Genomic DNA, 57671 nt, shown 5'->3' with positions numbered 1-57671 from the left:
TATTGTTGTAGTGATTTTCTATTATTTTTTTGGACGTCATATAACCCGTCGCCTCTGTTGTTGGCGCATTACTGGCCGCAACCGCAATGGCTTTCGATTTACAGGAAACCACAAAAAGAGCGAGTACTATTATTATTGCTATTTTTTTCATTATTTTTTTTCTTTTAATAATTGATTGGCTTTAGAAAAATACATTTCTTTTTTCTTGAAATCTCCTAAACCGTTGTATGCTTCTCCCAACTGAATGTTGAAATTTATTTCTAATGCTCTGTCCTCTACTAAATAATCCAAGCCCATTTCCAGCATATCCTTGGCTTTTTTAAATTGTTGCAATTGATTATTTGCCATCCCTGAATAGTAGTAAAACTTAGGCTGTGTTGGAAAAGTATCCACCATTGCGGAAGCTTTTTTGGCAACTAATTCAAATTGCTTTGTCTCTGTATACGTTTGAAGCAAAAGCAAATTGGTTTCGATATCATCTCCTGAACCGTTTTTCAATGCTTGCTCATAATACTTTGTCGCTTTTGCCCATTGCTTTTTTGCGTGGTAAAACTTCCCTATTTCCTTAGCGACATTAACCGCTGCGTCATTATCAAAATACGAAATCGCTTTTTCTAAATCAGCTGTGTATTGCGGATTTTTATCTGCAAAAATCAAAAACTCATTCAGTATTCTGTGCTTTATTTTAGCATCTATTTTGGTACTGGCCAAAACCACATTCATGGCGTTTATTGCTTTTGGTGCGTCATTAGTATCCAAATAATTTTTGAATAATGTTACTTGAGCCCATTCGGAATTTGGTAAAGCTTTTTCGAGTTTTTTGACAATTTCAAATGCTTTTTCTTCCTCATTATTTTTAGAATACAAAACAATCAAACTGATATAATTAGATTCTTCTTTGGGGTTCTTTTCAATTTGCTCTAACAAATTTGAAGCTTCCATATTCTGAAATTTACCTTCTGATAAAATCTGGCTTTTGTATAAATCCCTTCTGTCCGTTTTTCCAAATGTTTCGTTTAACTCGTTGATTAAATCCAAGGCTTTGTCAAACTGTTTGGTTCCCATATAAAGCGATGTCAAATCTTCTTTATACTTCTCATCAAATTCTATCAATTTATTGATAACCATTATTGCCTGGTTATAATCGCTCGTTTCATAACTCACATCATACATTCCCACCCAGAACCATTTGTTTTTTGGATCTATTTGTGTGGCTTTTTCAAATGAAGAATAGGCATTTTTATATTCCTTTAATGCTAAATAATTTTTCCCTAATTCATAATACACAGCGGCATCATTCGGTTTAATCTTGATGCATTTATCCAAAGCCACTACTGCTTTGTCATAATTTTCGATTCCTTTTTGAAGCAATGATTCATAAAAAAATTCCTGAAACTGATCTGCATCGAGCTTAATTTCTTCGGGTTCCGTTTGTGCCAATAGCAAAGCTGAATTGCATTGCAAAACCAGAAATAAAACTATTAAAGCGCTTTTTTTCATTCTATTTTTTTAATCCCGAATCTATCTTATATATACAAGAATTGAACCATTTTTTATTCTAAAACCGAATAGTCTCCAATACTGATGCTTGTAAAGTTACCATCAAAACTGGCATGATTCCCTATCATCGCATTATCCAAATTCGCGTTTTTTATGTTAGAGTGCGTTTGTACCAAACTGTTTTTAATACTGCTGTTTATTACATGACATCCTTTTCCTAAAGAAACATTAGGACCAACGGTTGCGTTTATCAACACTACATCTTCCCCAATATAACACGGCGGAATAATTGTGGAGTTCTCTAACTTGACATCAAAATCTACCAGATGTGTTCCGTCATTGTGCAAGAAACCTAACATCCTGGAATTTGTTTCTACCGTAACGTCTTTGTTTCCACAATCCATCCACTCGTCGACTGTTCCTGGTACAAATTTCATGCCTTTTGCCATCATTTGCTTGATTCCGTCGTTAATTTGATATTCTCCACCGTGAATAATATTATTATCTAATACTAATTGAAGTTCGTTTTTTAAAACGGCAACATCCTTAAAATAGTAAATTCCAATAACGGCAAGATCCGAAACAAAGGCCGCAGGTTTCTCTACCAGTTCTACAATTTCATTCGCTTCGTTTAGGTTTATCACACCAAAAGCCTCTGGATGATCTACTTGTTTTACCCAAATAACACTATCGGCATTTTGATCTAAATCGAAATCGGCACGTATTAACGTATCGGCATAAGCAATCACTGCTGGTCCGCTCAAAGAATCTTTGGCACACATAATCGCGTGACCTGTTCCTAAAGCTTCATTTTGATAATAAATAGTGCCTTTAGCGCCTAATTTTTGTGCGATAGCAATTAATTCTTCTTCTACTTTTTTACCAAAACTTTCGTGAATAATAAAGGCTACTTCTTCAATATCTTGATTCAACACGCCAGCAATATCTTCGACCAGACGGTGAACGATTGGTTTTCCAGCGATAGGAATTAATGGTTTAGGAATGGTTAATGTATGCGGGCGAAGACGTGAACCACGACCTGCCATTGGGACAATTATTTTCATTTTTATTGGTTATTTAACCGCAAAGTCGCGAAGTTTTTCGCAAAGTTCACGAAGATATTACTGTTTTATTTTAGCCACAGATTAAACGGATTAAACCGATTCCCACAGACTTTTAATTAATTTTATTACATGTTTCTTGACCGCTAAACTAGGACTGAACACTAAAAACTGAGTACTGAATACTTACTTCACTCCTGTACTTCCAAAACCACCTTCACCTCTGGAAGTCTCTGTTAGTTCCTGTACTTCAATCCACTCGGCACGTTCGTGTTTTGCTATGATAAGTTGTGCGATACGTTCCCCGTTTTCGATTACAAAATCTTCATTGGATAAATTTACTAAAATCACACCAATTTCACCACGATAATCTGCATCTACTGTTCCTGGAGAATTCAGGACTGTAATTCCTTTTTTGGCCGCCAGACCGCTTCTTGGACGCACTTGTGCTTCGTAACCTATGGGTAATTCTATGAAAAGACCTGTTTTTACAATGGTTCTTTCCAGTGGTTTAAGGGTTATTGATTCTGTTAAGTTTGCTCTTAAGTCCATTCCTGCCGATGCTATGGTTTCATAGTTTGGCAAGGCGTGTTGTGATTTGTTGATTATGTTTATTGTCATTGTTTTTTGTTTTGAAGGCATTGTAGGGACAAGTCGCGACTTATCCCTACTATATTCTAATTCTTTTTTCGGTTCAAAATTTTGATTAATAATTCTTTTTCGTTGTGGTATATGAAATACATGAACGCGAGTAATAATGTGATTCCGACATAATAATTTTCCCTGAAGCCATAAAATGAAACTGCCGAAAATCCTATTGAAATCAATAGATACATGACTATTTTGTTCGTATCATACGGAATGGGATAATATTTATTTCCAAAATAGTAGGAGATAAACATCATGCTTCCATAAGCCGCAATCGTGGCAATTGCTGAGCCGTAATAGCTCATTGTTGGGATTAGCAGGTAATTTAGCGCCAGTGTAATTATTGCGCCAATAATGGAAATATAAGCGCCAATATGGGTTTTGTCTATCAGTTTGTACCAAACGGAAAGATTGGTATAAATCCCAAGGAAAAAGTTAGCCAGAATGATCAATGGCACCACTTTCATGGCTTCCCAATACGACTCGTCCTGAATCATGATGTATTTTAAAACATCGGCAAAAACGATTACAGACAGTAAAATAAAAGAACCAAAAATGACAAAATACTTGGTAATCGTGGCATAAGTTTGAGGCGCATCCTGATTATCAGCGTGGCTAAAAAAGAAAGGCTCGATTCCCAATGTATAGGCCGTACGGTACAAAACCATGAACAAACCGAGTTTATAACACGCCGAATATACTCCTACTTCGGCATCTGCAATATTTGCAGGTAGTAATTTCCCCAATAAAATTTTATCGAACTGTTCGTTGATAGCAAATGCGATTCCGGCCACCATAATAGGCAAGCCATACCCCATCATTCGTTTCCAAAGTTTATAATCAAAATGCCATTTCAGCAAAAGGTAATTAGGGGAAAGTATTAAGAATGTAACTAAGCTCGCAACAATATTAGATACAAAAATATAGCCTATTTGAAAATCTTCTAAGTAAAAAGAACTTAAAAAACTATCTGGGTTGGATTGTGCAATTACTGGTAAATAACTTAAAAAGAAAAGGTTCAACACAAGATTGATTGCAACATTTCCAATTTTGATTATAGCATATTTTATGGGTTGTTGGTTGACTCTTAATTTTGAAAAAGGAACAATCACCAAGGCATCAAGGACTAAAATCCAGATGGTGTACGTAATGTACTGCGCATCAATTCCAGACCAAATGGCTAATTTATTTCGGAATAATAAGGCTAGAAATAAAAACGAAAGTGAAGTCCAAAAAAGGGAAACAGATGTTGTTTCCACAACCGATTTCTTATCTGTTTCTTTATTGTAAAACCTAAAGAAAGCAGTCTCAAATCCGTAAGCCAGAATTACATTAAAAAAGATTATCCAGGCAAAAATGATGGAAACCTTACCATATTCGGCTTTTGGAAGCAAATCTGTATATAATGGAACCAGTATAAAACTGAACATTCTTGGTATGACCGTAGCCAATCCATAAATGGCAGTCTGTTTAAAAAGATTTTTATATAATCCCAAAATGATGTGTCTATTACTATTTATAAAAACAAAAATAACGAATTCTTTGGTTTAATCATCTGAAGTGAATATTTGTTTTAGAACAGAAATACCACGACAAGAACTGATTCATTTTCCCCAAATTTATCTTAATGGCTTTTCTATGGGATTTATTATTTTGAAAAAATAGGTTTTATCATCTTTCTTGTATTCTAATACCGCTTCATTAGGTTTCAAATCAAATTTAGTCTTTTGAATTACCGGCGCTTTATTCCCATATTCTTTTGAAGGGTCTTTGTGCAGAATGAAATCATCCTTTTTATTTTCTTTGTAAAAATGGGCTGTAAAAGTATTTTTTACAATTCCTTTTATAGCTAATTCCTGATTTTGAAAATAGATTTTCTCCAGCTTAATGTTTGCCGCAAGCGATTTTTTGAATTCTATATAAAAATCAATTCCACTACTTTGCTTGCCGTCTACCCATTTCTGGTAAAAAGCAGATTGTATTTCTTGAGGAAATTCCGTTTGAAATTCTGGTTTCATGGCACAAAAAGTCAGGCTGATTGCAATAATAAATAAGGGAACGATTCTTTTATATCCTTTCATATTGTTCTATTTAACTTAATCCTTCTTCGTTTAAAATCTTAAGAAAGTGGAATCCTTTTGGGACATAACCTTGATTGTAATAGAAACGATGTGCCGTAAAATTCCCGGTAAAAGCGTCCAAAACAATCATTGTACAGCCGGTTTCTTTAGCCAAAACATCAACATAATCGGTCATCATTTTGCCCAAACCTTTGGAACGATGCTCTGGATGAACAATAAAATTATCAATCTCGATGTATTTTCCCGACCAAAGTTTTGTTCCTGACCAAAATCCGGAAACCGCCACACAAACCTCATTTTCAAAAACGGCTACCTGCTTGTAATTATGCGGAATCATTTCGACCAAATACGATTCATACTTTTCTACCGTAAATGTGGGATATAAAAACCGCATTACTTCAATGTTACTAAGCATTTCTTCTACTGTAGTCAGTTCTCTAATTTCTAATTTCATTCTTCCTAGTATTGTTTTAAACTATAAAATTAAACAAAAAAAGAGCCAACATCTGTTGGCTCTTAGAATATATTTTGAATCAATAATGTATTACCCATTCAATGCTTCCGCTCCACCAACAATCTCTAAGATTTCATTAGTAATGGCCGCTTGACGTGCTTTATTATAAGTCAGTTTCAATTGATTTCTCAACTCAGTTGCGTTATCAGTTGCTTTGTGCATGGCAGTCATACGCGCTCCGTGCTCTGAAGCAAATGAATCACGAATTCCTTTATACAATTGTGTTTTTAAAGATTTTGGAATCAAAGTCAACACGATTTCTTCTTTTGAAGGTTCAAAAATATAATCTCCAGTCGAAACTGTAAGATCAGATTTTATAGGTGCTAATGGCAAAAATTGTTCTGTTTGAACGATTTGTGTCGCAGCATTTTTAAATTGATTATAAATCAACTCAATTTTATCGTATTCACCTGAAACGAATTTCTCCGTCAATAGATCCGCAATTTTAGCTACATTATCAAAAGTCAAATCGTCAAAAACAGTACTTTGATTATCTACTACTGACAATGTTTTGCTCAAAACATCATTTCCTTTTTTACCAATAGCAAAAATATCAACTTGTTTTCCAGCATAAACTTCCGAACGGCTTTTAGCTTCTTTGATAACATTTGTATTAAATGCACCACACAAACCTCTATTTGAAGTTATGGCTACAACTAAAACTTTTTTAATCTCACGTTGTGTTGTAAACTCTCCACCTGCATCACCTTCAAGTGTAGCAGAAAGATTTTGCAATAATTCCGTTAATTTTTCGGCATAAGGGCGCATTGCTGTGATTGCATCTTGTGCTTTCTTTAGCTTTGCTGCAGAAACCATTTTCATTGCCGATGTAATTTGCATCGTAGATGAAACGGAAGTAATTCTATTACGGATTTCCTTTAAATTTGCCATTTTTTTGTAAGTATTAAGTAGTAATTGTTAAGTAATAAGTAATAAAGAAAACCTTACTACTTACTACTTAAAATTTAAAACTTTTTTAGTTATATTTTGCTGATAATTCTTTTGCTACAGTTTCGATTACATCAGTAATTTCGTCTGTTAATTTTCCTGCTTTCAAAGCATCAAGAGTTGCTCTGTGTTTGTTGTTCAAGAATTCCAAGAAATCTTTCTCAAATTCTCTTACTTTATTCACAGGAACATTTCTCAATAAGTTTTTAGAACCAGCATAGATAATCGCAACTTGATCTTCAACAGTATAAGGATCGTTCAAACCTTGTTTCAAGATTTCAACGTTTCTTTTTCCTTTTTCAATTACGTTTAAAGTAACAGCATCTAAATCAGAACCAAATTTAGCAAACGCTTCCAATTCACGGAATTGTGCTTGATCTAGTTTTAATGTACCAGCCACTTTTTTCATTGATTTAATTTGTGCATTTCCTCCAACACGAGATACCGAAATACCTACGTTAATTGCTGGACGAACCCCAGAGTTAAACAAATCTCCATCTAAGAAAATTTGACCATCTGTAATCGAAATTACGTTTGTTGGGATATATGCAGAAACGTCACCAGCTTGAGTTTCAATAATTGGCAAAGCAGTCAATGAACCACCACCTTTTACAATTGATTTGATAGAATCTGGCAAATCGTTCATGTTTTTAGCAATTCCATCATCTGCAATTACTTTACAAGCACGCTCTAATAATCTACTGTGTAAGTAGAAAACGTCTCCAGGATATGCTTCACGTCCCGGTGGTCTTCTTAATAAAAGAGAAACCTCACGATACGCAACAGCTTGTTTAGATAAATCATCATAAACAATTAAAGCCGGACGACCTGAATCTCTAAAATATTCTCCAATTGCAGCACCTGCGAAAGGAGCATACACTTGCATCGGAGCTGGATCAGAAGCATTAGCAGCAACAATAATAGTATACGCCATTGCACCTTTTTCTTCTAACATTTTAGCAATTCCTGCTACAGTTGACGCTTTTTGTCCAATTGCAACATATATACAGAATACTGGTTTACCAGCATCATAAAATTCTTTTTGATTTAAGATAGTATCGATACAAACAGTTGATTTACCTGTTTGACGGTCACCAATAACTAGCTCACGTTGTCCACGACCAACTGGAATCATAGCATCTACTGCTTTAATACCTGTTTGTAATGGTTCAGTAACTGGTTGACGGAAGATAACTCCAGGAGCTTTTCTTTCCAAAGGCATCTCATATAAATCTCCACCAATTGGTCCTTTTCCATCAATTGGAAAACCAAGGGTGTTTACTACACGACCTACCATTTGTTCTCCTACTTTAAGAGAAGCAATACGTTGTGTTCTTTTAGCAGTTGAACCTTCTTTGATTCCTGTAGATGGTCCTAAAAGTACCACACCCACATTGTCTTCTTCAAGATTCAAAACAATAGCTTCTAATCCATTGTCAAATTCAACTAACTCTCCATATTGAACATTAGAAAGCCCGTAAACACGAGCAATACCATCTCCAACTTGAAGTACTGTTCCTACTTCTTCTAGTGTAGCACCAGATTCAAAACCTTCTACTTGCTTTCTTAATATTGCTGAAATTTCAGCAGGTTTGATTTCCGCCATCTTAATTTATAATTTAGACACTTAAATGTGCAATAAAACTAATTACTTAACTCTCTTTTTAATACTTGTAATCTGTTGGCTACCGAAGCGTTGTATTGCTTGTCGCCTATTCTTAGAATAAATCCTCCAATGATTGAAGCATCTACTATATTTTCTATTGTGATTTTTTTATCCGAAAGGGTTGCAATTTTAGCCAAAACTTGTGCTTCTAATGCTGCATCCATAGCAATAGCTGTAGTAACCTGAGCTACTTCAACGCCATTCATAATATCAGATAATTTACTGTACTCTATTGCGATTGCTTCTAGAATTTCGAATCTTTTGTTTTCAAATAACAAATGAAACAACCCTTGAGTTACGCCATTGATACCTGCAAAAACTTCTAACAGTGCTTTCTCTTTTACCTCAACTTTAGTAGTTGGATTTTGAATAAAAGTACTCAATTCCAAATTACTGCTAATTATTGAAGCAATCAATTTCATGTCGTTATTTACAACTTCGGCAACACCTTTTGAGTTTGCTAAGTCTAGAATTGCTTTTGCATAACGAATTGCTGCTCTTGTACTTGCCATAATTGTTAGTTTAACTTTACGTCACCTAACATTTTCTCAACTAATTTAGTTTGAGCTTCTTTGTTAGATAATTCGTCTTTCAATATTTTTTCTGCGATACTCAATGATAAAGTTGAAACTTGTAATTTCAATTCTGCCATAGCTGCATTTTTTTCGCTTTCAATTGCTGCTTTCGCTTGCTCAATCATTTTCAATCCTTGAGCTTGCGCTTCATTTTTAGCATCAGCAACCATTTTCTCTTTCATTTCACGAGCATCTTTAAGCATGTTGTCACGCTCTAATCTTGCTTCTTGTAAAATACGTTGGTTGTCAGCTTGAAGATTTTGCATTTCTTTTCTAGCATTTTCAGCAGAAAGTAATGCATTTTTAATTCCTTCTTCTCTATCATTAACTGCATCAAGAATTGGTTTCCAAGCGAATTTTTTTAACAAGAGTATTAATCCAACAAATATTGCTATTTGCCAAATAAACAAACCAAACGAAAAATCATTTATTAACTTATCCATTATATCTAATTATAAATTTTAAAGTATGAATTGCTTTTAATCGCAATTTGTAATGTTTTAATTTTAAAAACAATAGTTACAACCAACCGTTGTAACTATTGTTTTTTAAGTTTTAATTACGATGCGAATAACGCAGCGAAACCAATACCTTCAATAAGTGCAGCTGCGATAAGCATAGCTGTTTGGATTTTTCCAGAAGCTTCTGGCTGGCGAGCGATAGCGTCCATTGCTGAACCACCAATTCTACCAATACCTAAACCTGCTCCGATAACAATCAATCCTGCTCCTACAATAGTTGGAATTTCCATAATATATATATTAAAAATTAAACATTCTTTTTTATGGTTTAATCGATGATTTGTTTATTCGTTGAAACGGTTAAACAAATTAACGACTAAACGGTTAACCTATTAATGATGAGCTTCGTCGTGATGATGCTCTTCGTTTCCTGCTCCAAAATAAAGTGCAGATAACATGGTGAAAATATACGCTTGTAAAAACGCAACTAATATTTCAAGGATAGAAAGTGCGAATGCCAATCCAAATGACAAAGTACTTCCAATCCAGCTTTTAAAGATAAACATTAAACCTATAATACTCATCAATACAACGTGTCCTGCTAAAATGTTAGCGTACAAACGTATCATTAATGAAAATGGTTTGATGATTGTTCCCAATAATTCAATTGGAGCCAAAATAAATTTCATTGGAGTTGGCACACCTGGCATCCAGAAAATATGTCCCCAGTAATTTTTATTAGCAGTAAAAGTTGTGATTAAATACGTCAACAAAGCTAGTGATGCTGTAATAGCAATATTTCCAGTTACGTTAAATCCTAGCGGAGTTAATCCTAATATATTTAAAAAGAAAATAAAGAAAAATATAGTCAATAAATAACTCATGTATTTTTTATATCCTTTTTCTCCAATGTTTGGAATGGCAATTTCGTCTCTTACATAAAGAACAAGCGGCTCAAAGAAACGACCAGCTCCTGAAGCAATACCTCCATTTTTAGAGTATGATTTTGCTAAACTTGTAAACAATACAAACATTAAGATTGCTATTCCTAAAATACCGATTACACTTTTTGTAATAGATAAATCTAGTGGAGTTGCATTTGTTGGGTGACCGTGCTCTTCTGTTAAAGTTCCAGAAGCATCCGTTTTGTATATTTTTTCGTGGTGTAATACGTAGAAGTTTCCATTGTGTTCAGCAACTTCTTCACCATGGTGAAATTTTGAAGAAGAAAATACTTGCAAACCATTGTCCCAAAGAATAATTGGCAATGAAAAACCATAATGCGCGCCTGTTTCTTCATTTGCTGAAAAGGTAAAATCATGCGCATCCAAAAGGTGATGATTAATAAATGCCTTAATTTTAGATTTTACATCTGTTGGTTCAGCATGAGCTCCTTCGGCTGCCTCATGGGCAACTTCTGTTTTTACTCTTACAGTATCCTGTTCAGGATTTGCAAAACTAATTAAAGGAAGACACGCTACTAAAGTCGCTAATATAAATCTAAGTGGTTTGTTTGAAATCACCATAACAGTTAATTATCTTAATTTATTACGTTTCTGAAATTTGGTGCAAATGTACATCTTTTATTAATATTCAAAAGAATATAAAAAATTATTTTTGATGGATCTGTTCCTTGAATAACATATTTATTGCTTTTCGTTTAATATACGTATTGTTAATATGGTTTCAATTGCTAAAAAGAGAATAAACATCATAAAAAAATTCTTTTTCTCTATTGCATTGTTTTGAGCTGTAACCTGCAATATAGGCTTTAAAATCAGATAACAAACAATCATTTTAATACTGGTACTCAAAAGAAATGACATACCCACATTATCAAAACTGCGCTCTTTGACTTTTAACAAAACTACAAATACCATAATAGACAAAACCAGAAATACCATATAAAGGGTTTCTATCGAATAATAAAAAGTCGCATCATTTATATCTAATAGATAAAAAGCAACTCGATGAACCACATAAGCCAATCCCGCAAGTGCCAATAAAGACAGAAGCGGTTTGTAATTTTTTAAATTCATTGTATTTATTTTTTGCCGCAACGGCACTAAGGCGCAAAGTTATTTTAATTTATTCGCCCATCCGGACGTTTACAACTCGTTTGTATTCCTTTTTCCTCTTGAAAAATTACTGCATTTTATTGATTTCGTTTACCTGTCGTATCACATTATACAAAGCCAGTGCAACGCCTACCATTACTAAAATTTTACTGTAATATACTTTTGGATGCGGATGACTCTCGTCTAACCAGTCTCCCAGATAGGAAAACAAAAAGATGATGGCCCCCATTTGAATCGGAATGTTAATCAGCGCAAGCCATTTATTCGCTCTTTTTTTGGGATTGTTGTCCATCGTTCTGGATTAGATTTTTTACATTAGTCTTCATTGTACAAGAAGCGCTAAAATCAGCTCCCGGCTCCACCGATAATTTTCCAGTGGTAACTTCTCCATGAATGCTGGCTTTTGATTTTACATTCAGCACTTCGGTTACTTGAATTTTTCCATCAAATTCCCCTTCAATATCTGCATTTTTACATACAATATCTCCGGTAACGCTTCCGGCCGGACCAATAACAATTTTCCCGCCAGACTGGAAATTACCTATCAAGTTTCCGTCTAATCTAAAATCAGCATGCGAAATAATATCACCTTTTATAGTAGTACCTTCAACAATTCTATTGGTTTTACCCAAAAGATCAGTGTATGATTTTTGCTTTTTATCAAACATATTTATGGGTTTTTTGGTGCTAAATAAGTGTCCATATTTTTCTTGATTTGAATCACTTTGTAGTTCTCACCCGAAACCACAATAGCAGGATCGACCAATTTATATTTTACATTATCCTTCAATACAAATACAATGTCTTTAGCATAAAGTTCTGATTTTATTCCGTGAATGGTGATGAAATTTTCTTTTTCAGTATAAATATCATAGGAATAATATAGTTTCTGAGGGCTTTCTGCAGCAACTAACATTTTGATTTTTTCCTCTATTGCTTTTGTATTTTTATCCTCTCGTGAACCTACTCGATATAAAATTTTCCAATTATTTGAGTTTGTTGTACTCAACTCCATTTTCTCTAAAAACGGAATCTGACTCGTCAGGATTTCTTGTGCATTTTTGCCTTCTTCGCTATTTGGATAATTATCCGCTACTACCTGCAATGCATTTTTGTAAGCTGTTACTCCTTTTAGTTTTCCAATGGCATTTGCTTTAAGCAGTTCAAATTTTGATACAATTTCATCTCCCGAAAACTGATTAATCAAAGCGTCTGAGTTCTCTAAAACCGAAACAAATTGTTCTTGTTGGTATAATTTATACCATTTAGTATAGGCACTTTCCGGTGTCTCATTTACTGAAGCCACACTGGAGCTTGTGTTGTTCATAATTTGTGCATAACGAGAATCCGGATATTGAGCCGATATTCTTTTTCTCATCGCTTCCGCTTTACTTGCATCCGTAATTTGATATAGTTTATACAAATTATACATCGATGGCAGCACCAGTTTTTCCTCTGGATTATTGTTTAATAATTGTTCCAGTTTAGCGATGGCCAAATTATTTTCTTTGAATTTTTCTTTATAAATAATTCCTAATTGGTAATACGCAAAATTACGTTCTTTACCTATGCTGTCTATCTCCGTTTGTGCTATGGGAAGTTGTTTCAAATAAAAATCTGTGGTGTATTGCTCCACGATTTTCTCTGCTGTTGAAACCTCTTCAACAGTTTCTTTATCATCATTCAACGGATCAGCCGAAGTTGAATTTACAGCGCTGGATGAGACTCTCCAATTACCATTCGGAGTTCTGTCGCCCCACGTTTTTTTGAATTCTATTTTTCCAAAAGCTACGGTTGTAGGATTATAAAAATAGAAAATATTACCTGCTTGTTGTGTGGAGACATTTGGAATAGCCGGCGGCATCAACGCCGATTTTTTGCCCGGTTTTCCCGGTTCCTGACTAGAAGCCGGATCAATAGAACTGGTTGTACTATTTCTTTCTATGTTTTCTTGTTTTTCTTTTCGTTTTTCTTCTAAAACTCTTTTGACTTCATCCTCTTCTTTTAATTTAACGATGTACTTTTCAAAATAAGCTATTTTACCGCTCTCATTTAATGAAACAACATTTAAAATACTGTCATTTCTTTTGGCAAGAGCCTCATACAAAATCACTTCATCCAGATTAGTTCTAATTTTTTTAATTTTATTATGCTCTCTGGTTTTGTCATTGAGTTTTACCAATGTACTGTCATAATATTTTGCAGCGGCAGGATATTCTGCATTTCTAAAATACATATTTCCTAAATTTCGGTAATTTGAAGCTACTAAATAGGAATCTTTTGAATCTGTTCTTAAGGATAAGTTGTAAAAATCTAATGCTTTCTTCTGGTCGTTTTTTTGATCATAAAACACCGCCATATGATGAAAAATTAAATCTTTATACGGTCTATTTTCTCTGTCTTTTGCCAGCTTATCAAATGTTTTTGTAAAGGAATTGAAATCCCCGTTTTGATAATCAAACAATTCTGCTTTTTTAGCATGCGCCTGAATGACAAATTTCCTGTCTGCTTTTCGGTTCATGTCAATCACTGATTGATACGAAGCTACAGCACTGTCCTTGTATCCTAATTGCTGATACAATTGTCCCAAAACAAAACGATATCGTGCTCTTTCCTGATTTACTTTGGTAAACTCTATGGCTAGTTTTAGTTTAGCAACTGCGCTGTCTTTTTCTTCTAAGTTCAAAAAAGACTCTGATAAAAGCGCATTTGCATCCGCAAAAACTTGTTTTTTTACTTCGTGATCTTCTAATAATTTACTTATGTTTTTTATTACCAAAGCGTCATTTCCTAAACGCATATTTGTTTTTTCACGCCAAATTTTAGCCTCATAAATCTTGCTGCTGTTGGGATATTTGTACAAAATATAATTGAATGCATCAAGTGCGGGAACGAATCGTTGGTCGTAATAACGGGATTTGCCAAGCATAAGATACGCTTCGTCAATTTGAGTGTTTTTCTCTCTTCCGCCAATGTTCATGGAATGTTTCTGGATGGCTTTGGTCGCTTTGGCTTCAGCCAATTCAAAATTTGTGTTTTTAGGTTTTGTTGTGGAAGTGAAGTCTTCTACAATTTGCATTTTTTCTATTGGCAGACGTTTCCAGAAATCGTCATCGCTGTTGGATTTTATTTCCTTGACTCCTTTGTCCAAACCTACTTGACCGTTGTATAAAATATTATATTTTGTACTTAAGGCGTGGGAATTTCTGGCCATAAAAGTATCTCTCTTAGTAGAACAAGCTACTAAAAAACCGAAGAATAAGAAGAAAAATAACTGTTTAAATCTATTGACTTTCAATGGAAAACGTTTTTATCAATTAACTTTTAAATATGCTTTTTAGTATACCGACTGGTAAAAATACGTTTCTTTTTGATATCGTGAAAATTATCAGGGTTTATTTGAGTCTGTTGTGCGCGTGAGGGATGTAACGGAAATCCTTTTTTATTCTTTTTTTTCAAGAATAAAAAGATTGAGAGTGAAAGCCCGACCCGGATTTTTTTTCCGGGTCACGCCCAAATTAAACTCTTATTGGCATTTGAAAGACTAAAAATAAACCGCGAATTAGCGGTTGAGTTATATTCTGTTTAAACCGCAAAAAACGCTTCTAGTTCCTTTAATGTTTCCTCAGAAGTTTGAATATCTTTGACCACTTCGCCTTTATGCAAAGCGACAATCCTGTCACTCACCTCAACGGTGTGCAACAAATCGTGGCTGGAAACCAGCACGGTAACATCCGGATTATCAGCTAAATCCTTGATGATTTTCTTTAATCGAAATTGTGTCGTTGGATCTAAATTAGCAAACGGTTCGTCCAGAATAATAACTTCCGGATTCCCGATTAATGTGGCGATGATGCCCACTTTTTTCTGATTTCCTTTGGATAAATCGCGTAAATATTTTTTGTTTTTAAGGATTTCGCCGTTGAAAAATTCTTCGTGTGTGGCCAATAAAGCATCGACATCGGCTTTATTTTGTCCGCGTAAATCGCCTATGAAATAAAAATATTCTTCGGGCGTTAAGTAGCCAATCAAGAAGCTTTCGTCCAGAAAGGAAGCCGTGAATGGTTTCCAGTTTTCGCTGGTGTTTACTTGTACCTCGGTGTTGACAATATTCCCTGTTGAAGGCTGGATTAAATCCAATAAAAGGCTGAAAAAAGTGGTTTTTCCGGCTCCGTTATTCCCCACTAATCCAAAGCTTTCGCCTTTTTTTATTTCTAAAGTATCTATTTTTAATACGGTTGTTCCGTTGTATGTTTTCGAAAGGTTGTTTACTTGTATCATTTTTGAAAAAGTTTATTCGGTTATTTGTTGATTTCGTTAATCGCTTGATTATCCTTTTTGTTTGTATGCAGCAATGGTCGCGTATTTCTCTGATTTGTAAATTTTCTCAATCAAGGAGAAAACTTTGTTTTTTAATGCAAATCCGATCACTCCCATCGACGCTACTAATGCTAATCCAACATTGGGATTGCCTAATTTAGCACCTAACCAATACATTAAAACGGGCAATCCTAATTGCGGCAGTGAAATTAGCATGGTTTTTACGTTGAATGCTTTTTTATCTCCAAAAGCGCCTTTACCGGAACTCAAATCGATTGGCGTTTTGGTATACGCGCCACCCAACAAGACCAAATGGGAATTGACTCCAATATTATAAATCGCACCTACAACAATGGTTAAATACACCTGCCATCCAAAATAGAGATAGAAAGAAGCTATTGTTGTGGTCACTATTGTAGCGATTACCATCAACCACCATTTAGAGCTCAAATAGCCTTTGTAAGGAATATTTTGCGTCATCATTAACGGATAATAGGCGCTGTCCCAGCTCGGTACAAATTGTCCGAAAGTGATTAAGAATCCTCCCGAAACGAAAATCCCTGCAAAAATGTGCATTACAGGATTATTGTACACTTCAATTGCATTGGTAAAGAAAAGAAAACCATAAAAAAGGAACATTATGCTCAGACCTACAGTGGTTTTTGAACGCTTGTTTCTTTTGATTAATTTAATGTCATTTTTCAAGAAAGTTCCAATGGTTCCAAATTGGTTCAACCAAGTCAACTCCTCCGTTTTGGCAACATCGTGTTTGTTTGACAATCCCGCATCCAGGTATAAATTCTTTTTGAAATACTGGAATGTGATATAATATATAGCGATTAAAGCCAAAACCGGAATGGCAAAAGCCCAATACGTATTGAAAATAGCATCAAAAAATGGCGCGGTATAATCCGTAACATTAAAGAATCCGTAATAGTGTAATCCTCCTAAAACGGCTGCTATTGCTAAGAAAATAGCAAATAAATTGTCTTTATTACTCAGTAGAATGTTTAGAAAATTATTGATAAATATTAAAGAAGACAGCGCGGCATACCAAAGCACCACTGACACTACATCATAACCTTCAATAATCAAAACAACACTAAACGGAATCAAGAAAAAACCATGCACCAAATTGAAGAAGGACAAAACGGTTTTTCCTAAAGAGAAATGAACAATTGTGGATTTTTTTATTGGGAAAATCAACATCGGACGAATGTTCATCACGGGGATTTTTTGCAACAGCAATCGGATGATTAAATCCATCAATACATAATAAATCATGAATTTGTTTACCGTTACAATTGGGTCTAAATTCATTTTCTTCAGAATATAAAATGCCCCGACTCCTAATGCTAAGAAAATTAAAATGAAATAAGCGGCCACGAAACCCATCAGGATTTTTAAAGCCAAATTAGTTGCGAAGGAAGCCGATCTAAAAAATGCTTTCCATTCGAGATAAAGAAATTTTTGAATCATAGTTTGGTTATTTTGGTTTTATAGTATGTAGTCAAAATAAGAAAACGTTACAAATTTTCTAATTTATATTCTGGGTAGGTTTGTTTTAAATAGGCTTCAGCCTTGGAAGGGATGACTCTGAATAAAATATAATTTAAAATTCCAAAAAGCACTATCATAAAACTTACGGAGAAAATCCAATAATCATTTAATAAATATCTTTCTGCACGACTGCTTATTTGAATAAAAAAATAAAACGGAACCGTAAAAGCTCCTGAGGAAACGCCATAATGGTTGATAATTTCTTCAAACAACCATTTCTTTTTATTGGTCTCTTTTTTTATCTTTTTGATTTTCTTATTCTTGTAAAATTCATGAAAAATAAATCCAAAATAAATAATACAAATACCTATTAAAATATAATCGTTGTAAATGCTTGTTTTCAGAATATTAAAAAGTAAAAGGGTCATTACTATCGTTAATAAAATTTTCGGCACTTTAAAAAACGTTTTAAAATGTTGAAACACTAACCGATTGTATTTTTTCCCTAGAGCAGTTTGCCGACTTTCTACCACATCCATAAATCCAAAAACGCCAAACTTCCTGAATTCTTTATGTAGAACTTCGTCAAAAGTAAGCTTGGGATTTTGTTTCCATTCGGTCTCTATGGCGTTAGCCAAATGATCAACTAATTCCGTTTGCAAATCGTAATATTCTACATAATGCTGCCGGGTAAAAAGGTAGAGTTGGTCTATTTGTTGAGGGGTTAGTTTCATAAGAAAAGATTATACAAATTTTAACTTTTTTACTATTTTATGGTGTTCAAAAGCCATCGTTAATTGAAAAATAGAATAAGTAAAGGGAAAACCTAATAAAAAGCAATTGATACAATTATGCCAAAAGGAATTATTGATATCAAAATTTTTTAATGGATTACTAATCATGTTAAACTGAAAAATAAATAAAAATAGTAACCAACCTCTGTAAAGAAACAACCGCCCGTAAGTTGTTTTTATTTTGGAATTCCATATTAAAAACATACTTATAGATGTGGCTAAAACCAATAGTAAACATGCTCCTCTCATTCCTAAACTAAGAATATTAAACGTCTGTTCCAACTGAATATTTGAAACAATAAGAGCTAAAACAAAACCAAAAACAAGAGCTGACAATAATATAATTACAGTCTGTCTTTTAGAATACGAAATGAGTTTATCCACTACAACTCTTGGTGCTTGAAAAAACACTCCTAACCAAGCACTACTTGAAGAAATTACTAATGAACTTTTCCATTTTTCAAAAACTGATTTGTAAACAAGTTCAAATGAAATTTCTTCATTACTCATTTTCTCCTCAATTTCTGAAGCAATGTGGTCTAATAATTCTAATTTGACATCTTGATAAACAAGACCATTTAAAATTAAGGTTTCTTCAATTTGAGCTATTTGTTCTATGGTTAATTTCATCTTCAAAAAATTAAAATTCTAATTTTGGACTTGGGCTCACTAAACTCTGCATGTTTCGAATAAAATCTTCTAGTTCTGAGAGTCGGTTTACGGTTTCTTTCTGCCCGCTTTCCGTGAGTTTGTAATATTTACGCATCCTATTATCCACTTTTTCAATTTCGACATCCAGCAAACCTTCGGCTTCCAGTTTATGCAAAGCCGGATATAAAGCGCCTTCGGTAATGTTGAGTTCGCCTTGGGTAATCACCTTTACTTTCTGCGTGATTTCATACCCGTACATCTTGCCGTTTTCTTCCAGCAATTTCATGATAATCGTATTCAGGCTTCCTTTGTATAGTTGTGAGTTTTTCATGATTCAATCGGTGCAAGTTTTGTGGTATTTCTTACTTTAAAAATCAAATATACATAAGAATCTTATACATAGCAATTTTAGGTATACAAATTTTCAATACTTTTGATTTTTAGAAACCTAATGTGTTTCCTATCTTTGTAAAAAAATAATCACATGCCATCTTTTTTAAAACTAATAATAAAAGAAGTAAAACGCGAAACCAAAGACGCTGTTTCCATACTTTTTAACGTACCTGAGGAATTAAAAGCGAATTATACTTTTGTTGCAGGTCAATATATCAATTTAAGATTAACCTTGGACGGCGAGGAAATTCGCCGCGCGTATTCTATTTGCTCGGCGCCTGACAGCGGAGAATTGCGTATTGCTGTGAAAGCTGTGAAAAACGGTGCTTTCTCTCAGTTTGCTAACACAAAACTCAAAGCTGGAGATGTTCTTGAAGTAGGAAAACCGGAAGGAAAATTTACTTTCGAACCACAAGTTGGCCGACAAAAAAACTACGTCGCTTTTGTAGCCGGAAGCGGAATCACACCAGTACTTTCCATCTTGAAATCAATATTAAAAAATGAACCTAAAAGTTCTTTTGTATTGGTTTACGGTAACAAATCTCCCGAAGAAACCATCTTTCATCAAGAATTACACGATTTGCAATTGCAATATGTGGGTCGCCTTTTTGTACATTATGTTTTCAGTCAAGCCAAAGCAGAAAATGCTTTGTTTGGGCGAATTGAAAAATCGACTGTGAATTTTGTTTTGAATAACAAACACAAAGAATTAGAATTTGATAAGTTCTATTTATGTGGACCGGAAGAAATGATCAATACTGTTTCTGGCGTTTTGAAAGAGCATAATATTAAAGAATCAGCCATAAAATTTGAATTATTTTCTTCTTCTACCAAAGAAAACAAAATAGAAAAATCATTAGAAGGACATTCTAAAATCACTATAATGGTAGATGATGAGGAAACGACTTTCGAAATGTCACAAAAACAAACTGTTCTTGATGCTGCTTTAAAACAAGGCATTGATGCTCCGTATTCTTGCCAAGGCGGAATCTGTAGCAGCTGTCTGGCTCGCGTTACCTCAGGAACTGCCGAAATGACTAAAAACTCTATTCTTACCGATAAAGAAATAGCAGATGGTTTGATTCTTACCTGTCAAGCGCATCCAACATCAGAAACTATTTATGTAGATTATGATGACGTTTAGGAAACTGTTTCATTTTTGGTAGCGGTGTTCAATTAAAAAAAAAAGAGTTTGCAATGTGCAAACTCTTTTTTTTAACTAAATGTTGTAAAAACATCTTGTGATATATAATTTAAGACTTAATTTTTCTAAATTCCTTAATGGTTCAAAAGAACTTTTTTTATTCTTAAAACTATTGTTTCTGGCAAAATAGTTCGCATCGCCTCATCATATCCTTCCACTTTTTTATTTCCATACACCGAAGTGGGTAGTTTTGGAAACTGATTCCTATCCGAAACCAACGCATTTTCTAAAGGCTGATTAAAGGGAGAAAATCCCGCATACGGATGCGTCGCGCCCCAAAGTGAAATGACTTTAACGCCCAACATAGCTGCTATATGCGCATTCCCGGAATCCATGGAAAGCATCACATCCAGATTACTGATGAGTTGCAATTCCTGTTGGAATTTAATTTTGCCCGCCATATTGATGACGTTTTCTTTATTAGCAGAAAACGAATCCAGGATTTCGATTTCCTTTTTTCCACCACCAAAAAGTAAAATTTTATAGTCTAAATTTTTCGATAATTGATTAATAACTTCCTGCATCAAATCCAACGGATATACTTTACAATCGTATTGCGCAAAAGGAGCGATACCTATCAGTTTTTTACTTTTTTCTCCAATTACCGCTAGAATTTCCGGACTCAAAACTGCTTTTTTAGGAAAAACTGTCCCGACACTTCGGGATGATAAATCAACCGTAAAACCGAGTTGTTCAAAAACTTTTACGTGTCTTTCAAACATTGTTGGCAGTTGCTTAAAAACTTTATTTTCGGGTTGCGTCAATGCTTTTTTTTCTGCTCTTCCCTTATCAACCGAAGCTGTTTTTTTTCCGCTTAAAGCAAAAAGGTTTCGGATGATTTTAGAGCGCAACACGTTGTGTAAATCGGCAAAAGCGTCAATATTTAAACCTTTTAAATCTTGGAACAAACGCAACAACCCCATAAATCCTTTGTGACGTTCTTTTTCATCGAAAGCAAAAAAAGTAATATTAGGAATCCCTTCAAAAAAAGGTTTGAAAAAAGGTCTGGAAATCATCGTGATTTTAATTTCCGGATGCTGGTTTACAAAAGTGCGTAAAACAGGAACCGTCATGGCGACATCTCCCATTGCGGAAAGTCTCATGACGGCTATATGTTTGATAGTAGTTGACAATACTGGGTATGCCAAAAATTACTTCTTGTTTTGGTACAAAACAGGATTCAAATCATCATCGTTGTACATTTTCATTTGTTTGTACACTTTCATGAATTTATCTCCATTTTCAATGTCTGTCAATAAATCATCGATAGCCAAAGACAAATCTGTTCTTTGTTCCAATAAAATATTCAACTTTGCTTGACATTTATCTCTATGATCTTGTGAAGCTTCGGCACGAGTAGCTTCTTCTTGCATGTGATAAATTTTCAATGCCAAAATAGACAATCTGTCAAAAGCCCAAGCCGGACTTTCTGAGTTGATTTTTGCATTCTCTTTTACTTTTACATGACTGTATTTTTGAAGAAAATAACTGTCAATATATTCCACCATATCTGTGCGTTCTTGATTAGAAGCATCGATTCTTCTTTTCAAAGTCAAAGCAGCAACAGGATCAATGTTTGGATCACGAATAATATCCTCAAAATGCCATTGAACGGTATCAATCCAGTTTTTGTGATACAACAAATGCTCAAATTTATCTTTTGGAAAAGGGTTATTAATCGGTTGGTCTACATTATCAAACTGATGATAATCTTTAATACTTTGTTCGAATACTGAATAAGCTAATTTTGAAAACATATCTTTATATTTTAAAGGACAAAGATACTTTTTTATACTTTTATAGATTATAAAAATATTTATAAGTTTAATAGCAAAAATAAAAACATGCAAATCCATTATTTATCAGAAGACAATAGCATCCTAAATCATTTTTTAGGACAAATACGAAATGTAAATGTTCACAATGACAGCATGCGTTTCCGAAGAAATATTGAACGAATTGGCGAAATAATGGCGTATGAATTAAGTAAAAAATTACACTACAAAAGTGTCGAAATCCAAACCCCATTAGGTATAAAAACAACAACTGAGATTAAGGATCAATTGGTTTTATGTTCCATTTTACGCGCTGGTTTACCCTTACATTTAGGGTTTTTGAATTATTTTGATAATGCCGAAAATGGTTTCGTATCCGCCTTTAGACACCATCCAAACAATGACGATTATTTTGATATTTTAGTGCAATACCAAGCTATTGCTGCTATAAATGAAAAAAACCTAATATTAGTAGATCCCATGCTTGCAACCGGTCAATCTATTGTTGCCGTTTTCAATAAATTAATGGAAAGAGGGACGCCAAAAGAAATTCACATTGCTGTTGTGATTGCCGCTCCGGAAGGTATTGCTTATCTTGAAAAACATTTACCGGAAAATTGTCATCTTTGGGTTGCTTCTTTAGACGAAAAACTCAATGAGCACAATTATATTGTACCAGGATTGGGAGATGCTGGAGATTTAGCGTACGGTGAAAAATTATAATTGGGAGAAAAAAGCAAAAAAACTGCAGGCAGTCAGCACATACATCACTAATTCCTGATTTAATTTTTCTTGAGGAATTTCAATATGACTGGTTGCCATCATGGCCAAAGGCGCAAATGTAAACAGTAACAAATCATTACTTTTATTAGCCGAAATGAGAAAAATCACAACTCCGATGAAGAAAGAGGCGATGATTTTTTTGAAAGAAGTATGCAACAATTGTGGCCTGTTTGATAATGTGGCAAACATAGAAACCAAGAAAAACAAAGCTACAGTGGCATAAATTGACAAAGCTCCGTTTTGATAATTATTTGTAAAATAGTCGATTTCAAAATTGATTTGTACACTTTTAATGATGTATTCAAGAACATCCAAATCGAAAACTGTTGCATAAATCATGAACAGAATTCCAACAATAAAAAAAGCGATAAAAGGCAATATCCAGTTTCTATAATCTCTAGAAACATGGAAAATTATGGATATAAAAACCAACAATATGAAAATTATACTCCAAAAATGAAATAGTGCCGCTAAAAAAACCCATGAAGAAGCATCAAATATTTTTTCTTTGGAGGCTTTCAGAGATTGCAATGAAATCAATCGGCGAAGCGCCAAAAGAATGAAGAAATTAGACAATATCAGGTTTAAATTATCTAATACTGAAGGAAAAAAAAGTAGAAACAAAAAGTAAAAAAAAACTGTGTAGCTACTGTCTTTACTCAATCCGTTTTTCTTAACAACAAAATTCGTGATAAAAACAGATGCCAATAAAACACAAAATAACATTCCCTTTTTTGAAATTAATACAAAGGAATTCATCCAGGATAAATCTTGAAATTGGTATATAGAAAAGAAAACCAGCATTAAAATTACGACCAATGAAAAATTTAATGGTGTAGATTTTCTAAAAACACTTGTTATCATAAGGATATTTTATACTTTTGTGTTCGTAAATATAATACTTGTTTAAAAAGTAAACCCTGCAAGTTCAAAAAGATTCTTCTAAATAAGAACTTTTAATTCCCAGAGTTCCTCAAAAACAATTAATAAAATTAATTTTATACATTATGAAAGCATTTTTCGAAGGAATACAATACTTATTTGTAAATATTTTATTTGCTCCTCTAGACTTTTTACGCTCATTAGAGCTATCATCATGGTTTGCTGCTAATACAATCAATTGGATTTTCATGATTATTTGTGCTTCGGCAATGGTATATTGGATCAAACAATTGAAAATTTTTGAAGACGCCGGAACAGAGAAGCAAGATACTACCGCTCACTCTTTCTTAAAATAAGAATTAAAAAAAAGTGAACGATAATTGGAAACTATTTTAAGTCGTTTCCAATATCTTTTCTAAAATACATCTTATCAAAATTTAGTTTATCTATGTTTTGGTAAGATTTTTTTATGGCCTCTTCGAAATTATTTCCATACGAAGTTACGGTTAAAACCCTTCCTCCGTTTGAGACTACATTTCCGTTATCGAGTTTGGTTCCTGCGTGAAAAACAATCGAATCTTCAATGTTTTCCAATCCTGAAATTACTTTTCCTTTTTCAAAATCTTCAGGATATCCGCCAGAAACAACCATAATTGTAGTGGCGCTTCTTTCGTCAATTTCCAGATTGATTTCGTCAAGTTTTTCATTGGCTACAGCCAAAAATAACTCCACTAAATCTGTTTTCAATCTCGGGATAACCACTTCGGTTTCCGGATCGCCCATTCTCACATTGTATTCAATTACGATTGGCTCGTTTTTCACATTAATCAATCCGATGAAAACAAATCCTTTGTACGGAATTCCGTCTTTCTGGAAACCATCAATAGTTGGTTTTACGATGCGTGTTTCTATTTTTTCCATCAAAACAGCATCAACATAAGGAACCGGAGAAACAGCTCCCATTCCGCCTGTATTTAATCCTGTGTCGCCTTCGCCAATGCGTTTGTAATCTTTAGCAGTTGGCAATATTTTGTAGTTTTTTCCATCGGTAAGAACAAAACAACTCAATTCTATTCCGTCAAGAAATTCTTCGATAACGACTTTTGAACTAGCATCACCAAATTTTTGATGCACCAACATGTTTCTTAATTCTTCTTTGGCTTCTGCCAAATCCTGAATAATCAAAACTCCTTTTCCTGCGGCTAAACCATCTGCTTTCAAAACATACGGAGGTTGTAATGTTTCCAGAAATTTACAGCCTTTTTCTACCGTTTCTGCAGTAAAACTATCGTAAGCGGCAGTTGGTATTTTATGTTTGATTAGAAATTCTTTGGCAAATTCTTTACTTCCCTCCAGTTGCGCACCAATTTTTGAAGGACCGATAACCGGAATATGACTTAATGCAGCATCGTTTAGAAAGAAATCATAAATCCCTTTTACCAAAGGATCTTCTGGTCCTACCACAACCATTGCTACTTTTTCCTGAATAACAAACGTTTTTATAGCTTCAAAATCAGTTGGGCTAATAGCAACATTAGTAGCTATTGAAGCCGTTCCAGCGTTTCCTGGCGCTACAAAAAGTGTGTCACAAAGCGGACTTTGAATCATTTTCCATGCAAAAGCATGCTCTCTTCCGCCCGAACCCAATAGTAAAATTGTCATGTGTAGTTGTGTTTAGTTGTGGTGCAAAAATAATTGCTTTTGAACTTAAAAAATAATTAATTTTCAAAAAGTTGTTGGTTCTCCGTCATTAGTTGTTGGTAAATATTATTTTTGGTGAAATATACCTTTAAAATGTTTCGACTATTCGACTTATCATTGCAGATAAATGGCTTCCAAATGAAGGAAGCTAAAGCCGAATTGCGGAAAATTGTAGCCTTTTCTGAAAAAGAACACGCCGTTTTCGTCGAAAATAAAAAATTGGAAATTGTCCATTTTCATTTGCAAAATAATGCTTTTTACAAAGATTTAGCAGGAACGACAACTTTTACAAACTGGGAAGATTTACCTGTTTTAAATAAACAAAACTTACAAAAACCATTATTGGATAGGCTTTCAAAAGGTTATTTTCCTAAAAACAGTTACATCAATAAAACATCTGGTTCCAGCGGAACTCCTTTTATTTTTGCCAAAGACAAGTACTGTCATGCGTTGACTTGGGCTTCAAACATATACCGATTTGGTTGGTATGGAATTGATTTTAATACTTCCTATCAAGCGCGTTTTTATGGAATTCCAATGGATTTCATAGGCAACCAAAAGGAACGTTTCAAGGATTTTTTGAGCCATCGGTTTCGGTTCTCTATTTTCGATTTATCGGATGAAGTTTTAGAAAAGATTCTGAAAAAATTTCAGAATAAAAAATTCGATTACATCAATGGTTATACAAGTTCGATTGTTTTGTTTGCTAAATTTTTACAAAAGAAAAATATCGTATTAACAACAATTTGTCCCACTTTGAAAGTATGCATGGTCACTTCTGAAATGCTTTTTGAGGAAGACAAAATCCTTTTAGAAAAACAATTTGGCATTCCTATTGTCAATGAATATGGTGCTTCGGAACTGGATTTGATTGCTTTTGAATCCCGAAGTGTCGGGACTAAAGACGAATGGCAAGTCAATTCAGAAACGTTGTTTGTAGAGATTTTGGATGATAATAATAAAGCGGTTCCAAATGGTACTTCTGGGCGTATCGTCATAACTTCTTTGTTCAATAAAGCGCATCCATTTATACGCTATGACATTGGCGATATTGGAATTCTAGATGAAAAAAGCACATTACAAAAACCGATTCTCAGAAAATTAATAGGCCGAAACAATGATGTTGCCATTTTACCTAGCGGGAAAAAATCACCTGGACTCACCTTTTATTATGTGACAAAAAGCATCATCGAAGACGACGGAAACGTAAAAGAATTTGTGATACAACAAACCAAAATAGATACTTTTGAAATTGAATATGTGAGCGATATCGAATTAAATTTGGCACAAATTAAAAAAATTGAAGAGGCGATAGCTTTATATTTAGAACCTCATTTAATCTTTAGCTTTACCCGGAAAAAATCTTTAGAAAGAAGTAACAGAGGCAAATTGAAGCAGTTTAAATCAATGATTTAACGTAACGTGGTTTTATGATTAATTGAGTGAATAAAAATCCTGTCATACAAAGTATCGAAACAACTAAATTAAAGCGGTGAAACGTTCTGTAAACGGCAAAATTGTGTTTTAGCAACTCATATTTGGATGCTGAAATTGAGTTTTCTCTGATTCTATAAAAAGCTAAACTTTCCGGGACGGGTTGCGCGGTTTTTATTTTTTTGAGAATTGTAAGCCAATGCACCCAATCCTGACGTTTACGAATAGAAGAAATAGGGATTTTCCCAAAGTAGTTTACCTCGTAGATTCCAGTTAAATTTCCAACATAATTGCAAAAAAACAACTGACGATAAGAAAGATTCCTTGGTGATTCTATTCTTCTATTGAGTGATTCTCCCGCTTCATTAATGCATTCGTAAAAGGAAAAAGTAAATGGTAGATTATTTTTTTTGAGAAAATCAATTTGTAGTTCTAACTTAGGCGGCTTCCACAAATCATCTGCGTCTAAAAAGGCTATATATTTCCCAGTTGCTTTCTCCAAAGCAGTATTTCTGGCAATTCCGGTTCCCGAGTTTACATCGAGTAGAAAAAGTTGAATTCTATTATCTTGACTGGAAATTTCTTTTATTATTGAAACCGTTTCATCGGAAGAGCAATCGTCTACGATAATCATTTCCCAGTTTTTGTAGGTTTGATTCTGTACGGACAAGATTGTTTTTGCAATAAATTTTTCACAATTAAAGGATGGCGTTATTATGGATACAAGAGGTTTTTCCATTCTAATAGGCTTTTTCTTCTCCTTTAAAAATATTGATAACCGTTTGGAAAATTATTTTTAAATCTAAAATTAAAGACCAATTTTCAATATAAAAAACATCAAATTTTATTCTGTTAATCATATCGGCTTCTGTCTCAATTTCACCACGAAAACCGCTCACCTGCGCTAATCCTGTAATTCCTGGTTTAACATAATGGCGTACCATATACTTTTTAACTTTATTCCCATAGGCTTTATTTTGAGCCCAAAGATGTGGCCGCGGGCCCACAACTGACATATCACCCAGTAAAACATTTAGAAATTGAGGCATTTCGTCTAAACTTGTTTTTCTCATAAACTTTCCTATTTTGGTAACACGAGGATCATTTTTTGAGGCTTCTTTTTCTGTTGTTTTGTTGATTTTCATAGAACGAAATTTATAACAGAAAAATTCATTTTCATCAATTCCGGGTCTTCCTTGTTTGAAAAAAACTGGTCCTCTGGATTCTAACTTTATTAGAATCGCCAATAATGGAATTAACCACGATAAGAGAACAACAACAATTATACTGGAAAAAACAATGTCAAAGACCCTTTTAAATACCATTGTAGCAGGCTCATTTAGCATGGTTTTTTTTAAAGAGAGTACTGGGAAAAACTCGTAGTAATCAATTTTCAAATTTTTTGAAAAAATCTCTTTTGTATCCGGTATGAATTTTATCGTTTTATTGTTTTCATCGGCAAAATCAATTAAATCTTTCAAATGCTCATTGGAAATTTCGTTTAGTGAGCAATAAATTTCATCTACACAATTTTCAATTACAAAAGGTTTCAAATCTGACAATTCCCCTTTAATATTTTGATTTGATTTCTTATCTGAAAAATAACCTAAAAAACGATAGCCATAATCTTTTCTAGCTTCAAAAAGATTTTTTAATTCTATGGCCTCAGGAGTATATCCAATTATGACAGCGTTTCTATAATTACTTCCAGTTATTATCCTATATTCTTTTAAATAGTAAAACAATAAAAATTTTGAAATAGTAATTAGTAACATCACTGAGGAGATAAACATGGCAATCACCACTCCGTTAAAAACAACTTGTTTTGAAAACGGAAAAAAAGCAATGGTTATTAAAAGAAACAGAACTCCTTGTTTAACTAATTTTGATATTATTTCAAGCGGAGTTGTAAAGCGATATATTCCGTAGAATCTTATAAAAAAAGCAACTATACTCCATCCAACTATCTGATAAACAAGAAAGTGCTCAATCTTAAAATTAAGGTCTTTGAAAAAGAAAAAACCAAGAATCAAAATAACGATTAGATCTATTGAAATACTAATGGGTCTAATGTATTTTGAATATCTTCCTGTTTGAGATGCAGTCATAATTAACGAATGTAACCTGTTTGGTTTTTTATCGGTTTTAAAAAAATTCCTGTTACTATTGAATTGAAATAGTTGCAGGTAATACCTGTTATTTCTGATAATTTTACTTTCACTTGCCAACATATCATCGTTTTTACTTTTGGTTAGCAGGTAAAAATTGTAAAATACAACGAACAGAAAAATGGATAAAATTCACTTTATTGGATTTACTGTTCGTTTGTTTTTTAACTCCTTGAAATAGCTACACAAAATTTAGTACAGTAAATATGTTACTATTTTTTTATTTTCTATTAAATTCAAAGTATATTAAAACTATACATTACAAATATTAAATAAATTCATTTACTTTATATAACTGGAAAAGTCTTTATGCTCTTCTTTAGAAAGTTCCTCTTTAGATAAGGATTTAAAATAGTTATAGGTGATTTTCATTCCTTCTGCACGACCTATTTTAGCTTCCCATCCAAGTAATTCTTTTGCCTTAGTAATGTCAGGCTGACGCTGTAAAGGATCATTTACCGGCAAAGGATGATATACTACTTTTTGATTGGTTCCTGTCAATTTTATAATTTCTTCCGCAAAGTCCTTGATGGTGATTTCATCTGGATTTCCAATATTAACCGGATACACATAATCAGAATGCAGTAATCTGAAAATACCTTCGACTTGGTCATCTACATAACAAAACGAACGGGTTTGCATTCCGTCCCCAAAAATGGTTAAGTCTTCCCCACGAATTGCCTGACCAATAAAAGCAGGAATTACGCGGCCATCATTAAGACGCATTCTTGGTCCGTAAGTATTGAAAATTCTAACAATTCTAGTTTCTACACCATGAAACGTATGATATGCCATAGTTATAGATTCCTGAAAACGTTTGGCTTCGTCATAAACACCTCTTGGTCCAATCGTGTTTACATTTCCATAGTATTCTTCCGTTTGTGGATGAACCAATGGATCTCCATATACTTCAGAAGTAGATGCAATAAGAATTCTGGCATTTTTTACTCTTGCCAAACCTAAAAGATTGTGCGTCCCAAGTGAACCCACTTTTAAGGTTTGTATCGGGATTTTTAAATAATCTATTGGACTTGCAGGCGAAGCAAAATGAAGGATATAATCTAGTTGACCCGGAACATGAACAAATTTTGTAATATCGTGATGATAAAATTCAAAATTCTCCAGTTGGAACAAATGTTCTATATTTTTTAAATCTCCCGTAATGAGATTATCCATTCCAATAACAAAATAGCCTTCTTTAATAAAACGGTCACAAAGATGTGATCCTAAAAATCCAGCTGCTCCGGTGATAAGTATTCTTTTCATGAGTCAATTTTACGAATGCAAGGTATAATAAACCGTTAATATTTTCATCAAAAAAAAAACATTTTTCAATGATATTTGAATTTACAACAAACCGTATTAATTCTAAAAATTCGTTTTTAAACCATTTTCAATATCCTCTTGAAATTGGCTCAAAACACTTTCAATAGAATATTTTTCAATTACAAATTTTCGTGCTTTACTTCCAATAATCTCAGACTGCTCTGGGTTCTCCATTAAATTTTTTAGAACTCTCATTATTTCATGAAGTTTTTCATCCCTATGAAAATAAAACCCTCCTTCGGAAATTTCGAGATTATATTTTACCTCTGAATATTCATTCCCGGTAACAATAGAGGGTTTTGCACTTGCCATCATTCCTAATATTTTTGATGGCATTACCGTATCAACAACTGTGTGTTTTTGAAAAAGCAGATGTAAATCTGCATTACATAACAAATCATTTAACTCTTCATAACGAACGGGTGGGTAGTATTTGCAATTTTGAAATTGTTTCAAACTCTCAATTACTTCTTTCCGTTTTGCTCCCTCGCCAATCAAATAAATCTGAACCTGCCTCATTTCTTGACAAGCACTTACAAAATCAATAAAAAAATCCCAATCTTGCTTGGCTCCAATATTTCCGGAATACAAAATATTAAACTTTGAAGTATCGAATAATACACTTGGCTTTGCCAGATCCGGATTTATCTTTGAATGGTCAATCCAATTAGGGAAAAAGTATTTTTTTGTATTTGATTTGGTTTCTAATTTGTTTAACATTCCATTGCTGATTGTACTCATGAAATCTGCTCGATTAAATATAAATCGCTCCATTCTAAAAATAACTTTAGATAAGAACCCTTTTTTATTCGAAATTCCAGTTTCGAAAGCAGCATCAAATTCAAAATCCTGAACGTGAATCCAAAGTTTACCTCCTCGAAATATTTTTATAAACCAGCCTAAAATTGCCGATATTGTAAAAGGCATCACAACTATGACAATATCATTTTTTTTTATTTTAAAAACATTAAAAAATGAACCCATAAAAAAATGAATCATTTGAAATATCCTCCCTTTGAATGTAGGGATTTGAGGAGTAAATTGTTTGAAACGAAAGATTTCCACACCATTGATAACTTCGGTGCTAAAAAGCCCATTTTTATCGTATTCTTGATATATTTTCCATTGCGGGTAGTAGGGCGTTGCCGCAATCACTTTAACCGTATTTTTTTGAGCTAAAAACTCAGCCATTCCTGTAGAATATAGCCCAATTCCACTATCTTCAGGGTAATAATGGTTACTGATTATTGTTATATTCATTTGCTCAATTTATTCCTTTTTTAAAGGAGTTCCTTTATACATTCCTTTTTCTAAAATGCTCTTAAATACAGATGATCTAGCTCCTACAATAACCTCATCAACTATTTCAACTCCAGGAGACACAAAAACATCTGCCGCTAACCAGCAGGAATCATGAATAAGTATTGGCTTTGCAAAGATTGGAAAGTCAGTTTTCGTATAATCATGAGAACCCGTACATAGATAACTTCTTTGCGAAATGACCGTATTGCTTCCTATTTTTATTTTGCCAAGTGTATACAAAACAACTTCATCTCCAATCCAGGAATAGTCTCCTATTTCCAGCTTCCAAGGATACGTTATTTGGCAAGACGGTCTCAAAATGACCTTTTTGCCAATTTTCGAACCAAAAAGCCTTAATAAAAATCGTCTCCAGCCATACATAAACTGAGGAGACGGTTTAAATAAAAAAAAGTAAACCAACCACCAGAGTTGTACTGTAAATGCATTTCTGCCTCTGAATCCCTCGGGAAGTTTAAACTCTTTTAGTTGATACATTGCAATAAAATTTTATTTGCGTTTTCAATAAACATCTCTTCGGTAAAATATGCATTGGCATATTGCATATTCAGCAGTCCTTTTTGTCGAATCTGATTTTGGTCATTGACTAATTCTTCTAATTTTTTTGCTAAATCTTCTACGCTTTCTTTTTCACAAAAGACAGCATTTTGTTCTTTACAAATATCTGTTATTCCGGCATGATTAGTTGTAAGTATTAAATTTCCCATCGCCATTGCCTCTAATATACTTATGGGTTGGCCTTCCATTTTGTAAAAGGTTGGCAAACAAAAAACATTACTCCAAAGCAGTAATTTCTGTTTTTCCTCCCCGTGTACCACTCCCACATAGTCAACTCCGTCTAAAGTATTAAAATAATCAGATAGATTATTTTCTTTAATCTTGTTGCCAGCAACTTTTAACTGAAAATTTATTCCTTTGTCTTTTAATTTTTTTACTGCTTCTAATAAAATATTAATCCCTTTTTCTTCTATTAAATTACTCAAAAATACAACTCTTAACTCTGAGTACTCTTTTTGTTGAATTAACTTTTCAGGAGGCAGAATTAATGATTCTTCAAAAAAATTATGCAATTCAAAAATAGATTCTTTTTTTAAAAAAGGTTCAAAATTATTGCGCAATGATTCGGACAAAACAATTCCATAATCAAACATTGAAATTAACTTGTGGAAAATGATTCTTTTTAATCCTTTCAATACATTATACTCATTGAGCAGATGATTTCCGTGTAAGTGAACCACTAATTTTTTTCTGGCAAGCTTAGCCAATATTATGAAAGGAAGATATTTTAAAACTCCAAAATAAGATTGACCTATGGTAATGTAAGTGATTTTTGAAAATAAAACTTTGCCAACAAGTAAATATATTTTTATAAAGTACAATTTTTTAAGACTAATTGTACCGTGTTTATGAGTAATGGTTTCAGAATATTCTGAATTAATAGTGTCAACTTTCCAATTTTTTTTACGCAATCCTTTAGAAATAACCTGATTCGCAATACTCACTCCAGATATTGGTGGCGGAAACGGACCTATAATTAAAATTTTATTTTGCATCAAAAGTTAAACAATTTCAATAGGTTTATTTGCTGGTTTAGTGAAAATATTAAAAACGAAAAACAGGAAAAAAAGCAATAATAAAATTCCGTATTTTCTTTCTATAATATTTTCAAAATTAAATATATACAGATAAAATAAAACAAGTACCAATAGAAAATTATTTTTATTTTTTAAAGCATGGATGAAAAGATAAATAAAAAAAAGCAAAAAACTCAATAAGCCAATCAAACCTGTTCCTAAAAGAATACTGAAATACTGATTGTGTGTATTATAATATTTTCCCAATTCAGGATATTGTGCGTCATAACATTCCTGCAAAACAGAAGGAACATCTCCAATTCCGTTTCCAATTAAAGTATTAGAGCTTTTAATTTTTTGAATTCCGCAATCCCAAACCGCAATTCGAACACTTGTGGAATTGTTTGGATTTACCTTTGAATAGGAAACCGGAATAATCATTTCTCGGAACCTTTTCTTAAAATCACTATTAAAAGCAAAAAGGGAAAAAATCAAAAAACAAGAAACCACTCCTACCGAAAATTTTATTTTTGAAGAAAGTCTTCCAAAAAATAACACCAAAAACAAAATCATAAAAAAACCAATAAAAGTAGCCCTTGCCCCAGTTAGAAAAAGTAAAACAACATTTACAACTATTAAAAAAGAGCATTTTTTTAAGTTTTCCCTGAAAATATATATACAAGACATTAAACCCAGAACTGAAGTAATCGAAAGGTAAATAGGATGCATATTAATCAAAGGGATTTCATCGAAAACCGTCCGGATTGTATTGTACGTTATTGGAATATTTTGATAATAAAAATACAAGCTAACGACAATTAAAAAAACAAAATTAGAGCCGTTAAAAATTAGTATCCAATTCTCTACAAACTTTCTTTCAAATCTTAATTCCATTTTTGAGAATACACAATACGAAAAAGCAAGATAAAGCAAAGGAAGGAATCCTTCTATTCGTTTTAATCCATAAGATAAATCTTTGGTATATAGCAAACTGAAAAGATTTACAACAAAAAATAGTCCAAATATTGTAAACGTTTTAGTGTCGATCTTTCTTTCTCTTATAAAAATAACAATCGAAAATAGTCCCAATAAAATAAATGGCAATTCCTTTATACTATTAGGCAACAGTATAAAAAAAGCTATAGAATATAAAATATAATTAAGAAAAGTTAATTCTTTTTTCATTTGAGACATAAGCTAATGTTATCCAAAATAATGGGCAGGTCCATAAATAAGAGGCAGCAGGAAAGGAATATAACATCCAACAAAATTGAAATACAATCAATGTTTTAAACAAGGATTGCTCTGATAAAATGATCGTAAATAAATACTTAAATAAATTATATATCAGAATCAAGAATAAACCAATTCCAATAACTCCATATCTAAAAATCAAGGCAAATGGTAATAAATGAATATTATGTATAGCTGTCTTTCCTAATAATGCAGAGTCAGCAACGCCAATGTCTTTAAAAGAAAAACCTTCAATCGTAGCTCCCATTCCTCCTCCAAATAAAAAATTAAAGGGATTTAAGCACCAATATGCTATTACCGCTTTAGCTTCATCAATTCGTTGGCTAAGAGATAATAATGCGGGAGAATTCCAATCTACATTGCCTTTTAACAATAAATACACTTGAACCAATCGGTCTTTTAAAGTAGAATTCTCCGGAAAATAATTAATTATGACTTTTAATACATCATCTAAAAAGAAAAAACAGAGTAATAGAAAAACTACAATAATTAGCAGAAAAACATTGATGTTTTTTTTTGAAAATCTTTTTTGTACAAAGGCAAAAAACAACACTAAAATAAAAACTAGTAATAACGCTCTGTTTGATTTAAGTATTTGAGAAAAGAAAGGCAGGGAATACAAAAACATCAGGCCGTAGTTTTTTCTATTATAATGATATAATGCATATACTAAAGTAAAAACTACTGTGAAAGAAGGTAAATCAATTTTTAAAACAAATGCTAATACTGAAAGAAATAAAATAGAGATAACAAAATAGTTTTCTTGCCGTAGCGTTAATTCAACTGTAATTTCATCCAGTAATTTTTGATTACTATAAAAAATTCGATACAAAAAATAGCCAAAAAGGATATAGATCATATCTGTAAAAAGATATAAAATAGAATTTCGGTGTACTATACCCACGAAAAAACCTAGGATAGTAAAGCTGACCCATACCAGAACTAAAAGATTTTCTGAGTTTGCTTTTAAACTGATTTTAAAAAAATTATTGAGGTAAAATTTGTTTTTAAAGAAGAATAAAAAGGTGAATAATAATGACATTAACCTAAGGTAAGGTATCATTTGGAATTGCTGAAGACCTAGTATTTTAAAAAAATAAAAAAAACCAGTCTCCACTAAACTTATAAATAATATAAATTCAAATAGGACTGGTAAAGATGTTTTTCTAAAATATAGTTTCATCAAATAAAAATAAAATGGTTTTATTGTTTATCTGAATAGTATATTTTTAATTTAGGTCTTAAACTTGCATCACTATTATTACTTGACGCTAAGAGAACTAAAGAACTACTGTTTTCATTTATCAACTTTAATAAAAACCCATAACTATTGTCTTTATCATCAGAAATATCTTGAACTAATCTTGTGACATTAATTCTGTTTGGATCTTTGTTAAGCTTAGTTTTATCAGTGAAAATCTGGTTATCATCTGTTGTAACAGGTGCGTTTGCCCAATTCACTTCGGTTTCGTCCCAAGGAGAAATTATACGTTGAATAACGAAGCCATTTTCACCATAACTCTCTTTTCCAATTACCGATTTTGCATTAAATTTTAATTGTAAAAAAGCGCTATCAATTTTTATATTGGCCGGAATTTCCTTGAAATTTAAAACCACCCTATTAACATTTATTGAATCTCCTTGTTTTGAGGAATATAAATGGATGTTTTCCTCTTCAGAAAAATTTTGATACGGTAAAAATTTACAAATTAAAGCATCTTCTATGTTACCATTTTTTGCTTCTAATACTATTTCCTTTGAGTTCTTTGAACAAGAAGCCAAAAACAAAGAAAAAAGCCCTAAAGCAACTAAGTTATTTATTCTCATTTTTATACTTTTTTTCAAAATTAACTTTTTTAATCACTTTCATAGTACTATTTAAATTATTTTAAATTTAAAATTATAGTAGAATCTAATTAATAATTGGATAAAATCTGCCAAAACCCGAATTAGAATAACATTTAAAAAATTCAATTGATCAGTAGTTTTTAATACAATCAGTAAGGAAACAAAGACCATTGCTGACACTATCAAAGACCAATTGTATTGCTTATAATATCCCTTTGCTACAAGAATACAATTTCCAACGACTATTGTTAAACTAACAATAGGAATTAAAATCAAAACCAAATCAAGGACATAACTGTATTTATACATTTCGACTCCTCCAAAAATCACAATTACATTTTCAGAAAAAACATATAATAAAATAGCGATAGCCGTACTGATAATAAAAGTTGCAACTGTAATCTTTCTAAGTACACTTTTCCTTACTCCCCTAATTATAACTGGGAAAAGTGCCTGCTGCAAAACCTCAAAAGGAATAATGAAAACAAAGACAATTTTAATAGCGATATCAAAACCTGCAACTTGACCTTTTGTAAATAAATAACCTATCAAAAATACGGTCCCCAGATTAAACAAAAAAGTAGAAAATTTGCCTATAAAAAAGAGATATCCTTCTTTTAAATAGTTTTTTATTAAATCAAAAGTAACCGCAACAAATTTAAAACTTGCTTCTTTTTTCATCATTAAAAACCCCAAAAAGCCCCAAATGATATTTGTAAACACCAAAAACAAAATATACAAATGAATATCAGTACTATTTTTTATAAAGAAAAAGGTTAGTAAAACTAAGATTAGTTTAGAGAAAAAGGTGATAATGGTAATGGTTTTCATTTTCTCAATACCTTGAAAAAACCAAATGGGAGTCAACACTTCACCGATTCCCATGACCAACATCAAAAAAATTAAATTAATAACGGTGTTGATTTCTGTATTAAAAGTCAGTGGAATCAATAAAACAAAGGAAATGAGAAGTAGTATTCCTTTGATATAATATATGGCAGAAATTGCTTCGTTCAGCTTTTTAGGATTGTTCTTGTTTTCGACTACATATTTAGCCGCATACAAATCAAACCCAAAATTGATTAACATTATAAAATATTGAACAATTGAATCTATCCATGTTAATGTTCCATATCCATTTTCTCCCAAAACCCTAATCAAGTAACCCACCAGAATATACTTAGAACCAATATTCAAAAACTTCATTACGCCAATGTAAAAAAAGTTAGATATCATATTTAATCTTGTTCTACTTATATTCATTGATATCCTATGTATTGATCCTATTTTGCACTTTTAAATATATTAAACACTACCTTAAACTCTACTTTATCAAGTTTGCTTTTACAGACTGCTTTCTATAAAAAGCGATAAAAAAACGAATAAAAATGAAAATACAAACAAATAAAATTGGCAAAATAAATTTTAATTTTCCATTTATAGAAGTGGTATTTTCAATATTCAATATTGAACTATTTTCCTTTACAATGCTATTTAATCCTACCAAATCAACTCTAAGAAATCCTTGTTCATTAATCAAAGACTCCTTTGTTTTAATGATATCATTCAATTGGGTATTTTCATTATAATAAACAAGATTATTACTTTTTGCCCCTTTTGCTGTATTCGAAAAACCACTTAAAACCCCATTTATCTGTGCTATAATAGTGTCATTTTGAATCATCTTTAACTGAACATTATTAACCATTTCTTTCTGTACTTTTGAATAATACTCCGATTCATTTAAAAAATGTAATATCGGTTCAATTGTAGATTTTTCAGTTGTTATATGTTTCGTTTGGAAATAAATCGTGTGAAATTTATAATTCTTACTAGTCAAATTTTCTTCAAGGACTTTTTTTATATCACCATCTTCAGCCATCAACTTGATTAATTCAAAGTTCTCAGTCTTGTTTTCAATGAATTTATAAACATCTGTTATTGGTTTGATTTCAATTTTTAGTATTTCTTTAGGCTTTTTTACACCTAGAACTTCTTTTATAAAAATCGTATCTCCTTCTTGAATTTTTGATTCAATCAAGTCAATTTTTGAATATAAATAATCCGTGCTTCCAAAATTTGGAGTCACTGTAATTTGATGATTATAGATTTTTTTTGTCACATCTAAATAAAACCCTACTCCAACTCCAATTACCAAAAAAATCAAAATTACAATAGCATTTTTTACAAAAAACTGAATACATCTAAACAAAAAGGTGTTAATCAATTCAAATAATCTTCCTATTTTTTTAGAAATTTGTGTCAAATCAATCTCCTGATCTTCTTGGTTATTGGGTTGGTTTTTGTTCATCCTATATTTTTATTTTACGTTGAAAATTTGTTCCAATATCTTTATTGTAATCAAATAAGTAGGTTTTACTCCCGTAGTACCTAGTCCGCCTGAAGCTAATGTGCTTCCTGTTTCCAAAGGATTATCAGAGGCATAATACGCATATCTTACCTTCACATCATGTGGAACACTCTTTCTGATTTTTGAAGCAGATTGAATCGCTTTTTGGTAATAAGAACCTTCCATTTCCAATCCTATAACTCCCCAAGTTGATTCATGGAAAAATTTCAATAAATCTCTGTTTTGTAATGAAGTCCCCAAAACGGTGACCATTGGTCCGGCAAAAACAGCAATATCAATTCCTTCAAACATATCAGCAGTCAATTCATTTTCGAAAAAATAATTATCTGCTGTTCCTTCATTGATGTGTGCATTCGGAATCATAATGTCTCCTTTTCCGCCTTCCAGAATTCCCGCTTTTCCCATGATAGAAACTGATTCTACATTAAGCAAAGTGGCTTTTTTATACGGTTTTAATAACTCATCAATGGTTTCATAAGCTTGCTCCCCAAAAGCATAGTCCATAACAATCAGCACTGGTTTTTTATCTCCGGTATTTGCCTTTGGAAACGATGTTTTGGACCAGTCAATTTTGGCTGTATCAAAAATCTGTACGTCTATATTTGTTCCGGAAGTATCCAGTAACGAAATCATTCCGTGTTTCAAAGCTACTGCTGAAACCTGATTGCGAACTTCGTTCGCACCCGATTTGCTTAATTCTTCATAAATAAAGAAATCAGACTTGTCTTTAAACCTCGTTTTTAAAACCTCAGTGGCAAAAATAGAGTTCATCACACTGTGCATGTTCGCACTAATCACGTGAATTGGTCGGTCCAAAAGTTGGTTTTCTTTCAAAACCTCCTTAATGTTAGTGGCCCAAATTTCACCGTGAATATGATGTCCCAATCGTTCCCTCAAAATAGGACTGAAAGTTATGGTTCTCTTATTATCGTCAACTATTTCTTCAATCGCCAGTTTTCCCAACCAAAAAATAACGTGCAAAAATCGATCTGGCGCCGCGGTTGAACCAAATGCATCATAAATATCCAACACTTCCTCAAATGTCCTTCCCAGAATATTCGCAGCATGTGAAATGGCTTTTTCTTTTTCTACCTGTGTCAGCTTTTTCTTTTGAGAAACGGCTTGTTCCAGTTTGAACCAATCGCGGGAAACTTCGCCGGCATCATCCAGTAAAACTCTATTTCTAATTTTGTGGGATTCGATGAAAATAAACGTCAAATGCGTCAAAATATCATAAATATCTGAACGTCCGCGGGTGATTTCCACGTTCATTTGTTCTTCGTCAATACGGTAACAATTGCGTCGTCTTTTTGGTGGAACAATCGCTTGAAAATGAGATTTTGAATACCCTTCTTCCGAAGTTAAATTGATGAATCTACATTCTTCAATTCCTACCGGAAGACGCTCTATAACATACAAAAGTCCATTTAATTCTACTTTTTCATCTGCAATATTTCCATATATTTCTGGGCTTAATGCCAATAATGCTTCTCTCAATGTATCTCCGGAAACTCCCATTGGCTTATAAAATCCTCTATTGAAAAGATGACGCATGGTGATGTACATTTTTTCAATTGCTGCCGATGATTCTTGCGCTCTGGAGCGTGATATATTTTTAGTCTCTTTCATTTTCTAATTATTTTCTAACCTTCAAAGGTAACTCTTTTATTTATTTTTTAATAAATCTACTATATTTCTGTCATTAGAGAGTCTCGGAATTTTATTTTGTCCTCCCAGTTTGCCTATCGATTTCATATAATCCTGAAACCCATTTTTAGCCACTTTGGTGACAACCACTTTACGCAACACTTTGCCCACAATCAAATCGTCATAATACACATTTTGTTTGCGCATGGCGGTATCTATCGCTTCCGCAAAAAATACGCTGTCTTCCGGTTCGTTCTCAAATTCGATGAACCATTCATGATACGGCAATCCTTCTGCCGGCGTGATTTGTGGCGCAACGGTAAATTCATTGATGCGAATATCCGTTCCAATAATTGCTTCCTGCAACGCACTTTCCACTTCCTTGCCAATCACATGTTCTCCAAAAGCCGAAATATAATGTTTGATTCTTCCGGATACTATAACTCTGTAAGGTTTTAAACTGGTAAACTGAACGGTATCTCCAATGTTGTATCCCCAAAGTCCCGCATTGGTAGAAATAATCAGGACATAATTCACACCCAGTTCTACTTCGCCAATCGTATAACGTCTTGGTCCCGTCCCGAAACTTCGGGATTCGGGATCAGTGTAGAATTCGTCACTTTTTATAAATTCATAGAAAATTCCGGAGTTCAAAAGCAGTAACATTCCCTTTTCTTTTTGCGAATCCTGATAGGCAAAAAAGCCTTCCGAAGCCGGAAATAACTCAATACTGTCTACTTTTCGTCCAATAAGATTCTCAAATTTGGCGCGATACGGTTCATAATTCACACCCCCGTAAATAAACAAATTGAAGTTTTTGAAAATGTCTCCTACGGGCTTCCCTCCTTTTTGATTTAGTTTTTCAAAATACATTTGAACCCAAGACGGAATTCCAGAAATAACTCTCATGTCTTTATTAAAAGTTTCCTCGACAATTGCGTTTACTTTGGTTTCCCAATCTTCAATACAATTGGTTTCCCAAGAGGGCATTCTGTTTTTTTGAAGGTATTTTGGAACAAAATGAGCGACAATTCCAGACAATCTGCCTAATTTAACTCCGTTTTTTTCTTCTAATATTGGGCTTCCTTGCAAGAAGATCATTTTCCCATCCACAAAATCAGCGTTTCCGGTTTCATGAATATAATGTAGAATTGCATTTCGAGCCGCCTCAATATGAAACGGCATGGATTCCTTAGTCAACGGAATATATTTTGCCCCAGAAGTAGTTCCTGAAGTCTTGGCAAAATAAAGCGGTTTTCCTTTCCAAAGTATATTTTCCTGGCCTTTTACCACCTTATCAACATAAGGTTTCAATCCTTCATAATCTCTTACTGGAACTTGTTTCGCAAAATCCTGTTGAGTTTTTATTTGGTCAAAATGATGGTCAATACCAAATTGTGTTTTCTTCGCTTCTTTGATTAATTTTTGCAAAACCTTCTTTTGAGTTTCAATAGGATTATTGGCCCAAAGTTGTGTTTTCTTGTATATTTTTTGTGCAAATAATTTTGCAGCAGTAGATTTTATTGACATTTCTTACTCTTGATTTTAATGTTTTTTGCCACGAAGACTCTAAGTCATGTAAACTGAAAACTGTTTTTACTTTTTTGAGTTTCGGCTCCCTTCCTTTTGGGGAGGGTTGGGGTGGGGATTTTCTTCTTTCGTTACTTGTTCTCTCAGTTCCAGTTCTTTCTTTGATGCCGATAAATAAGCCTGAGAAGACACTTCATCCACAACCGTAAGTATCGAATCTTTATTGAATTTTGCATATTCTAACTCTCCTGTCAACACTTTTTGAATTGACCGAATGTATGCTTCATTTTTCTTTAAAGCACGAGACAAAGAATCTGATTTTAAAGCTAGTTCCATTGCTTCATTCTTTAATTTTGAGGAAGAATATCCTGGTATAAATTCTCTTAATGGGGTAAAAGCAATAATAAAAGTAGTAATAAATATAATAATTATTGCTCCCAAAGTCGCTACCACAAAAACATTCATTAAAGTAAGTTTCAAAGAAAATGTCTCTTCAAAAGTATCTTCGTTAAGTATTATTAAACGTCGTTTATTGAATAAATTTTCTTTGAATTTGCGCCGTTTTAGTCGTTTTTTTGACATACTTTTTTATTATTGAACAAATATAAACAATTATTGTGATTGATTGTATTCGCTTGTTTTTGTATCGTTTTCCTAAGCTAAATTTATTTTAATAAATTTTTAACGCTTTTGAAACCAAATAAATGTACCAAAATGAGTTTCCATTAACTAATTCTATATACCTTTGTCGTTAGAGTTATTACAAATTTGCTTAAGCAATAAATTATTCAATCATGGGAAGATTAGGTGTTACAGAAATCCTTGTTATATTGGCGATTGTTTTATTACTTTTTGGAGGTAAAAAAATTCCAGAATTAATGAAAGGTCTAGGAAGCGGAATTAAAGAATTCAAAAACGCAGCCAAAGACAATCAGCCAGCTGATAAAAAAGAAGAAGAAGAAACAAAATAAAAAAAAGGCTTTTCAATTGAAAAGCCTTTTTTTTGTTTTAAAGTATCATACTCAACTGAATACGTTTTCTATCCTCATCGACTTCAGTCACTTTTACCTTAACGTGTTGGTGCAATTTTACCACTTCATTCACATCGCTTACAAAACCTGCTTTGAGTTGCGAAATGTGAACCAAACCACTTTCTTTTACGCCAATATCCACAAAACAACCAAAATTGGTAATGTTATTTACAATTCCAGGTAAAACCATTCCCGTTTTTACATCTTTTATCGTTTTTACATTGGGGTCAAATTCAAATACTTTCGCAGATTTTCTTGGGTCTAATCCCGGTTTTTCGAGTTCTTTTATAATGTCTTTCAATCCCAATAAACCTATTTCTGGAGTAATATAATTTTCTGGTTTTATCAAAGCGGTTTTTTCTTTGTTAGCAATCAAATCATTCACCGTTAATTTCAAATCTTTTGCCATTTTCTCCACAATTCCGTATGCTTCTGGATGCACAGCCGAATTATCCAACGGATTTTTCGCATTCGAAATTCGAATAAAAGCAACGCCTTGTTGGTACGCTTTTTCGCCCAAACGCGGCACTTTTTTAAGTTGTTTCCTGTCTTGAAAAGGACCATTTTCGGAACGGTATTGCACGATGTTTTCGGCCAGCTTCTCTCCTATTCCACTCACATAACTCAACAAATGTTTACTCGCCGTGTTGATATTTACACCAACCGAATTCACGCAACGAATCACCGTACTGTCTAATTCTTCTTTTAATTTATTTTGATCCACGTCATGTTGATATTGGCCTACGCCAATGGCTTTTGGGTCAATTTTTACTAACTCCGCCAATGGATCACTCAATCGTCTTCCGATAGAAACCGAACCTCGAACAGTGACATCATAATTAGGAAACTCCTCTCTGGCGATTTTTGAAGCTGAATACACCGATGCTCCCGCTTCGGAAACGATAAAAACCTGAACCGGTTTATCAAAAGCTATTTTCTTAATGAAGAATTCGGTTTCACGTGAAGCCGTTCCGTTTCCTATTGAAATCGCATCAATTTTATACGAATTCACCATCGAACGAATTTTTTTCATCGCCATCGCTTCCTCTTTTTGAGGCGCATGCGGATAAATCGTTTCGTTGTATAACAAATCCCCTTTTTCATCCAGACAAACAATTTTACAACCGCTTCTAAATCCAGGATCAATCGCCAGAATTCGTTTTTCACCCAAAGGCGGAGCCAACAATAACTGTCCAAGATTATTCGCAAAAACCTGAATAGAATTGGCGTCAGCCTTCGCTTTTGCTTCTTGCAGGGCTTCATTTGAAATCGCCGGATTCAACAATCTTTTGTAACTGTCTTCAATTGCTAATTGTACGTGAGACGTGGTTTTATTTTGACCTTTTAAAACTAACGCATCAATAATATCATACGCTTCATCAATATCAACTTCTACTTTAAACTTGATAAAGCCTTCATTTTCGGCACGAAGCATCGCTAATAACCGATGCGATGGTGCTTTAGTCAACGGTTCTGACCAATCGAAATACTGATTGAATTTCTGCGCCGCTTCGTCGTCTTTCTTCGTTTTTACTACTTTGGTGGTAATGGTTGCTTTGCGTTCGTACAATCTTCGGAGTTGCTTTCGAACATAAATATTTTCATTAATCCATTCGGCAATAATGTCTCTTGCTCCTTGCAAAGCTGCTTCTTCATTGATGACATTTTCATTCAAATATTGTGTTGAAATGAAATCGACATCATCATTATTTTGCGCCATAATGATTTTTGCCAACGGTTCTAATCCGTTTTCACGGGCAACATCGGCTTTCGTTTTTTTCTTCTTTTTGAATGGCAGATAAAAATCTTCCAATTCTTGTAAATCGAAGCTCTGTTGGATTTTTTTTTCTAATTCTGGACTAAGCACATTTTGTTCCTGAATCGATTTTAAAATCGCTTCTTTACGTTTTACAATAACCTCGTATTCTTTTTGGAGCTTTGCAATTTGTTCTATTTGTACTTCATCCAGATTTCCTGTTGTATCTTTTCGATACCTCGAAATAAACGGAATCGTACAATCCTCTTGTAATAATTGAACGGTTTTTTCAATGTTTATTGCTGCTGTAGCAACGATTTTTGATATGAATTGTATATTAGTCATTTTAAATTTAAGATTATAAAATCATGTTGCTAAAATAGTATCTTTGAGTCAAAACTCCTTATTTATGTCTTTTTTATTCTGGTATTTTCCACTTATTAATTTAGTTGCTTTTTCAATAATAGCAGTTGACAAACGGCTGGCCATACAGCAAAAAAGGCGCATTTCTGAACGTAATTTATTGCTTACGAGTCTAATCGGCGGTACAATTGGTTCCGGATTAGCGATGCTTTTTTTTCGACACAAAACTTCTAAAATGTCTTTTTTATGGAAGTTTTTTTTAATTGGGATATTGCAGGTTTTTATTGTGTATTTCTATGTTATAAAATCTAAATAATTACTCTTGTTGATTACTTCAAAAGTAGCTTCCGGATATGCTTTTGCGAAAGCAGCAGGAATTTTGACTTTTTTAGTTTCACTCCACTTAAACTCAAATCCAGCCAGTTCTTCGCCTTTTTCCTCAAGCCAGTCTAGTTCTTGCTGATCATAAGTCCGCCAGAAATAATTATTCGTTTTTATTTTTAGGTAATTTTGCTTTTTAACGCGTTCTACTGCCAAGTAATTTTCCCATAAATCACCCACATCTGTTCTAGAATCCAATCGGTTGAAATTATTAATGATGCCGTTTCTAATGCCATTGTCATAAAAATACCAACGGCTGGATTTCACAATTTCTTTTCGAAGATTGCGACTGAACCCTTCTACTTTGAAGATAATAAACACTTTAGAAAGCAAATCTAAATAGTTAGCAACTGTGTTTTTAGACATTTGCAACTGATTTGCTAATTCCTGCAACGAAACTTCTTTTCCTAATTGATAGGCTATCAAACGCAGCAAATCATATATTTTATCGGCGTGTTTTATTCCTTCAAAAACTAAAATATCTTTCAGTAAATACGAATTGATGATTTCATATAAATACTCTTTTTTATCCTCCCAATCTGAATATTGAATCAGTTCCGGATAACTTCCAAAGAGTAATCTTTCTTCTAAATTTTCTGTAGTTTGTTTGTAATTTTCGTATTGGGAATATTCCATTTGTGCCAATGGAAAAAGATACAAGGTGTTTTTTCGTCCTACTAATGGTTCACCAAGATTGTTGTTTAAATCAAATATTGAGGAACCTGTAGCAATGATTTTGATTCCATCAATAGCATCCACAATCAATTTTAGAATAAGTCCAATATCAGGAATCGTTTGGGCTTCGTCTATAACCAGTAAATCAATATTGAGTAATAATCGCTTGTAATTTGCTACAGAACGTTCTTTGAGCAGATTAGCGTCATTAATATCTTCCCCGTTCAGTTGCAAATAACTTCCATCAGGAATAGTTTGAAGGTAATTTTTTATTAGTTCGGTTTTTCCAACACGACGAGCACCTAGTAAAATCAATACTTTATTAGGAAGTACTTTTTTACCAAAATCTTGAAACACTGCTCTTTTTAAATAATTTTCCATTCTATTTGATTTAGAAATCTAAACCAAATATAATCAAAAAATAGTAATTCAGTCAATACGTTGACTAAATTAATGTAAATTCAGTCAACGCACTGACTGAATTAATGTAAATTCAGTCAATAAAAATTTCTAACAAGAAATTTTATCTACTCTATTTTGGTGTCTTCCACCTTCAAATTCGGTGTTTAAAAACGCTTCTACCATTTCTACTGCTTGTGGAATTGAAGTAAAACGAGCGGGAATACTAATAATATTCGCATCATTGTGTTGACGCGCCAAAACTGCAATTTCTTTCATCCAACATAAAGCAGCGCGAACTTTAGACTGTTTATTCACTGTCATAGAAATTCCGTTTCCGCTTCCGCAAATAACGATTCCAAAATCAGCTTTTCCCTCAGCAACATCGGTCGCAACCGGATGACCAAAATCAGGATAGTCCACACTGTCTGCTGAATCTGTTCCGTAATTAGTTACCTCATGTCCTTTTGCTTTAAGCATTTCAACAATTGCTTTTTTGTAATCTGGTCCTGCGTGATCATTTCCTATGGAGATTTTCATCTTATATGTATTAAGTTGTGTGGTGCAAATTTAAATAAAGAAATCTAGTTTTGCAGAATTTAAATTTCGCTTCTTTAATTGATTATTACAATTGATATAAGTCAGTAAAAATATAAGTTAACAGGATATTTTATAACTATCAGATTGCTATCATATTAGCGGTTATGAACAATTCCAATAAATCTATAAATAGCTGTAAATCAATGTGGATTTTATATTTAAAATGTTAAAAATTTACATTGTTAATAGCAAAACGCAATTGCTTGATATTCAGTTAACTTTAAATTAACATACAATGTTCATAACTTTAGATAGAATATTAGAAGTTTTTTATGGTTGTATCTAAAAAATAAGTAATCCAAAACCCATATTAGAAATCCAAATTAAGTTCGTTGAATTTTTAGAATAGTTATCAATATTAAAAAGTAGTTTATCAACAAATTTTAGAAAAGTACTTATTTACAAAATCAATTCTTTTTAGATTATTAACCATTGTTAATTAAAATTAGAAAAGACTTTAAAACGAAGACTTTAGTATAAAATAACTATGTTGATAAGTCCGTATAACATCTTTTAACTTGATTTCAATACATTTTAAAATAAATTTATTGCCACTATTAACACACTATAATAACAACCAAGAAAGAATTTAAATTTAATTTTTCTTTTTGTTTATTTAAATATATGTTGACAACTTTGAAAAAATTAAAATTCAAAAAATAGATTTTACTGTTCTAATTTCCTTTAAACTATTTTTAGATTGTTATTCAAGTCATCAAGAAATTCTTGCACTTTTTCAAAATCATTGATGTGAATTTTAAGTTTGATTCCACCGTAGGCAAAACTCCCAAATGGATCAACTGAAACTAAGGTTTCGTTTTCAAAAAAATAATTAATTTTTTCTTGTTCCAATAAATGCTTCAGCACTACAATTTCATGTGAATAATTAAAAATCGCAATTGTTTGAAAGTCTTCCATTTTAATTGTTTTTATAAAGATACAACTATTCTTTAAAGTTATATTTTCTTTAAAACTGTTAGCTCTTTACCGAAAACAGTTAAGTATTTTGTAATTTTAAACTTTTAAGAAAAGATATATGAGTAAAAGATTAAGAAAGCCGATAAAAAAAGAGAAAGACTACTCTGATAAAATATTAAAAATATTATCGCAAAGTGCTAATAAAGCATTCAATTATAAACAAATAGGAGCAAAGCTGGAACTCGATGATACCCAAAGCAGAAATCAAATTATAAAAGATTTGAAGATTCTGGCTTCTCAAAATAAAATTATAGAATCTGAACCTGGAAAATATTTAGTAAAAGCAATAAGCAAAGACTATTACGAAGGTAAAATTGACATGACAGGACGTAAAACAGCTTATTTTGTTTGTCCAGATTTAGAAGAAGATGTTTTTATTCCTACCAATAATTTGAACCATGCTTTAGACAAAGATATTGTCAAAGTCTATGTTTACAATAGAAGAAAAGGGAAAAGACCTGAAGGTGAAGTCATTGAAGTCATTGAAAGAAATAAAACTGACTTTGTTGGTGTAATTGACATTCAAGCTAATTTTGCTTTTGTTTCTACTGCAAATCCAAAAATGTATACTGATATTTTTATTCCAAAGGATAAAATAGGCGAGGCGGAGCAAGGCGATGTAGTTTTGGTTCATATCGAAGATTGGCCAGCCAGAGCCGATAGTCCTTTTGGTTCCGTAATAAAAGTTTTAGGTAAACCAGGAGAACACGATACAGAAATTCACGCTATTCTTGCTGAATACGGATTACCATCAGAGTTTCCTATTGAAGTAGAAACGTTTGCACAAAAAATTGATACTTCCATAGAGGAAAGTGAAATTGCCAAGCGTCGCGATATGCGCGATACATTGACTTTTACCATTGATCCAAAAGATGCAAAGGATTTTGATGATGCTTTATCATTTAAAAAATTAGAAAATGGTAATTACGAAATCGGTATTCACATTGCCGATGTTTCCCATTATCTTCAAGAAGGAACAATCCTAGATGATGAAGCCTATCAAAGAGCGACATCGGTTTATTTAGTGGATAGAGTAGTGCCAATGTTACCGGAAGTATTATCAAATTTTGCGTGTTCATTGCGTCCAAATGAAGAAAAATATACGTTTTCGGCTATATTCGAAATTACCGAAAAATCTCAAGTTGTGAATCAATGGTTTGGTAGAACAGTAATTTATTCAGATCAAAGATTCTCTTACGAGGAAGCGCAATACATCATAGAAACGAAGGACGATGTGATTCCGGAAGAAATTTCTATAACTGGAAGTTCGTATCAAGTTTCAGCAGCAATTGTTGCTGCGACGCTAAAAATGGATGAATTAGCTAAGATTTTCAGAAAAAGAAGAATGGCTGATGGAGCGATTTCTTTTGATAAAGTAGAAGTGAAATTCAATTTAGATGAAGCTGGAGAACCTCAAGGTGTTTATTTTAAAATATCAAAAGATGCGAATCATTTGATTGAAGAATTCATGCTTTTGGCCAATAAAAAAGTAGCAGAATATATTGGAAAACAAAAGAAAACCTTCATTTACAGGATTCATGATGAACCAAATGAAGATAAATTAATTGCCATGCAAACGGTAATTGCAAAGTTTGGTTACAAAATTGATTTCCGAAACAAAGGTGATATTTCAAAATCATTGAATGCGTTGATGGAAGAAGTGAATGGTAAAAAAGAACAGAATTTAATTGATACGCTTGCCATTAGAAGTATGAGTAAAGCCAAATATTCTACCGATAATATAGGACATTACGGTTTAGCTTTTGAATATTATTCTCATTTTACATCACCAATTCGTCGTTATCCCGATGTAATGGTGCATCGATTATTACAACATTATTTAGATGGAGGAAAATCAGCTGATGAAGAAACGTATGAAACAAAATGTTTGCATTCATCTACAATGGAAGGTTTAGCAACCAATGCTGAGCGTGATTCTATCAAATACATGCAGGTAAAATACATGCAGGATCATCAGGATCAGGAATTTTTAGGTGTAATTTCTGGTGTGACAGAATGGGGAATTTATGTAGAAATCATCGAAAATAAATGTGAAGGAATGTGTAGAATACGTGATATAAAAGACGATTATTACACTTTTGATGAAAAACAATATGCACTAACCGGCGCAACTTCTGGTAGATTATTACAATTAGGAGATGAAATTTACGTTAAAGTAAAAAATGCCGATTTAGTTAAAAAACAACTGGATTTTAATTTTTTAAGAAGAATTGAAGAACCAATTAAATAAAAAAAATGAAATCAAAGATTCACGAATACCAAAAAAGCAATATTAGAAATATGAGTAAAAAATTAGTGATTATTGCCTTTGTATTGTTAACTCAAATTACAAATGCTCAGGTAAGCAGAAACTTAGGAGATTTTGATGAAGTAAAAGTATTTGATAAAATCAATGTAAAATTAATTTCAGCTTCAGAAAATAAAATAGTTATCACTGGAGACCGTGCAGATGAAGTAGAAACGGTAAATAAAAATGGCGAATTGAAAATCAGAATGCCATTTCCACAATTGTTATCTGGAGATGATATTACAATAAAATTATATTTTAAAAATATTGAAAGTATCAGCGCCAGTGAGGGAAGTTATGTATCAAGTGAAACTGATTTCAAACAAACTATGTTAGATTTGAATGCAAAATCAGGAGCAGAGATTAACATTGAAATTGATGTTGATAAAGTGAATATAAAAGCCAGTGCCGGCGGAATAATTGATGTTTCTGGTAAAGCAACAAATCAAGATGTTGTTATTATTTCAGGCGGAATTCTGAAAGCAATTGATTTACATACAAAACAAACAACAATAAGCGTTGCTGCCGGAGGAAAATCTGAAATTCATGCAACTACATTAGTTGATGCAAAAGTGAAAGCAGGAGGCTCTATTTTTATCTACGGTAAACCAAAACAGATTAATAAGGAAGTTTTCATTGGCGGTACTATTTTAGAAAAAAATTAGTACTTTGGTTTAGATTTTATGGTAATAAATTTAAATTTTTAATGATAAACGATATTTTATCTGGTATTCCTTGGGGAATTTTCTTGAGTTTTATGATTGGTCCTGTTTTTTTTATTTTACTGGAAACAAGTATTATAAAAGGGTTTAGAGCTGCTTTAGTATTTGATTTAGGAGTAGTTTCAGGAGATATTGTTTTTATTGGAATTGCTTATTTAGGAAGTTACAGGTTGATTCAAAGTTTAAAAGATCAACCAGCACTTTTTATTTTTGGAGGTGTATTGATGCTGGTTTATGGTATAATTTCCTTCATACAATTAAAAAAAGAAGAAAAAATAAATACTGATATTATTGACAGGGAAATAGTCAAAAAAAACTATTTAAGTCTTTTTATAAAAGGGTTTTTGTTAAACATTATTAATATTGGTGTTCTTGGTTTTTGGTTAGCCATTATTATTTCAGTAGGACCAAAATTAGAAATGCAAACCTTCAGAATGATAACTTTTTTTACATCAGTGGTGGTTTCTTATTTACTTATTGATTGTATTAAAATATTATTAGCCAAGCAATTAAAAACAAAACTAACACCGGTAAACATTCTTAAAATCAAAAAAGGAATCAGTATTGTAATGATGGTTTTTGGGATGGTTTTAATAACTCAAGGTTGGTTCCCAGAAGAAAAAGCAATGGTTAAAAAAGCATTTGATAAGATTGATAATTAAAAGAATATAATTTCTATAATAATAAAAAAAGCCTTGATTCTAATTAATTTAGAGCCAGGGCTTTTTTATATTTAAAAAGTTAAGTCATTTTTTTTTTAACCATTAAGGAATTAAGAAAAATTAAGTCTAAATTTTAATGAAACTTAATCTCTTAATGGTTAATAATTTAGACATAAAAAACCTCTAAATTACTTTTAAGGTTTTAGATTTTTCTACGGATTCGAACTATACTTTTATTTAATTTTTCTTAAAAATTAGACATAAAAAAAACCTCCAAAGTAATTTGAAGGTTTTAGATTTTTCTGCGGATTCGAACTATATCTTTATTTAATTTTTCTTAAAAATTAGACATAAAAAAACCTCCAAATTACTTTGAAGGTTTTAGATTTTTCTGCGGATTCGAACTATATCTTTATTTAATTTTTCTTAAAAATTAGACATAAAAAAACCTCCAAATTACTTTGAAGGTTTTAGAGGCATCGTCCGGATTCGAACCGGAGTAGGAGCTTTTGCAGAGCCCAGCCTAGCCGCTCGGCCACGACGCCATTGTTAAACGGATGGCAAAAGTACTTAAAAAGTTTAAAGTTTAAAAGCTTAAAGTTTAAAAGTTTCAAAAAATATTTTTTTATCCTTTTCAAACATTTCTTATTTAACTTCTATATTCTTCCATTTCTATAGTAACTGCTTCAACATCACCACCAATAGGAGGATTGAGTTTAGAAACTGCAACAATAATTCTGGAAACCTCAGGAATTTCCTCAAAAATTCGAGTTATGATTCGGTGTGCAACATGTTCTAATAAGTCCGAACGAATAGCCATTTCTTCTACTACAATGCGATTTAAAAGCACGTAATCCACAGTATCTTTCAAATCATCCGTTATACTGGATTTTCTCAAATCAGTCTTAACTTCTAAATTTACGGTATAGTCAGACCCTATTTTTCCTTCCTCGATTAAACAACCATGGTAGGAGTAGGTTCTTATATTTTTAAGTTTTATGATTCCCATTATTTTATTTTTTTGTTTAAAGCGTAAAGTTTAAAGCGGAATTACTAACTTTTCATAGGTTTCTATGGAAACAGTAAACATTAAACCTTAAACTTTTTTACCTTTGCTAAAATAAAACAAAAAAATGTCAACTGAAGAAAAATCACTCCATTTTATAGAACAAATCATAGAAGACAGTTTATCAAACGGTTTTCCCCAAGATAAATTACGTTTCCGTTTTCCACCAGAACCTAATGGGTATTTACACATAGGTCATGCCAAATCGATTTGCTTGAATTTTGGATTGGGATTAAAGTACAATGCGCCAGTTAACTTACGTTTTGACGATACAAATCCTGCCAAAGAAGAGCAGGAATATGTAGATGCCATAAAAGAAGATTTACAATGGTTGGGCTTCAATTGGGCTGAAGAAAGATATGCATCTGATTACTTCCAACAATTATATGATTGGGCTGTAAAAATGATTAAAAACGGTAAAGCTTATATTGACAGTCAATCTTCAGAGGATATGGCTGCGCAAAAAGGAACACCTACACTACCTGGAGTTGATGGACCTTACAGAAACCGTTCTATCGAAGAAAATCTTACTTTGTTCGAAGGAATGAAAAATGGAGATTTTGAAGAAGGAAGCCATGTTTTACGTGCTAAAATTGATATGACTTCGACTAATATGTTGATGCGTGATCCATTGATGTATCGTGTTTTACACCGTCATCACCACAGAACAGGAAACGATTGGAAAATCTATCCAATGTATGATTTCGCACACGGAGAAAGTGATTATATAGAACAAATTTCACATTCTATCTGTACGTTAGAATTTGTCATGCACAGAGAATTATACAACTGGTTTTTGGACCAAATTTACCCTGAATCAAGTTCAGGGTCTAATGACTCAAAAGTAAAACCACATCAATATGAATTTGCGCGTTTGAACTTGAATTACACCGTAATGAGCAAGCGAAAACTGTTGCAATTGGTACAGGAAAACATAGTAAATGGTTGGGATGATCCAAGAATGCCAACGATTTCCGGATTAAGAAGAAGAGGGTATACAGCCAATTCTATTCGTAAGTTTTGTGATATAATTGGTGTTGCCAAAAGAGAAAATATAATCGATTTTTCACTTTTGGAATTTTGCTTGCGCGAAGATTTGAATAAAACTGCTCCAAGAGTTATGGCGGTTTTAGATCCAATAAAATTAGTAATTACGAATTATCCGGAAGATAAAGAAGAATGGCTGGAAGCCGAAAATAATCAAGAAGACGAAAGTGCAGGATTTAGAAAAGTTCCTTTTTCAAGAGAATTATACATTGAAAGAGAAGACTTTTTAGAAGATGCTCCGGCGAAGTTTTTCCGATTGAGTTTAGGCCGAGAAGTACGTCTAAAAAATGCGTACATCATTAAAGGAGAAAGTGTTATAAAAGATGCTGCAGGAACTATTACGGAGATTCATGTAACGTATGACGAAGATAGCAGAAGCGGAAGTGGGAGTGAAGCCAGTCAAAGGAAAGTGGCTGGAACCTTGCACTGGGTTTCTATTCAACATGCTTTAGAAACAGAAGTTCGTCTCTATGATCGCTTGTTTATTGATGAAGCGCCAGACAGTCATAAAGAGAAAAATTTCTTGGAATTTATGAATCCAAGTTCGTTACAAATTGTAAAAGGATTTGTAGAACCAAGTTTAGCAACGGTTCAATCTGGAGAGAAATTCCAGTTTCAACGTTTGGGTTATTTCAATGTGGATAAAGATACAACCGAAGGTAAAATTGTCTTTAATAAAACCGTTGGATTGAAAGATGCTTGGGAAGAAAAAGGCAAAAAAGAGGAAAATTTATTGATGAACACTCAAAAAGAAATCAATAAATATGTAAAAGAAAAGGATGAAAACAACGCGAGTTTGATTTTAAACAGCATTGTTGAAAACATAAAAAGTATTGATAATTACAGTTTAATTATTCAGACTATTGTCAAAAATATCAAGAATGATAATAACTCCTTGTTGTTTTCTAATTTAATTTTACATCATTCAGATAAAGTTCAAGTAAAAGATATCGAAGAAGAAGCTTTGACAAAATTATACACGATGTCGTTAAAAAGTCAAATGGCAGCCGTTAGAATTTTAGCTGTTGAAAATTTGCAAAATGATTTGAATAATTTCAGCCTTTTCGAAACGCAACTTTCAGAATTAAAAACGAACGAGAAAAACGAAAAAGTGTTACAATTATTAAATGATCTTAAAATATAATTCAAAATATTAATTATAGATTTTATCAATTAAAAGCTCTCTTCTTAGAGGGCTTTTCTTATTATTGTAATTTCTTATAAAAAAAGCATTTTTAATAATTATTTCCAATTAAAAACGAGGTTCATAAATTGATTTTAAGGCAGTTTTTTAAAACAAAGGACAATCAATATGGAATCCAAATAAACATTAAACAGCTCGCTTTTATTTGCTTTTTGTCTTGTAAAATTACACTTTAACGAGTTGTTAACGGGTAGTTGTTAATAAATTTGTATCTTTATGAAACAAACTTTTAAAATTAAGAATCATGTCGAATAATACAGGAAATACATTATTGGCTCTTTTGACAGGAGCAGCTATTGGAGCTGGAATCGGAATTTTATTTGCTCCGGATAAAGGTTCTAAAACAAGAGGAAAAATTAAAGATGGTTTTGATGATGTTAAATGTGAATTAAAAAATAAATTAGACAATGCATCTTTAGAATTGAAAGATAAATTCACAAGTGCAAAATTTGATTTAGAAGAAACTTATGAAGAACTGGTTTCAAATATGAGTCACAAGACCGAAGATGTAATTTCATTCTTAGAAGAAAAATTAGCGGAGCTAAAGAGGCAGAACGCAAAACTTCAAAAATAATTTTGATTTACCTATTGTATCAAATCCTAAAAACAAATCCATGGCCTTTGAAGAACTAAAAGAAAATACAGAAAACATTCAAGAACAAGCCAAAGCTTATTTAGAAAGTACTGTGGCGTATTATAAATTGTGGGGTTTCAAGGTTGCAATGAAATCAACAACGATGATCATAAAATTTTCATTGATTTTATTGTGTTTCAGTATGGTTTTATTGTTTTGTTCTGTTGCCGCTGCGTTAGCTATAGGTATCGCTTTAGATAGTTACGCTTTGGGATTTTTAATCGTTGGAGGAGTTTATCTTGTGATTACAGGAATTTTATTTTCTATAAAAGATAAAATCGTTGAAGGACCAATTTTAGAGAAATTTTCAGAAATATTTTTTAACGACTAACTTATGGAAACCAAAAAATATTCTTCGTATGCTCAAATTGAAAGGGAACTTGAAATTTTAAAGATTGAACAAGAAATCAGTTATCAGAAATTGGCTTATGGTTTTCAAAAAACAAAAGAAAGCATAACGCCAATGAATCTTGTAAGTGGAGTTGTTGGTTCTGGTTTATCTGCATTTTCAGGGTCATACGGAACAATCTTAAACATTGCATTACCGTACATAATCAAATGGATTAAAAAAATAAAAAGAGGCAATTAAGCCTCTTTTTTTATGAATTCTAGTAAATTATTCTTCTGTTTCCGGGCTTTCTGGAGCTTCTGGTTTTTCAGGAATTTCTATATTTTTTTCTCTTCTTGAAGTTCCTTTTTCACCTCTTTTTTTCATCAATTCACCCACTTGATTGGAAGCACTGAACGAAGCAATCATATTGTTGAGCATATCACTTCCAGCTTGTGGAGAATTAGGCAATAAAATCAGATTTGAATTTGCGTCAGCGCCAATAGCTTGCAGTGTATCATAATGTTGTGTCACTACAATCAATGCCGAAGCTTCCTGAGAATTTATCCCAACTCTGTTCAAAACATCTACACTTTCTACTAAACCTTTGGCAATTTCTCTTCTTTGGTTCGCAATACCTTGTCCTTGTAATCTTTTGCTTTCGGCTTCAGCTTCGGCTTTGGCTACAATTCTAATTCTTGATGCTTCAGCTTCAAATTCAGCTACCGTTTTTTCTCTATCAGCAGCATTAATTCTATTCATGGCATTTTTCACTTGAATATCCGGATCAATATCTGTTACCAAAGTATTGATAATCGTGTATCCATAAGTAGTCATGGCTTCATTCAATTCTCTTTTTACAGCAATGGCAATATCATCTTTTCTTTCAAAAACATCATCCAATTTTAATTTAGGAACTTCGGCACGAACGACATCAAATACATAAGAAGTAATTTGATCGTGTGGATATTCCAGTTTATAAAAAGCATCATAAACGGTCTCTTTAATAACCATAAATTGAACTGAAACTTTAAGCTTAACAAAAACGTTGTCTTTAGTTTTTGTTTCAATGATAACGTCTAATTGTTGAATTTTTAGATTCACACGTCCTGCAATTCTATCTATCAAAGGAATTTTTAAATGCAAACCGGATTGTCTGATACTTAAAAATTTTCCAAATCGTTCTACAACAACAGCTGTTTGTTGTTTTACCGTAAAAAATGAAGACAGTAAAATAAAGAACCCAAAGACTAGTAGGATAATTAACGCAATATTCATAATATTTTTTGTTTTTAGTTAAAAATTATCTCACAATTTACAAAAAAACTTTAGGTTTGTCTTTGTAAATTTCAATTATATGAGAAAGATATCGTTTACTTTATTTTTTGTTTTCATTTCCATAACAGCCTTTTCCCAATATAAATACAGGGATTCAAATAGGATAGGAATCAGTTTTGGAGTCAATCAATTTACCTTGAACACTGATAATTTCCAAACTAAACCTGAATTG

General features: G+C 32.6%; 60 protein-coding genes and 1 tRNA gene (2 of these 61 running past the window's edge). 14 read left to right on the top strand and 47 right to left on the bottom strand.

Annotated features, from left to right (window positions below):
* The 22 genes from QLS31_RS01040 to QLS31_RS00935 all read right to left on the bottom strand — a co-directional run.
* A protein-coding gene (locus tag QLS31_RS01040) for a DUF4292 domain-containing protein (protein ID WP_282741887.1) crosses the window boundary here: on the bottom strand, positions 1-151 show its start. The gene continues 638 nt to the left of window position 1, outside the view; only the first 151 of its 789 coding nucleotides appear in the window; the start codon lies at positions 149-151; its stop codon lies beyond the left edge, outside the window.
* On the bottom strand, positions 151-1500 hold the full coding sequence (locus tag QLS31_RS01035) for a tetratricopeptide repeat protein (RefSeq protein ID WP_282741885.1): 1350 nt from the start codon (positions 1498-1500) through the stop codon (positions 151-153). Before QLS31_RS01035 ends, QLS31_RS01040 begins: the two co-directional genes overlap by 1 nt.
* A 53-nt stretch (positions 1501-1553) precedes the next feature.
* Positions 1554-2564 (bottom strand): sugar phosphate nucleotidyltransferase, encoded by a 1011-nt coding sequence (locus QLS31_RS01030; protein ID WP_282741883.1) that lies wholly within the window; start codon positions 2562-2564, stop codon positions 1554-1556.
* Between the two features lie 183 nt (positions 2565-2747).
* A complete protein-coding gene (dut, locus tag QLS31_RS01025) occupies positions 2748-3182 on the bottom strand; it encodes a dUTP diphosphatase (RefSeq protein ID WP_099713997.1) in 435 nt (144 codons plus the stop codon).
* Between the two features lie 56 nt (positions 3183-3238).
* Positions 3239-4705, bottom strand: coding sequence for an oligosaccharide flippase family protein (locus tag QLS31_RS01020; RefSeq protein WP_282741881.1), 1467 nt, complete (start codon positions 4703-4705; stop codon positions 3239-3241).
* A 123-nt stretch (positions 4706-4828) separates the two neighbouring features.
* Positions 4829-5290, bottom strand: coding sequence for a hypothetical protein (locus tag QLS31_RS01015; RefSeq protein WP_282741879.1), 462 nt, complete (start codon positions 5288-5290; stop codon positions 4829-4831).
* 10 nt (positions 5291-5300) lie between these two features.
* Positions 5301-5744, bottom strand: a complete 444-nt coding sequence (locus QLS31_RS01010) for a GNAT family N-acetyltransferase (RefSeq protein ID WP_121343110.1) — start codon at positions 5742-5744, stop codon at positions 5301-5303.
* Between the two features lie 90 nt (positions 5745-5834).
* A complete protein-coding gene (gene atpG / locus QLS31_RS01005) occupies positions 5835-6695 on the bottom strand; it encodes an ATP synthase F1 subunit gamma (RefSeq protein ID WP_099713993.1) in 861 nt (286 codons plus the stop codon).
* A gap of 85 nt (positions 6696-6780) precedes the next feature.
* Positions 6781-8358 carry a F0F1 ATP synthase subunit alpha gene (atpA, locus tag QLS31_RS01000; protein WP_099713992.1) on the bottom strand — a complete coding sequence of 526 codons (1578 nt, stop codon included), beginning with the start codon at positions 8356-8358 and terminating at the stop codon, positions 6781-6783.
* Positions 8359-8396: 38 nt separating this feature from the next.
* The gene (gene atpH / locus QLS31_RS00995; RefSeq protein WP_282741875.1) at positions 8397-8930 is read right to left on the bottom strand and encodes an ATP synthase F1 subunit delta; all 534 of its coding nucleotides are present in this window, start codon (positions 8928-8930) and stop codon (positions 8397-8399) included.
* A 5-nt stretch (positions 8931-8935) separates the two neighbouring features.
* Entirely contained in the window at positions 8936-9436 is a 501-nt protein-coding gene (locus QLS31_RS00990) for a F0F1 ATP synthase subunit B (RefSeq protein ID WP_099713990.1), read from the bottom strand.
* A 116-nt stretch (positions 9437-9552) separates the two neighbouring features.
* A complete protein-coding gene (gene atpE / locus QLS31_RS00985) occupies positions 9553-9744 on the bottom strand; it encodes an ATP synthase F0 subunit C (protein ID WP_073353856.1) in 192 nt (63 codons plus the stop codon).
* A gap of 102 nt (positions 9745-9846) precedes the next feature.
* Positions 9847-10980 (bottom strand): F0F1 ATP synthase subunit A, encoded by a 1134-nt coding sequence (gene atpB, locus QLS31_RS00980; protein WP_282741873.1) that lies wholly within the window; start codon positions 10978-10980, stop codon positions 9847-9849.
* A gap of 120 nt (positions 10981-11100) precedes the next feature.
* Entirely contained in the window at positions 11101-11493 is a 393-nt protein-coding gene (locus QLS31_RS00975) for a hypothetical protein (protein ID WP_099713988.1), read from the bottom strand.
* 106 nt (positions 11494-11599) lie between these two features.
* A complete protein-coding gene (locus QLS31_RS00970) occupies positions 11600-11824 on the bottom strand; it encodes an AtpZ/AtpI family protein (RefSeq protein WP_282715415.1) in 225 nt (74 codons plus the stop codon).
* Positions 11793-12200, bottom strand: a complete 408-nt coding sequence (locus tag QLS31_RS00965; RefSeq protein ID WP_282741870.1) for a polymer-forming cytoskeletal protein — start codon at positions 12198-12200, stop codon at positions 11793-11795. Before QLS31_RS00965 ends, QLS31_RS00970 begins: the two co-directional genes overlap by 32 nt.
* A gap of 2 nt (positions 12201-12202) precedes the next feature.
* Positions 12203-14830, bottom strand: coding sequence for a tetratricopeptide repeat protein (locus QLS31_RS00960; protein WP_349238926.1), 2628 nt, complete (start codon positions 14828-14830; stop codon positions 12203-12205).
* Positions 14831-15117: 287 nt separating this feature from the next.
* Complete coding sequence (locus QLS31_RS00955; protein WP_282741868.1) at positions 15118-15813, bottom strand: ABC transporter ATP-binding protein; 696 nt, start codon at positions 15811-15813, stop codon at positions 15118-15120.
* 48 nt (positions 15814-15861) lie between these two features.
* Positions 15862-17331, bottom strand: a complete 1470-nt coding sequence (locus QLS31_RS00950) for a DUF5687 family protein (RefSeq protein ID WP_282741866.1) — start codon at positions 17329-17331, stop codon at positions 15862-15864.
* A 47-nt stretch (positions 17332-17378) separates the two neighbouring features.
* Positions 17379-18086: a hypothetical protein gene (locus tag QLS31_RS00945; protein WP_282741865.1), complete on the bottom strand. Its 708-nt coding sequence runs from the start codon at positions 18084-18086 to the stop codon at positions 17379-17381.
* A gap of 9 nt (positions 18087-18095) precedes the next feature.
* Positions 18096-18776, bottom strand: coding sequence for a hypothetical protein (locus QLS31_RS00940; protein ID WP_282711196.1), 681 nt, complete (start codon positions 18774-18776; stop codon positions 18096-18098).
* Between the two features lie 10 nt (positions 18777-18786).
* Positions 18787-19128, bottom strand: coding sequence for a helix-turn-helix transcriptional regulator (locus tag QLS31_RS00935; protein ID WP_282711198.1), 342 nt, complete (start codon positions 19126-19128; stop codon positions 18787-18789).
* A 153-nt stretch (positions 19129-19281) separates the two neighbouring features.
* Here QLS31_RS00935 and QLS31_RS00930 point away from each other — a divergent pair, with 153 nt between their 5' ends.
* On the top strand, positions 19282-20334 hold the full coding sequence (locus QLS31_RS00930) for a ferredoxin--NADP reductase (RefSeq protein ID WP_099713982.1): 1053 nt from the start codon (positions 19282-19284) through the stop codon (positions 20332-20334).
* Positions 20335-20468: 134 nt separating this feature from the next.
* Here QLS31_RS00930 and QLS31_RS00925 read toward each other — a convergent pair whose 3' ends face one another.
* Together QLS31_RS00925 and QLS31_RS00920 are read right to left on the bottom strand one after the other, a co-directional pair.
* The gene (locus tag QLS31_RS00925; protein WP_282741862.1) at positions 20469-21497 is read right to left on the bottom strand and encodes a glycosyltransferase family 9 protein; all 1029 of its coding nucleotides are present in this window, start codon (positions 21495-21497) and stop codon (positions 20469-20471) included.
* 48 nt (positions 21498-21545) lie between these two features.
* On the bottom strand, positions 21546-22151 hold the full coding sequence (locus QLS31_RS00920; RefSeq protein WP_099713978.1) for a DUF4254 domain-containing protein: 606 nt from the start codon (positions 22149-22151) through the stop codon (positions 21546-21548).
* Between the two features lie 87 nt (positions 22152-22238).
* Between QLS31_RS00920 and upp the strand changes: the two genes are divergently transcribed.
* Positions 22239-22892, top strand: coding sequence for a uracil phosphoribosyltransferase (gene upp, locus QLS31_RS00915; RefSeq protein ID WP_282741860.1), 654 nt, complete (start codon positions 22239-22241; stop codon positions 22890-22892).
* Here the strand turns inward: upp and QLS31_RS00910 are convergent.
* Complete coding sequence (locus QLS31_RS00910; protein ID WP_282741858.1) at positions 22887-23816, bottom strand: DUF6427 family protein; 930 nt, start codon at positions 23814-23816, stop codon at positions 22887-22889. The genes upp and QLS31_RS00910 overlap by 6 nt on opposite strands.
* A 143-nt stretch (positions 23817-23959) precedes the next feature.
* On the opposite strand from QLS31_RS00910, the gene QLS31_RS00905 reads away from it, so the two are divergent.
* Entirely contained in the window at positions 23960-24190 is a 231-nt protein-coding gene (locus QLS31_RS00905) for a uracil phosphoribosyltransferase (protein ID WP_099713975.1), read from the top strand.
* A gap of 31 nt (positions 24191-24221) precedes the next feature.
* Here QLS31_RS00905 and purD read toward each other — a convergent pair whose 3' ends face one another.
* Positions 24222-25496: a phosphoribosylamine--glycine ligase gene (gene purD / locus QLS31_RS00900; RefSeq protein WP_282741856.1), complete on the bottom strand. Its 1275-nt coding sequence runs from the start codon at positions 25494-25496 to the stop codon at positions 24222-24224.
* 132 nt (positions 25497-25628) lie between these two features.
* Between purD and QLS31_RS00895 the strand changes: the two genes are divergently transcribed.
* Positions 25629-26951, top strand: a complete 1323-nt coding sequence (locus tag QLS31_RS00895) for a phenylacetate--CoA ligase family protein (protein WP_282741854.1) — start codon at positions 25629-25631, stop codon at positions 26949-26951.
* Here QLS31_RS00895 and QLS31_RS00890 read toward each other — a convergent pair.
* From QLS31_RS00890 to QLS31_RS00825, 14 genes are all read right to left on the bottom strand, one after another.
* The gene (locus QLS31_RS00890) at positions 26935-27708 is read right to left on the bottom strand and encodes a glycosyltransferase family 2 protein (RefSeq protein ID WP_282741852.1); all 774 of its coding nucleotides are present in this window, start codon (positions 27706-27708) and stop codon (positions 26935-26937) included. The genes QLS31_RS00895 and QLS31_RS00890 overlap by 17 nt on opposite strands.
* A 1-nt stretch (position 27709) precedes the next feature.
* A complete protein-coding gene (locus tag QLS31_RS00885) occupies positions 27710-29077 on the bottom strand; it encodes an undecaprenyl-phosphate glucose phosphotransferase (RefSeq protein WP_282741850.1) in 1368 nt (455 codons plus the stop codon).
* A 342-nt stretch (positions 29078-29419) separates the two neighbouring features.
* Positions 29420-30403: a UDP-glucuronic acid decarboxylase family protein gene (locus QLS31_RS00880; protein WP_282741848.1), complete on the bottom strand. Its 984-nt coding sequence runs from the start codon at positions 30401-30403 to the stop codon at positions 29420-29422.
* Positions 30404-30505: 102 nt separating this feature from the next.
* Positions 30506-31723, bottom strand: a complete 1218-nt coding sequence (locus QLS31_RS00875) for a glycosyltransferase (RefSeq protein WP_282741846.1) — start codon at positions 31721-31723, stop codon at positions 30506-30508.
* A gap of 9 nt (positions 31724-31732) precedes the next feature.
* Entirely contained in the window at positions 31733-32260 is a 528-nt protein-coding gene (locus QLS31_RS00870; RefSeq protein WP_282741844.1) for a WcaF family extracellular polysaccharide biosynthesis acetyltransferase, read from the bottom strand.
* Positions 32248-33336 carry a glycosyltransferase family 4 protein gene (locus tag QLS31_RS00865; RefSeq protein ID WP_282741842.1) on the bottom strand — a complete coding sequence of 363 codons (1089 nt, stop codon included), beginning with the start codon at positions 33334-33336 and terminating at the stop codon, positions 32248-32250. Before QLS31_RS00865 ends, QLS31_RS00870 begins: the two co-directional genes overlap by 13 nt.
* 6 nt (positions 33337-33342) lie before the next feature.
* A complete protein-coding gene (locus tag QLS31_RS00860) occupies positions 33343-34044 on the bottom strand; it encodes an O-antigen ligase family protein (RefSeq protein ID WP_282742151.1) in 702 nt (233 codons plus the stop codon).
* Between the two features lie 472 nt (positions 34045-34516).
* Complete coding sequence (locus tag QLS31_RS00855; RefSeq protein WP_282741840.1) at positions 34517-35794, bottom strand: hypothetical protein; 1278 nt, start codon at positions 35792-35794, stop codon at positions 34517-34519.
* A gap of 20 nt (positions 35795-35814) precedes the next feature.
* A complete protein-coding gene (locus QLS31_RS00850; protein ID WP_282741838.1) occupies positions 35815-36456 on the bottom strand; it encodes a DNRLRE domain-containing protein in 642 nt (213 codons plus the stop codon).
* A 33-nt stretch (positions 36457-36489) separates the two neighbouring features.
* A complete protein-coding gene (locus QLS31_RS00845; protein ID WP_282741836.1) occupies positions 36490-37695 on the bottom strand; it encodes an oligosaccharide flippase family protein in 1206 nt (401 codons plus the stop codon).
* A gap of 88 nt (positions 37696-37783) precedes the next feature.
* On the bottom strand, positions 37784-38770 hold the full coding sequence (locus tag QLS31_RS00840) for a hypothetical protein (RefSeq protein WP_282741835.1): 987 nt from the start codon (positions 38768-38770) through the stop codon (positions 37784-37786).
* A gap of 9 nt (positions 38771-38779) precedes the next feature.
* Complete coding sequence (locus tag QLS31_RS00835; RefSeq protein WP_282741832.1) at positions 38780-40459, bottom strand: hypothetical protein; 1680 nt, start codon at positions 40457-40459, stop codon at positions 38780-38782.
* A 36-nt stretch (positions 40460-40495) separates the two neighbouring features.
* Positions 40496-42007, bottom strand: coding sequence for a GH3 auxin-responsive promoter family protein (locus tag QLS31_RS00830; protein ID WP_282741830.1), 1512 nt, complete (start codon positions 42005-42007; stop codon positions 40496-40498).
* 66 nt (positions 42008-42073) lie between these two features.
* Complete coding sequence (locus QLS31_RS00825; protein ID WP_282741828.1) at positions 42074-42589, bottom strand: peptidase; 516 nt, start codon at positions 42587-42589, stop codon at positions 42074-42076.
* A 212-nt stretch (positions 42590-42801) separates the two neighbouring features.
* Between QLS31_RS00825 and tatA the strand changes: the two genes are divergently transcribed.
* Entirely contained in the window at positions 42802-42978 is a 177-nt protein-coding gene (gene tatA / locus QLS31_RS00820) for a twin-arginine translocase TatA/TatE family subunit (protein ID WP_099713958.1), read from the top strand.
* 37 nt (positions 42979-43015) lie between these two features.
* On the opposite strand, the gene QLS31_RS00815 is transcribed toward tatA, so the two are convergent.
* The gene (locus tag QLS31_RS00815) at positions 43016-45139 is read right to left on the bottom strand and encodes a Tex family protein (protein WP_282741826.1); all 2124 of its coding nucleotides are present in this window, start codon (positions 45137-45139) and stop codon (positions 43016-43018) included.
* Between the two features lie 64 nt (positions 45140-45203).
* Between QLS31_RS00815 and QLS31_RS00810 the strand changes: the two genes are divergently transcribed.
* Entirely contained in the window at positions 45204-45473 is a 270-nt protein-coding gene (locus tag QLS31_RS00810) for a DUF1294 domain-containing protein (protein WP_282741824.1), read from the top strand.
* Here the strand turns inward: QLS31_RS00810 and QLS31_RS00805 are convergent.
* The 3 genes from QLS31_RS00805 to QLS31_RS00795 all read right to left on the bottom strand — a co-directional run bounded on the left by QLS31_RS00805 (position 45452) and on the right by QLS31_RS00795 (position 48130).
* The gene (locus tag QLS31_RS00805) at positions 45452-46594 is read right to left on the bottom strand and encodes an AAA family ATPase (protein WP_282741822.1); all 1143 of its coding nucleotides are present in this window, start codon (positions 46592-46594) and stop codon (positions 45452-45454) included. The two genes, QLS31_RS00810 and QLS31_RS00805, sit on opposite strands and share 22 nt — an antisense overlap.
* A 129-nt stretch (positions 46595-46723) precedes the next feature.
* Positions 46724-47152 (bottom strand): ribose 5-phosphate isomerase B, encoded by a 429-nt coding sequence (gene rpiB, locus QLS31_RS00800; RefSeq protein ID WP_099713954.1) that lies wholly within the window; start codon positions 47150-47152, stop codon positions 46724-46726.
* Positions 47153-47896: 744 nt separating this feature from the next.
* The gene (locus tag QLS31_RS00795; RefSeq protein WP_099713953.1) at positions 47897-48130 is read right to left on the bottom strand and encodes a hypothetical protein; all 234 of its coding nucleotides are present in this window, start codon (positions 48128-48130) and stop codon (positions 47897-47899) included.
* A gap of 118 nt (positions 48131-48248) precedes the next feature.
* Here QLS31_RS00795 and rnr point away from each other — a divergent pair, with 118 nt between their 5' ends.
* From rnr to QLS31_RS00780, 3 genes are read left to right on the top strand one after another with little or no spacing between them, the layout of a single operon-like run.
* On the top strand, positions 48249-50441 hold the full coding sequence (gene rnr / locus QLS31_RS00790; protein ID WP_282741820.1) for a ribonuclease R: 2193 nt from the start codon (positions 48249-48251) through the stop codon (positions 50439-50441).
* Between the two features lie 5 nt (positions 50442-50446).
* A complete protein-coding gene (locus QLS31_RS00785; protein ID WP_282741818.1) occupies positions 50447-51163 on the top strand; it encodes a head GIN domain-containing protein in 717 nt (238 codons plus the stop codon).
* A gap of 41 nt (positions 51164-51204) precedes the next feature.
* Positions 51205-51882 (top strand): LysE family transporter, encoded by a 678-nt coding sequence (locus QLS31_RS00780; protein ID WP_282741815.1) that lies wholly within the window; start codon positions 51205-51207, stop codon positions 51880-51882.
* 474 nt (positions 51883-52356) lie between these two features.
* Here QLS31_RS00780 and QLS31_RS00775 read toward each other — a convergent pair.
* Both QLS31_RS00775 and folB read right to left on the bottom strand, forming a co-directional pair.
* Positions 52357-52427, bottom strand: a tRNA-Cys gene (locus tag QLS31_RS00775).
* A 104-nt stretch (positions 52428-52531) separates the two neighbouring features.
* Positions 52532-52891 (bottom strand): dihydroneopterin aldolase, encoded by a 360-nt coding sequence (folB, locus tag QLS31_RS00770; RefSeq protein WP_099713950.1) that lies wholly within the window; start codon positions 52889-52891, stop codon positions 52532-52534.
* A 124-nt stretch (positions 52892-53015) separates the two neighbouring features.
* Here folB and QLS31_RS00765 point away from each other — a divergent pair, with 124 nt between their 5' ends.
* The 4 genes from QLS31_RS00765 (at position 53016) to QLS31_RS00750 (ending at position 56422) form a co-directional block, all read left to right on the top strand.
* Positions 53016-55139, top strand: a complete 2124-nt coding sequence (locus QLS31_RS00765) for a glutamine--tRNA ligase/YqeY domain fusion protein (RefSeq protein WP_282741813.1) — start codon at positions 53016-53018, stop codon at positions 55137-55139.
* A 304-nt stretch (positions 55140-55443) separates the two neighbouring features.
* A complete protein-coding gene (locus tag QLS31_RS00760; protein ID WP_099713948.1) occupies positions 55444-55773 on the top strand; it encodes a YtxH domain-containing protein in 330 nt (109 codons plus the stop codon).
* Positions 55774-55813: 40 nt separating this feature from the next.
* Positions 55814-56164, top strand: a complete 351-nt coding sequence (locus QLS31_RS00755) for a phage holin family protein (RefSeq protein WP_099713947.1) — start codon at positions 55814-55816, stop codon at positions 56162-56164.
* Between the two features lie 3 nt (positions 56165-56167).
* A complete protein-coding gene (locus QLS31_RS00750; protein WP_282713219.1) occupies positions 56168-56422 on the top strand; it encodes a DUF6327 family protein in 255 nt (84 codons plus the stop codon).
* 27 nt (positions 56423-56449) lie between these two features.
* On the opposite strand, the gene QLS31_RS00745 is transcribed toward QLS31_RS00750, so the two are convergent.
* Positions 56450-57439 (bottom strand): SPFH domain-containing protein, encoded by a 990-nt coding sequence (locus QLS31_RS00745; protein WP_121343140.1) that lies wholly within the window; start codon positions 57437-57439, stop codon positions 56450-56452.
* A gap of 79 nt (positions 57440-57518) precedes the next feature.
* Here QLS31_RS00745 and QLS31_RS00740 point away from each other — a divergent pair, with 79 nt between their 5' ends.
* Positions 57519-57671, top strand: partial view of an outer membrane beta-barrel protein gene (locus QLS31_RS00740; protein ID WP_282741810.1) — the start only. 489 nt of this gene lie beyond the right edge of the window; the window shows 153 of its 642 coding nt (coding positions 1-153); the start codon lies at positions 57519-57521; its stop codon lies off the right edge, out of view.

The sequence above is a fragment of the Flavobacterium sp. XS2P24 genome, from assembly GCF_030010285.1.
Classification (GTDB): Bacteria; Bacteroidota; Bacteroidia; order Flavobacteriales; family Flavobacteriaceae; genus Flavobacterium; species Flavobacterium algoritolerans.
The sequence above is the reverse complement of the archived record's forward strand: the minus strand, read 5'-3'. Positions and strand labels throughout refer to the sequence as shown.

Excerpts from the sequence above, each read along its gene's own strand:
- QLS31_RS01035 (WP_282741885.1), bottom strand. The coding sequence starts at position 1,500 with ATGAAAAAAAGCGCTTTAATAGTTTTATTTCTGGTTTTGCAATGCAAT.
- QLS31_RS01030 (WP_282741883.1), bottom strand. The coding sequence starts at position 2,564 with ATGAAAATAATTGTCCCAATGGCAGGTCGTGGTTCACGTCTTCGCCCG.
- dut (WP_099713997.1), bottom strand. The coding sequence starts at position 3,182 with ATGACAATAAACATAATCAACAAATCACAACACGCCTTGCCAAACTAT.
- QLS31_RS01015 (WP_282741879.1), bottom strand. The coding sequence starts at position 5,290 with ATGAAAGGATATAAAAGAATCGTTCCCTTATTTATTATTGCAATCAGC.
- QLS31_RS01010 (WP_121343110.1), bottom strand. The coding sequence starts at position 5,744 with ATGAAATTAGAAATTAGAGAACTGACTACAGTAGAAGAAATGCTTAGT.
- atpG (WP_099713993.1), bottom strand. The coding sequence starts at position 6,695 with ATGGCAAATTTAAAGGAAATCCGTAATAGAATTACTTCCGTTTCATCT.
- atpA (WP_099713992.1), bottom strand. The coding sequence starts at position 8,358 with ATGGCGGAAATCAAACCTGCTGAAATTTCAGCAATATTAAGAAAGCAA.
- atpH (WP_282741875.1), bottom strand. The coding sequence starts at position 8,930 with ATGGCAAGTACAAGAGCAGCAATTCGTTATGCAAAAGCAATTCTAGAC.
- QLS31_RS00990 (WP_099713990.1), bottom strand. The coding sequence starts at position 9,436 with ATGGATAAGTTAATAAATGATTTTTCGTTTGGTTTGTTTATTTGGCAA.
- atpE (WP_073353856.1), bottom strand. The coding sequence starts at position 9,744 with ATGGAAATTCCAACTATTGTAGGAGCAGGATTGATTGTTATCGGAGCA.
- atpB (WP_282741873.1), bottom strand. The coding sequence starts at position 10,980 with ATGGTGATTTCAAACAAACCACTTAGATTTATATTAGCGACTTTAGTA.
- QLS31_RS00975 (WP_099713988.1), bottom strand. The coding sequence starts at position 11,493 with ATGAATTTAAAAAATTACAAACCGCTTCTGTCTTTATTGGCACTTGCG.
- QLS31_RS00970 (WP_282715415.1), bottom strand. The coding sequence starts at position 11,824 with ATGGACAACAATCCCAAAAAAAGAGCGAATAAATGGCTTGCGCTGATT.
- QLS31_RS00965 (WP_282741870.1), bottom strand. The coding sequence starts at position 12,200 with ATGTTTGATAAAAAGCAAAAATCATACACTGATCTTTTGGGTAAAACC.
- QLS31_RS00955 (WP_282741868.1), bottom strand. The coding sequence starts at position 15,813 with ATGATACAAGTAAACAACCTTTCGAAAACATACAACGGAACAACCGTA.
- QLS31_RS00950 (WP_282741866.1), bottom strand. The coding sequence starts at position 17,331 with ATGATTCAAAAATTTCTTTATCTCGAATGGAAAGCATTTTTTAGATCG.
- QLS31_RS00945 (WP_282741865.1), bottom strand. The coding sequence starts at position 18,086 with ATGAAACTAACCCCTCAACAAATAGACCAACTCTACCTTTTTACCCGG.
- QLS31_RS00940 (WP_282711196.1), bottom strand. The coding sequence starts at position 18,776 with ATGAAATTAACCATAGAACAAATAGCTCAAATTGAAGAAACCTTAATT.
- QLS31_RS00935 (WP_282711198.1), bottom strand. The coding sequence starts at position 19,128 with ATGAAAAACTCACAACTATACAAAGGAAGCCTGAATACGATTATCATG.
- QLS31_RS00930 (WP_099713982.1), top strand. The coding sequence starts at position 19,282 with ATGCCATCTTTTTTAAAACTAATAATAAAAGAAGTAAAACGCGAAACC.
- QLS31_RS00925 (WP_282741862.1), bottom strand. The coding sequence starts at position 21,497 with ATGAGACTTTCCGCAATGGGAGATGTCGCCATGACGGTTCCTGTTTTA.
- QLS31_RS00920 (WP_099713978.1), bottom strand. The coding sequence starts at position 22,151 with ATGTTTTCAAAATTAGCTTATTCAGTATTCGAACAAAGTATTAAAGAT.
- upp (WP_282741860.1), top strand. The coding sequence starts at position 22,239 with ATGCAAATCCATTATTTATCAGAAGACAATAGCATCCTAAATCATTTT.
- QLS31_RS00910 (WP_282741858.1), bottom strand. The coding sequence starts at position 23,816 with ATGATAACAAGTGTTTTTAGAAAATCTACACCATTAAATTTTTCATTG.
- QLS31_RS00905 (WP_099713975.1), top strand. The coding sequence starts at position 23,960 with ATGAAAGCATTTTTCGAAGGAATACAATACTTATTTGTAAATATTTTA.
- purD (WP_282741856.1), bottom strand. The coding sequence starts at position 25,496 with ATGACAATTTTACTATTGGGTTCGGGCGGAAGAGAGCATGCTTTTGCA.
- QLS31_RS00895 (WP_282741854.1), top strand. The coding sequence starts at position 25,629 with ATGTTTCGACTATTCGACTTATCATTGCAGATAAATGGCTTCCAAATG.
- QLS31_RS00890 (WP_282741852.1), bottom strand. The coding sequence starts at position 27,708 with ATGGAAAAACCTCTTGTATCCATAATAACGCCATCCTTTAATTGTGAA.
- QLS31_RS00885 (WP_282741850.1), bottom strand. The coding sequence starts at position 29,077 with ATGACTGCATCTCAAACAGGAAGATATTCAAAATACATTAGACCCATT.
- QLS31_RS00880 (WP_282741848.1), bottom strand. The coding sequence starts at position 30,403 with ATGAAAAGAATACTTATCACCGGAGCAGCTGGATTTTTAGGATCACAT.
- QLS31_RS00875 (WP_282741846.1), bottom strand. The coding sequence starts at position 31,723 with ATGAATATAACAATAATCAGTAACCATTATTACCCTGAAGATAGTGGA.
- QLS31_RS00870 (WP_282741844.1), bottom strand. The coding sequence starts at position 32,260 with ATGTATCAACTAAAAGAGTTTAAACTTCCCGAGGGATTCAGAGGCAGA.
- QLS31_RS00865 (WP_282741842.1), bottom strand. The coding sequence starts at position 33,336 with ATGCAAAATAAAATTTTAATTATAGGTCCGTTTCCGCCACCAATATCT.
- QLS31_RS00860 (WP_282742151.1), bottom strand. The coding sequence starts at position 34,044 with ATGTCTTGTATATATATTTTCAGGGAAAACTTAAAAAAATGCTCTTTT.
- QLS31_RS00855 (WP_282741840.1), bottom strand. The coding sequence starts at position 35,794 with ATGAAACTATATTTTAGAAAAACATCTTTACCAGTCCTATTTGAATTT.
- QLS31_RS00845 (WP_282741836.1), bottom strand. The coding sequence starts at position 37,695 with ATGATATCTAACTTTTTTTACATTGGCGTAATGAAGTTTTTGAATATT.
- QLS31_RS00840 (WP_282741835.1), bottom strand. The coding sequence starts at position 38,770 with ATGAACAAAAACCAACCCAATAACCAAGAAGATCAGGAGATTGATTTG.
- QLS31_RS00835 (WP_282741832.1), bottom strand. The coding sequence starts at position 40,459 with ATGAAAGAGACTAAAAATATATCACGCTCCAGAGCGCAAGAATCATCG.
- QLS31_RS00830 (WP_282741830.1), bottom strand. The coding sequence starts at position 42,007 with ATGTCAATAAAATCTACTGCTGCAAAATTATTTGCACAAAAAATATAC.
- QLS31_RS00825 (WP_282741828.1), bottom strand. The coding sequence starts at position 42,589 with ATGTCAAAAAAACGACTAAAACGGCGCAAATTCAAAGAAAATTTATTC.
- tatA (WP_099713958.1), top strand. The coding sequence starts at position 42,802 with ATGGGAAGATTAGGTGTTACAGAAATCCTTGTTATATTGGCGATTGTT.
- QLS31_RS00815 (WP_282741826.1), bottom strand. The coding sequence starts at position 45,139 with ATGACTAATATACAATTCATATCAAAAATCGTTGCTACAGCAGCAATA.
- QLS31_RS00810 (WP_282741824.1), top strand. The coding sequence starts at position 45,204 with ATGTCTTTTTTATTCTGGTATTTTCCACTTATTAATTTAGTTGCTTTT.
- QLS31_RS00805 (WP_282741822.1), bottom strand. The coding sequence starts at position 46,594 with ATGGAAAATTATTTAAAAAGAGCAGTGTTTCAAGATTTTGGTAAAAAA.
- rpiB (WP_099713954.1), bottom strand. The coding sequence starts at position 47,152 with ATGAAAATCTCCATAGGAAATGATCACGCAGGACCAGATTACAAAAAA.
- QLS31_RS00795 (WP_099713953.1), bottom strand. The coding sequence starts at position 48,130 with ATGGAAGACTTTCAAACAATTGCGATTTTTAATTATTCACATGAAATT.
- rnr (WP_282741820.1), top strand. The coding sequence starts at position 48,249 with ATGAGTAAAAGATTAAGAAAGCCGATAAAAAAAGAGAAAGACTACTCT.
- QLS31_RS00785 (WP_282741818.1), top strand. The coding sequence starts at position 50,447 with ATGAAATCAAAGATTCACGAATACCAAAAAAGCAATATTAGAAATATG.
- QLS31_RS00780 (WP_282741815.1), top strand. The coding sequence starts at position 51,205 with ATGATAAACGATATTTTATCTGGTATTCCTTGGGGAATTTTCTTGAGT.
- folB (WP_099713950.1), bottom strand. The coding sequence starts at position 52,891 with ATGGGAATCATAAAACTTAAAAATATAAGAACCTACTCCTACCATGGT.
- QLS31_RS00765 (WP_282741813.1), top strand. The coding sequence starts at position 53,016 with ATGTCAACTGAAGAAAAATCACTCCATTTTATAGAACAAATCATAGAA.
- QLS31_RS00760 (WP_099713948.1), top strand. The coding sequence starts at position 55,444 with ATGTCGAATAATACAGGAAATACATTATTGGCTCTTTTGACAGGAGCA.
- QLS31_RS00755 (WP_099713947.1), top strand. The coding sequence starts at position 55,814 with ATGGCCTTTGAAGAACTAAAAGAAAATACAGAAAACATTCAAGAACAA.
- QLS31_RS00750 (WP_282713219.1), top strand. The coding sequence starts at position 56,168 with ATGGAAACCAAAAAATATTCTTCGTATGCTCAAATTGAAAGGGAACTT.
- QLS31_RS00745 (WP_121343140.1), bottom strand. The coding sequence starts at position 57,439 with ATGAATATTGCGTTAATTATCCTACTAGTCTTTGGGTTCTTTATTTTA.